The organism is Arenibaculum pallidiluteum, assembly GCF_017355985.1.
GTDB lineage: Bacteria > Pseudomonadota > Alphaproteobacteria > Azospirillales > Azospirillaceae > Arenibaculum > Arenibaculum pallidiluteum.
In genome coordinates this window covers 282,840-340,330 of sequence record NZ_JAFIQU010000002.1, presented here as the reverse complement: position 1 = coordinate 340,330, position 57,491 = coordinate 282,840, and the positions used below count along the sequence as shown (strand labels likewise).

General features: G+C 70.9%; 47 protein-coding genes (2 of these 47 cut by a window edge). 30 read left to right on the top strand and 17 right to left on the bottom strand.

Translation table 11 applies throughout. The features are described 5' to 3' along the window. The 3 genes in view from malQ to bfr are tightly spaced (at most 51 nt apart) and all read left to right on the top strand, a layout consistent with a single transcriptional unit that may run on beyond the window. On the top strand, positions 1-1,562 hold the 3' portion of the coding sequence (malQ, locus tag JUB13_RS05610; RefSeq protein ID WP_207477805.1) for a 4-alpha-glucanotransferase. The gene continues 586 nt to the left of window position 1, outside the view; only the last 1,562 of its 2,148 coding nucleotides appear in the window; its start codon lies beyond the left edge, outside the window; its stop codon occupies positions 1,560-1,562. A 6-nt stretch (positions 1,563-1,568) separates the two neighbouring features. Then, positions 1,569-4,505 (top strand): malto-oligosyltrehalose synthase, encoded by a 2,937-nt coding sequence (treY, locus tag JUB13_RS05605; RefSeq protein ID WP_207477804.1) that lies wholly within the window; start codon positions 1,569-1,571, stop codon positions 4,503-4,505. A 51-nt stretch (positions 4,506-4,556) separates the two neighbouring features. Next, entirely contained in the window at positions 4,557-5,039 is a 483-nt protein-coding gene (gene bfr, locus JUB13_RS05600) for a bacterioferritin (RefSeq protein WP_207477803.1), read from the top strand. 178 nt (positions 5,040-5,217) lie between these two features. Here bfr and JUB13_RS05595 read toward each other — a convergent pair whose 3' ends face one another. Then, positions 5,218-6,747, bottom strand: coding sequence for an ATP-binding response regulator (locus JUB13_RS05595; RefSeq protein WP_207477802.1), 1,530 nt, complete (start codon positions 6,745-6,747; stop codon positions 5,218-5,220). A gap of 830 nt (positions 6,748-7,577) precedes the next feature. After that, positions 7,578-8,201, bottom strand: coding sequence for a polyhydroxyalkanoate synthesis repressor PhaR (gene phaR / locus JUB13_RS05590; RefSeq protein ID WP_207477801.1), 624 nt, complete (start codon positions 8,199-8,201; stop codon positions 7,578-7,580). A gap of 376 nt (positions 8,202-8,577) precedes the next feature. On the opposite strand from phaR, the gene JUB13_RS05585 reads away from it, so the two are divergent. The 6 genes from JUB13_RS05585 to JUB13_RS05560 all read left to right on the top strand — a co-directional run bounded on the left by JUB13_RS05585 (position 8,578) and on the right by JUB13_RS05560 (position 15,985). Continuing rightward, positions 8,578-9,861 carry an alpha/beta fold hydrolase gene (locus JUB13_RS05585; protein ID WP_207477800.1) on the top strand — a complete coding sequence of 428 codons (1,284 nt, stop codon included), beginning with the start codon at positions 8,578-8,580 and terminating at the stop codon, positions 9,859-9,861. A gap of 267 nt (positions 9,862-10,128) precedes the next feature. After that, positions 10,129-11,304 (top strand): acetyl-CoA C-acetyltransferase, encoded by a 1,176-nt coding sequence (locus tag JUB13_RS05580; RefSeq protein WP_207477799.1) that lies wholly within the window; start codon positions 10,129-10,131, stop codon positions 11,302-11,304. Between the two features lie 77 nt (positions 11,305-11,381). Beyond that, entirely contained in the window at positions 11,382-12,107 is a 726-nt protein-coding gene (phbB, locus tag JUB13_RS05575) for an acetoacetyl-CoA reductase (RefSeq protein ID WP_207477798.1), read from the top strand. A 95-nt stretch (positions 12,108-12,202) separates the two neighbouring features. Next, positions 12,203-12,646, top strand: coding sequence for an NUDIX hydrolase (locus JUB13_RS05570; RefSeq protein WP_207477797.1), 444 nt, complete (start codon positions 12,203-12,205; stop codon positions 12,644-12,646). A gap of 8 nt (positions 12,647-12,654) precedes the next feature. Further along, entirely contained in the window at positions 12,655-14,541 is a 1,887-nt protein-coding gene (locus tag JUB13_RS05565) for an ATP-binding protein (protein WP_207477796.1), read from the top strand. 112 nt (positions 14,542-14,653) lie between these two features. Further along, on the top strand, positions 14,654-15,985 hold the full coding sequence (locus tag JUB13_RS05560; protein WP_207477795.1) for an erythromycin esterase family protein: 1,332 nt from the start codon (positions 14,654-14,656) through the stop codon (positions 15,983-15,985). Positions 15,986-16,004: 19 nt separating this feature from the next. Here the strand turns inward: JUB13_RS05560 and JUB13_RS05555 are convergent, their stop codons facing one another. After that, positions 16,005-16,712 carry a Crp/Fnr family transcriptional regulator gene (locus JUB13_RS05555; RefSeq protein ID WP_207477794.1) on the bottom strand — a complete coding sequence of 236 codons (708 nt, stop codon included), beginning with the start codon at positions 16,710-16,712 and terminating at the stop codon, positions 16,005-16,007. 184 nt (positions 16,713-16,896) lie between these two features. Next, positions 16,897-17,277, bottom strand: a complete 381-nt coding sequence (locus JUB13_RS05550; protein WP_207477793.1) for a response regulator — start codon at positions 17,275-17,277, stop codon at positions 16,897-16,899. A 308-nt stretch (positions 17,278-17,585) separates the two neighbouring features. On the opposite strand from JUB13_RS05550, the gene JUB13_RS05545 reads away from it, so the two are divergent. The 11 genes from JUB13_RS05545 to JUB13_RS05495 all read left to right on the top strand — a co-directional run bounded on the left by JUB13_RS05545 (position 17,586) and on the right by JUB13_RS05495 (position 29,659). Continuing rightward, a complete protein-coding gene (locus tag JUB13_RS05545; protein ID WP_207477792.1) occupies positions 17,586-17,996 on the top strand; it encodes a SufE family protein in 411 nt (136 codons plus the stop codon). 32 nt (positions 17,997-18,028) lie between these two features. Continuing rightward, positions 18,029-18,943, top strand: a complete 915-nt coding sequence (gene yddG / locus JUB13_RS05540) for an aromatic amino acid exporter YddG (protein ID WP_207477791.1) — start codon at positions 18,029-18,031, stop codon at positions 18,941-18,943. Between the two features lie 14 nt (positions 18,944-18,957). Continuing rightward, positions 18,958-19,617 (top strand): HAD family hydrolase, encoded by a 660-nt coding sequence (locus JUB13_RS05535; RefSeq protein ID WP_236024782.1) that lies wholly within the window; start codon positions 18,958-18,960, stop codon positions 19,615-19,617. A gap of 88 nt (positions 19,618-19,705) precedes the next feature. Then, positions 19,706-20,935: a tryptophan synthase subunit beta gene (gene trpB, locus JUB13_RS05530; protein ID WP_328702872.1), complete on the top strand. Its 1,230-nt coding sequence runs from the start codon at positions 19,706-19,708 to the stop codon at positions 20,933-20,935. Continuing rightward, on the top strand, positions 20,932-21,768 hold the full coding sequence (gene trpA, locus JUB13_RS05525) for a tryptophan synthase subunit alpha (RefSeq protein WP_207477788.1): 837 nt from the start codon (positions 20,932-20,934) through the stop codon (positions 21,766-21,768). Before trpB ends, trpA begins: the two co-directional genes overlap by 4 nt. Before the next feature lie 13 nt (positions 21,769-21,781). Further along, the gene (gene accD, locus JUB13_RS05520) at positions 21,782-22,756 is read left to right on the top strand and encodes an acetyl-CoA carboxylase, carboxyltransferase subunit beta (RefSeq protein ID WP_207477787.1); all 975 of its coding nucleotides are present in this window, start codon (positions 21,782-21,784) and stop codon (positions 22,754-22,756) included. Further along, on the top strand, positions 22,725-24,038 hold the full coding sequence (locus JUB13_RS05515) for a bifunctional folylpolyglutamate synthase/dihydrofolate synthase (protein WP_328702871.1): 1,314 nt from the start codon (positions 22,725-22,727) through the stop codon (positions 24,036-24,038). Before accD ends, JUB13_RS05515 begins: the two co-directional genes overlap by 32 nt. Beyond that, the gene (locus tag JUB13_RS05510) at positions 24,035-25,261 is read left to right on the top strand and encodes a folylpolyglutamate synthase/dihydrofolate synthase family protein (protein ID WP_207477786.1); all 1,227 of its coding nucleotides are present in this window, start codon (positions 24,035-24,037) and stop codon (positions 25,259-25,261) included. The genes JUB13_RS05515 and JUB13_RS05510 overlap by 4 nt, the downstream gene beginning before the upstream one ends. A gap of 81 nt (positions 25,262-25,342) precedes the next feature. Beyond that, positions 25,343-26,086 carry a hypothetical protein gene (locus tag JUB13_RS05505; RefSeq protein ID WP_207477785.1) on the top strand — a complete coding sequence of 248 codons (744 nt, stop codon included), beginning with the start codon at positions 25,343-25,345 and terminating at the stop codon, positions 26,084-26,086. Positions 26,087-26,294: 208 nt separating this feature from the next. Continuing rightward, complete coding sequence (locus JUB13_RS05500) at positions 26,295-28,679, top strand: glucose/quinate/shikimate family membrane-bound PQQ-dependent dehydrogenase (protein WP_207477784.1); 2,385 nt, start codon at positions 26,295-26,297, stop codon at positions 28,677-28,679. A 95-nt stretch (positions 28,680-28,774) separates the two neighbouring features. After that, the gene (locus JUB13_RS05495) at positions 28,775-29,659 is read left to right on the top strand and encodes a DMT family transporter (protein ID WP_207477783.1); all 885 of its coding nucleotides are present in this window, start codon (positions 28,775-28,777) and stop codon (positions 29,657-29,659) included. A 60-nt stretch (positions 29,660-29,719) separates the two neighbouring features. Here the strand turns inward: JUB13_RS05495 and trxA are convergent, their stop codons facing one another. Both trxA and JUB13_RS05485 read right to left on the bottom strand, forming a co-directional pair. Beyond that, a complete protein-coding gene (gene trxA / locus JUB13_RS05490; protein ID WP_207477782.1) occupies positions 29,720-30,043 on the bottom strand; it encodes a thioredoxin TrxA in 324 nt (107 codons plus the stop codon). A 127-nt stretch (positions 30,044-30,170) separates the two neighbouring features. After that, entirely contained in the window at positions 30,171-30,368 is a 198-nt protein-coding gene (locus tag JUB13_RS05485; protein WP_207477781.1) for a hypothetical protein, read from the bottom strand. A 140-nt stretch (positions 30,369-30,508) separates the two neighbouring features. On the opposite strand from JUB13_RS05485, the gene JUB13_RS05480 reads away from it, so the two are divergent. After that, entirely contained in the window at positions 30,509-31,207 is a 699-nt protein-coding gene (locus tag JUB13_RS05480; protein WP_207477780.1) for a DUF2076 domain-containing protein, read from the top strand. Positions 31,208-31,260: 53 nt separating this feature from the next. Here JUB13_RS05480 and JUB13_RS05475 read toward each other — a convergent pair whose 3' ends face one another. Both JUB13_RS05475 and JUB13_RS05470 read right to left on the bottom strand, forming a co-directional pair. After that, positions 31,261-31,719, bottom strand: coding sequence for a hypothetical protein (locus JUB13_RS05475; RefSeq protein ID WP_207477779.1), 459 nt, complete (start codon positions 31,717-31,719; stop codon positions 31,261-31,263). Positions 31,720-31,744: 25 nt separating this feature from the next. Next, positions 31,745-32,467 (bottom strand): endonuclease III domain-containing protein, encoded by a 723-nt coding sequence (locus JUB13_RS05470; RefSeq protein ID WP_207477778.1) that lies wholly within the window; start codon positions 32,465-32,467, stop codon positions 31,745-31,747. A 474-nt stretch (positions 32,468-32,941) separates the two neighbouring features. On the opposite strand from JUB13_RS05470, the gene JUB13_RS05465 reads away from it, so the two are divergent. Then, positions 32,942-35,992 (top strand): ATP-binding protein, encoded by a 3,051-nt coding sequence (locus JUB13_RS05465; protein ID WP_207477777.1) that lies wholly within the window; start codon positions 32,942-32,944, stop codon positions 35,990-35,992. A 194-nt stretch (positions 35,993-36,186) separates the two neighbouring features. Then, positions 36,187-37,404 carry a class II glutamine amidotransferase gene (locus JUB13_RS05460; protein WP_328702870.1) on the top strand — a complete coding sequence of 406 codons (1,218 nt, stop codon included), beginning with the start codon at positions 36,187-36,189 and terminating at the stop codon, positions 37,402-37,404. Here the strand turns inward: JUB13_RS05460 and addA are convergent. The 6 genes from addA to tsaE all read right to left on the bottom strand — a co-directional run bounded on the left by addA (position 37,308) and on the right by tsaE (position 48,047). Beyond that, entirely contained in the window at positions 37,308-40,796 is a 3,489-nt protein-coding gene (addA, locus tag JUB13_RS05455; RefSeq protein WP_207477775.1) for a double-strand break repair helicase AddA, read from the bottom strand. The two genes, JUB13_RS05460 and addA, sit on opposite strands and share 97 nt — an antisense overlap. Before the next feature lie 124 nt (positions 40,797-40,920). Then, positions 40,921-42,654 (bottom strand): sensor histidine kinase, encoded by a 1,734-nt coding sequence (locus JUB13_RS05450; protein ID WP_207477774.1) that lies wholly within the window; start codon positions 42,652-42,654, stop codon positions 40,921-40,923. Positions 42,655-42,812: 158 nt separating this feature from the next. After that, complete coding sequence (gene addB / locus JUB13_RS05445; RefSeq protein WP_207477773.1) at positions 42,813-45,851, bottom strand: double-strand break repair protein AddB; 3,039 nt, start codon at positions 45,849-45,851, stop codon at positions 42,813-42,815. After that, entirely contained in the window at positions 45,848-46,570 is a 723-nt protein-coding gene (locus JUB13_RS05440) for a nucleotidyltransferase family protein (RefSeq protein ID WP_207477772.1), read from the bottom strand. The genes addB and JUB13_RS05440 overlap by 4 nt, the downstream gene beginning before the upstream one ends. Beyond that, on the bottom strand, positions 46,567-47,574 hold the full coding sequence (locus JUB13_RS05435; protein WP_328702869.1) for an aminoglycoside phosphotransferase family protein: 1,008 nt from the start codon (positions 47,572-47,574) through the stop codon (positions 46,567-46,569). Before JUB13_RS05435 ends, JUB13_RS05440 begins: the two co-directional genes overlap by 4 nt. Next, the gene (gene tsaE / locus JUB13_RS05430; RefSeq protein WP_207477771.1) at positions 47,571-48,047 is read right to left on the bottom strand and encodes a tRNA (adenosine(37)-N6)-threonylcarbamoyltransferase complex ATPase subunit type 1 TsaE; all 477 of its coding nucleotides are present in this window, start codon (positions 48,045-48,047) and stop codon (positions 47,571-47,573) included. Before tsaE ends, JUB13_RS05435 begins: the two co-directional genes overlap by 4 nt. Before the next feature lie 159 nt (positions 48,048-48,206). Here tsaE and JUB13_RS05425 point away from each other — a divergent pair, with 159 nt between their 5' ends. The 3 genes from JUB13_RS05425 to JUB13_RS05415 all read left to right on the top strand — a co-directional run bounded on the left by JUB13_RS05425 (position 48,207) and on the right by JUB13_RS05415 (position 50,190). After that, complete coding sequence (locus JUB13_RS05425) at positions 48,207-49,226, top strand: NAD(P)/FAD-dependent oxidoreductase (protein WP_207477770.1); 1,020 nt, start codon at positions 48,207-48,209, stop codon at positions 49,224-49,226. 128 nt (positions 49,227-49,354) lie between these two features. Continuing rightward, a complete protein-coding gene (gene tatA / locus JUB13_RS05420) occupies positions 49,355-49,579 on the top strand; it encodes a twin-arginine translocase TatA/TatE family subunit (RefSeq protein WP_207477769.1) in 225 nt (74 codons plus the stop codon). Between the two features lie 59 nt (positions 49,580-49,638). Beyond that, positions 49,639-50,190: a YqaA family protein gene (locus tag JUB13_RS05415; protein ID WP_207478092.1), complete on the top strand. Its 552-nt coding sequence runs from the start codon at positions 49,639-49,641 to the stop codon at positions 50,188-50,190. Positions 50,191-50,235: 45 nt separating this feature from the next. Here JUB13_RS05415 and JUB13_RS05410 read toward each other — a convergent pair whose 3' ends face one another. Then, positions 50,236-50,778, bottom strand: a complete 543-nt coding sequence (locus JUB13_RS05410) for a Spy/CpxP family protein refolding chaperone (protein WP_207477768.1) — start codon at positions 50,776-50,778, stop codon at positions 50,236-50,238. 173 nt (positions 50,779-50,951) lie between these two features. Between JUB13_RS05410 and JUB13_RS05405 the strand changes: the two genes are divergently transcribed. The 4 genes from JUB13_RS05405 to JUB13_RS05390 all read left to right on the top strand — a co-directional run bounded on the left by JUB13_RS05405 (position 50,952) and on the right by JUB13_RS05390 (position 54,889). After that, positions 50,952-51,665 (top strand): response regulator, encoded by a 714-nt coding sequence (locus tag JUB13_RS05405; RefSeq protein ID WP_207477767.1) that lies wholly within the window; start codon positions 50,952-50,954, stop codon positions 51,663-51,665. After that, positions 51,662-53,035: an ATP-binding protein gene (locus JUB13_RS05400; RefSeq protein ID WP_207477766.1), complete on the top strand. Its 1,374-nt coding sequence runs from the start codon at positions 51,662-51,664 to the stop codon at positions 53,033-53,035. Before JUB13_RS05405 ends, JUB13_RS05400 begins: the two co-directional genes overlap by 4 nt. Before the next feature lie 114 nt (positions 53,036-53,149). After that, positions 53,150-53,743: a DedA family protein gene (locus JUB13_RS05395; protein WP_207477765.1), complete on the top strand. Its 594-nt coding sequence runs from the start codon at positions 53,150-53,152 to the stop codon at positions 53,741-53,743. Between the two features lie 162 nt (positions 53,744-53,905). Further along, entirely contained in the window at positions 53,906-54,889 is a 984-nt protein-coding gene (locus tag JUB13_RS05390; RefSeq protein ID WP_207477764.1) for a sensor histidine kinase, read from the top strand. 31 nt (positions 54,890-54,920) lie between these two features. On the opposite strand, the gene JUB13_RS05385 is transcribed toward JUB13_RS05390, so the two are convergent. Both JUB13_RS05385 and ychF read right to left on the bottom strand, forming a co-directional pair. Further along, entirely contained in the window at positions 54,921-56,966 is a 2,046-nt protein-coding gene (locus JUB13_RS05385; protein WP_207477763.1) for a putative bifunctional diguanylate cyclase/phosphodiesterase, read from the bottom strand. A 143-nt stretch (positions 56,967-57,109) separates the two neighbouring features. Continuing rightward, a protein-coding gene (ychF, locus tag JUB13_RS05380; RefSeq protein ID WP_207477762.1) for a redox-regulated ATPase YchF crosses the window boundary here: on the bottom strand, positions 57,110-57,491 show its 3' end. It continues 725 nt past the right edge of the window; 382 of the gene's 1,107 nt are visible here — the last part of the coding sequence; its start codon lies off the right edge, out of view — the gene reads right to left on this strand; its stop codon occupies positions 57,110-57,112.

Genomic DNA, 57,491 nt, shown 5'->3' with positions numbered 1-57,491 from the left:
GCGATCTCGCGGATCTCGGCCGCTTCGCCGAGATCGCCGCGGAGCTCGGCGCGGACGTGGTCGGGCTGAACCCCATGCACGCCATGTTCCCGGCCGATCCCAACAACTACGGCCCCTATTCGCCGTCGAACCGGACCTTCCTGAACGTCCTCTACATCGACATCGCCGGCCTTGCCCAGGAGCTCGGCCAGCAGCTTCCCGGGGATGCGGAGACGCAGGGCCGGATCGCAGCCCTGCGCGGGGCCGAGCTGATCGACTACCCCGCCGTATCGGCCTTGAAGATGCCCGCGCTGGAGCGGCTGTTCGAAGCGTTCCAGGCGCGCGGCGGCGACCGCGCCTTCGACGCCTGGCGGGCCGAGCGCGGCGTGGCGCTCGAGCGGCAGGCGCTGTTCGACGCGCTGCACGAGCGGTTCTATGGCGGCGAGGAGCTGTGGGACTGGCGCCGCTGGCCCGAGGGGTTCCGGCGGCCCGACGGCGAGGGGGCAGTGGCCTTCGCGCGCGACAGGGCCGACCGCGTGACCTTCTTCGCCTGGCTGCAGTGGGTCTCCGACCGCCAGTTCGAGGCCGCGGCCGAGCGCGGACGGCGGGCAGGGCTCGGGATCGGCTTCTATCGGGACCTCGCGATCGCCAGCAACCCTGGCGGCGCCGCGTCCTGGTCCGACCCAGACGTCGTGCTCGCGGACGCCTCGGTCGGCGCGCCGCCGGACATCTTCAACCCCAAGGGCCAGAACTGGGGCCTGGCGCCGCTCTCGCCCGTGGGGTTGCTCGAGCATGCCTACCTGCCGTTCATCGAGGCGGTGCGGGCGACCATGCGCCATGCGGGCGCCATCCGGATCGACCACGCCATGGGCCTGCGGCAGCTCTACTGGATCCCCGCGCGCGAGAACCACGAAGGCGGCGCCTATGTGCGCTATCCGCAGCGCGACCTGCTGCGGCTCGTCGCGCTGGAGAGCCACCGCGAGCGCTGCGCCGTGATCGGGGAGGCGCTGGGGACCGTCCCCGAGGGCTTCCTGGACGAGCTGGCGGAGGCCGGGATCCAGGCCTACTCGCTGCTCTACTTCGAGCGCGAGAAGGACGATTCCTTTAGGCCGCGCGAGGCCTATCCCCGGGATGCGCTGGTCTCGGTGACGACCCACGACCTCGCGACGCTCAAGGGCTGGTGGGTCAGGCGGGACCAGGAATGGCGCCGCGAGCTCCATCTCTTCAAGGACGAGGACGCCTACCGCAAGGAGAAGTCCGATCGCGAGCAGGATCGCGGACGCCTGGTCAAGGCGCTGGTCGAGGCGGACGCGTGGCCGTCCGACGCGCCGCCACCGGACGAGGTCGGGCCGGAACTCGCGGCGGCGGTGCACCGTTTCCTCGCCGAGACACCCGGAAGCATCATGCTGATCCAGATCGAGGACGCCCTCGGCGAGGAGGAGCAGCCGAACCTGCCGGGCACGACGACCGAACACCCGAACTGGCGCCGCCGCCTGCCGCTCGACCTCGAGGACCTCGCGGGAAACCCCTTCCTGAAGGCCGTGGTCGAGGCCACGCGCGCCGGCCGCCGAACAAGAGGCTGAGCCGCCATGTCCGAGCAGACTTCCAACCCGTCCTCCGAGCAGCGCACGGCCCCCCCGGCGGTGCCGCTCGCGACGGTCCGCTTCCAGTTCACCAAGGACTTCCGCTTCGAGCACGCGGCGGCGCTGGTGCCCTATCTGGCCTCACTGGGGATCAGCCATATCTACGCCTCGCCCTTTTTGAAGGCGCGCAGCGGTTCGACCCATGGCTACGACATCATCGGCCATGCCGAGTTCAACCCGGAGATCGGCTCGCACGAGGACTTCGAGCGCATGGTCGTGGCGCTGCACGCCCATGGCATGGGGCTGATCCTCGATTTCGTGCCGAACCACATGGGTGTCGGCGGGCACGACAACGCCTGGTGGCTCGACGTGCTGGAATGGGGGCGCACCTCGCCCTTCGCGTCGTTCTTCGACATCGAATGGGACCCGGTGGAAAGCGCGCTGTCCGGCAAGGTCCTGCTGCCGGTGCTGGGCGATCATTACGGGCTCGTGCTGGAACGCGGAGAGCTGGAGCTGCGGCTCGACGAGCAGCGTGGCACGCTCAGCGTCTGGTACTACGACCACCGCTTCCCGGTCGCGCCCGCGTGCTATCCCGGCGTCTTCGCACGTGCCCGCGAGGCGCTGGGCGAGTCCGGCAAGGCGCTCGACCCGCTGATCGAGGGCTTCGAGCGGATCGGTCATGCCGGGCCGAGCGTGCAGGAGCAGGCACTGGCCCGGCGCGAGGCCGACGAGCTGCGCCGCCAGCTCGCGGCGCTGCTGGTGTCGGATCCCGCCGCGGCCGAGGCGGTGCGGAGCGCCGTCGCCGCCTACAAGGGCAGCCCCGAGGATCCCGGGAGCTGGGTGCCCCTGCACGAGCTGATCGAGGCGCAGGCCTACCGCCTTGCCTTCTGGCGCGTCGCCTCGGACGAGATCAACTACCGCCGCTTCTTCGACGTGAACGACCTGGCGGGACTGCGGATCATCGAGAACGACCAGCTCTTCGAGCTCGCCCACCAGCTCGTCTTCCGCCTGATCGGGGACGGCAAGCTGCAGGGCCTGCGGCTCGACCATATCGACGGGCTCTACGATCCCGTCGCCTATTGCCGCAAGCTGCAGGACCGGGCGGGCTACCTGCTGATCCAGGCCCATGCCTCGGGGCGCGGCATGGCGCCGCCGCAGCACCCCACGCTCGCCCTGCGCGAGCCGCTCTACCTGTTGGTCGAGAAGATCCTGGCCCATGACGAGAAGCTGCGGCCGGACTGGCCGGTCTCGGGGACCACGGGCTACGAGTTCATGAACCTCGTGCATGGGCTCTTCGTGGACCCTGCCGGCGAGCAGCCGCTGACCGAGGCCTACGAGCGCTTCATCCGGCGCGAGGCCGATTACGGCGAGGTCGCGGCGGAGGCCAAGCGCCTGATCATCACCAGCAATCTCGCCAGCGAGCTGAAGGTGCTGAGCAGCATGCTCTACCGGCTGGCGCGCCAGAACTGGTCCACGCGCGACTTCACGCTGACCGGGCTGCGGGGGGCCCTGGTCGACGTCGCGACCTACTTCCCGGTCTACCGCACCTACGTGACAGGAGAGCACATCGACGAGACCGACCGCATGTACATCGACCGGGCGGTGGAAGCCGCGAAGCTGAACACGCGGGCCCCGGATCTCAGCATCTACGACTTCCTGCGCAGCGTGCTGACCACCGACCTCGCGCGCGATCCCGGCAAGGGCTACGTGGCCGAGGACGTGATCCGCTTTGCGATGAAGTTCCAGCAGTTCACCGGGCCGGTCACCGCGAAGGCGGTCGAGGACACGACCTTCTACCGCTTCTTCCGGCTGGTTTCGCTGAACGAGGTCGGCGGCGAACCGGCCGTCTGGGGGACCCGGCCCGAGACGTTCCACAAGGCCAATGACGAGCGGCTGCGGGCCCTGCCTTTCTCCATGCTGGCGACGGCGACCCACGACCACAAGCGCGGCGAGGATACCCGCGTCAGGATCGACGTGATCAGCGAGATCGCGGCGGACTGGGCGGCACGTGTGGAGCGCTGGGCCGGCATGAACCGGGCGCGGGTCGCTCGGATCGACGGCCGGCCGGCTCCGGGCTTGAACGACCAGTATCTGTTCTACCAGACAGTCGTCGGCGCCTGGCCACTGGAACTGCGCGCGCCCGATTCAGACGGCCTCGGCGACTTCGCCGAGCGGATCCTGGCCTACATGCTGAAGGCCACGCGCGAGAGCAAGCACCGCACGAGCTGGACGGCGCCGGACCAGCGCTACGAGAAGGCGCTGGAGAGCTTCGTGCGCACCGTCCTCGATCCCGCCCAGTCCGGCGAATTCCTGCGTGATCTCGTAGCTTTCCAGAAACGCATCGCGGTCGCGGGCGCGGTGAACGGGCTGGCGCAGACCCTGCTGCGGCTGACCGTGCCCGGAGTGCCCGATCTCTACCAGGGCACGGAGTTCTGGGACCAGTCGCTGGTGGACCCCGACAACCGCCGCCCGCCCGACTGGGAGGCGCGGCGGCAGGCGCTGGAGGCCGGCGGCGACGCGGCGGATGCCTCGGCGTTGTTGGAGAGCTGGCGCGATGGCCGGATCAAGCAGCACGTGATCGCCTCGACCCTGAGATGGCGCCAGCGCTGCCCCGCGCTGTTCGCGTTGGGCGAGTACGTGCCGGTCGCAGCCGAAGGCGAGCACGCCGAGCGCGTGCTGGCGTTCCTGCGCCGGCACGAGGGCTGCACCATGCTGGTGGTCGTTCCGCGCCTGGCAGCCGGCCTCATCGGAGAGGCGCGCACGCCGCTCGTGCCTGCCGAGGCCTGGGGCAACACGAGGCTGCGGCTGGGCGGGCAGGGCGGAGGATCCGCCTTGACCGACAGGTTGTTCGGACTGAAACTCTCCCCCGGAGAGGATGGCGCCATCGCCGTGGGCGATCTGCTGCGATCCTTCCCGGTCGGTCTCTTCGAGGCCGAGGGCTGATCCGCTCGGGCCGTCCGGGGTCCCCCGAATAAGAAGACGAGGCATTAGGACATGAAGGGCGATCCCAAGGTCATCCGCCACCTCAACACGATCCTGACCAACGAGCTGACTGCCATCAATCAGTACTTCCTGCATGCGCGCATGCTGAAGAACTGGGGCATCGAACGCTTGGCCAAGAAGGTGTACGAGGAATCGATCGGCGAGATGAAGCACGCCGATTACCTGATCGAGCGCATCCTGTTCCTCGACGGGCTGCCGAATCTTCAGGACCTCCTGAAGCTCCGCATCGGCGAGGACGTGCCGGAGATGTTCACCTCGGACCTTGGCATCGAGACGCACAACCGGAACTGCCTGATCGAGGCGATGGCGTATTGCGAGGAAGTCCGCGACTACGCCAGCAAGGACGTCCTGCTGACGATCCTCAATGACACCGAGGAGCATATCGACTGGCTCGAGACCCAGCTGGGCCTCATCGACAAGGTCGGACTCCAGAATTACCTGCAGCAGCAGATGGGCGAGGGCGAGCCGGAGTGAGCGGCGGAGCGGCGGGCCGCATCGGCCCGCCGCCTGACCGCAACGGCAGGGCTGTCGCGGCCGTGTGTGGCCGTCCGAGAGCGGATCGCGATCCCGTATGGCCGTCAGGTCGCGTGAGTCCGCTCCAGTTTGCATGAAACGGACGCGGTTTGAGGTTCGAGGCGAGCCTCGAATCGCCCTACGAGGCGAGCGCGGAACGCCGGCGCTTGTTCATGCCGCGCTTGCCGGGAAGGGCGGGGCCGCCGGCCAGGACCTGCTCGATGGCGGCGCCCAGGTCGCGTGGGCCGGCCGGCATGCGCAGCACGACCACCGCCTCGGGCCTCTCCCGAGGGGAAGGCACGCTGTCCTGTCCCGTCATCAGCACGGCGGGGATCACCGAACCATGGTAGCGCCGGAGCACCCGAATCGCCTCGATCCCGTCCTCGCCGAGGGCGAGCTGCCGATCGCAGACGATCAGCTGTGGCGGTGCGGGGCGTGTCGACACCGTCACCATCAGGGATCCGATGTCGCGGGCTTCTAGCGGTCTCGCGCCCCAGGATCTCAGACTGGAGGTTACGGCCGAGCGGGCTTCGTCGTCGGCCATGGCGACGCAGACCTCGACCCCGGGAAAGGCGAATTCGTGCCCGCCCGCGCCCGGGACCGCGGCGAGGGACGCGGGCGGCGGCTGGATCTCCACCAGCAGCGAGAAGGTCGAGCCGCGTCCGGGGCGGCTGCTGACCCGGATCCGCGTTCCCATCAGCGCTGCCGCCTTGCGGACGATCGCAAGTCCGAGCCCGACTCCGGGCACCGAATCCGTCAGGGGACCGTCGAGGCGCTGGAACTCCTCGAAGATCACGTCGAGCTTGTCCGCCGGAATTCCGGCACCGGTGTCGCTGACCAGGATCTCGGCATAGCGGCCACGGCGTCGCGCGCCGACCAGGATGCCGCCGCGGTCCGTGTACTTCACAGCATTGGCAAGCAGGTTCCGGACGATCTGCTGCAGCAGCCCGCTGTCGGCCAGCACGGTCATCTCCGGGGCGCGATAGCGGAGCCGCAGGTTCTTCGTCTCGGCCACCGGGCGCGAGGATGCCACGATCCCCTCGAGCAGCGGCGCCAGGGGCACAGGCTCCAGCACGGCCTGGACGGCACCCGCCTGATGGCGGGTGATGTCGAGCAGGGAGGTCAGCATGCCGCTGAGATCCGCCGTGACCTTGCGAAGCATGTCGACGACCGGCGACAGCTCGCTCCCGCTCACCCGGCGCTGAAGGACGGCCGTCAGAAGCTCGATGGACTGGACGGGCTGGCGGAGATCGTGGCTCGCGGCGGCAAGGAAGCGGACCTTGTCCGCCGATCCCTCCTGCGCGAGGCTGCGCGCCAGTTCCAGGTCATGCTCGACGCGCTTGAAGGCCGTGACGTCCTGGAACGTGCCGAGGGCACGCCGGAGATCGCCGTCGTCCTGCCGTTCGGTCGTCCAGGTGACCTTCAGCCAGCGAACCTCGCCCTGGGGCGTCGTGATCCTGTAGACGGCATCCCCCTTCGCGACGCCACACTCGATACGGTCCACGAGATCGCGGAAGGCGGAACGATCCTCGGCCGGTATGAAGATCCCGTAGCCGCCGATGCTCGGCCGGTAGCTCAATGGCGTCACGCCGTGGAGGCGGTAGGCGCCGGCGGACCAGATGACGGAGTTGTGCGCGTAGTCGACCTCCCAGCAGCCCAGTCCGGCCATCGTCTCGATGGCGGAAACTTCGCCATCAGACCGGAATAGGGTCCCCACCGGAGGTATTCCCCGCACGCTCAACTCTCCTCGATGTCGAGATTTTCTGCATTATATGGAAATCCGAGAGGGTGGGCAACTAAGGTTTCGCAACTTTCTGAGTTACCACCATCAATAGTTACCGTGCGCAAAGTATGCTGAATTTTACGCATGCTGGAGCTGTGCTGTCTTCTGCTGCGCTGCGCAAAATAAAATATGGGAAAATCGAATAATTTTAGAAATATGCCACTTGCCCGGTGTCAGGGCATCTGTGCGGCTGCCCGCTCATAGGCGGCGAGACCATCCTTCCATAGCTCGATATGGAGTCCTGCCCCGATCCGTTCCTGCGCGATGACCTGAGCCATCAGCGGAGCCATGAACTGGCCGGCCCGGCTGGATTCGGGTTTCGGCGTGGCCGCGGGTGAGGGCTGTCCGCCGGGCGGCGGCGATGGGGTATGGCCGTCCTCATCCCTGCCTCCGCGCCGAGGCTGTGCCAGGACCGGGGCCGCCGGACGGGCATGCCCCCGGAATGCCTCCGGCACCGGCGCCGCAACGCTCCGGACGAGCGCGCGGCTCCGGGCTGCGTCGGGCGGGGGGAGCAGGAGTTGAGGGCCAATCAAAGCCGTATGGTCTCCGGTTCGGAAGGGACCACCAGTCTAGGCTGACGGCCGCCCATCGGCCCGGAGGCAAAAAGCGAGCGCCGCCGGCCCCGCTGGGTAGATCCCTTGCAGGAGCGGCGGCGCGTTCATGAACCCGGATACAAGGAGCCTGCCCCTTTCCATGGGGTTAGGCTGCGGCGCGCGCTACTCGCCGGACTTGCGGCTGCCGAGGCTCGCGAGCTGGCGCTGCATCTCGGCCAGCCGCTGCTGCATCTCTTCCAGCGCCTTCTCGCTGTCGGGTTTGCCGCGCCCGGCCTCGCCCTCCTCACCCTTGCCGGCTTCGCCCGGCCCGAAGGGCGAAAACATGCGCATCGCGCGCTCGAACATGGCGAGGTTCTGCTTCCCCATTTCCTCGAAGGTGCCGAACGGGAACATGCCGCCAAGCGTATTCTGGAAATAGTCGCGCATCTGCTCCTGGTTACGGGCCAGTGCCTGCATGCTGTACTCGAGGTAGCGCGGAACCACCCATTGCATGTTGTCGCCGTAGAACCCGATGAGCTGGCGCAGGAAGCTGATGGGCAAGAGGTTCTGCCCTTTGCTTTCCTCTTCTACGATGATCTGGGTCAGAACCGAGCGGGTGATATCCTCCCCGGTCTTGGCGTCATAGACGACGAAGTCCTTCCCGTCCTTCACCATCTGGCAAAGATGGTCCAGCGTCACGTAGCTGCTCGTCGCCGTGTTGTAGAGGCGCCGATTCGCGTACTTCTTGATCGTGATCGGGGCGGTCCTCGGATCTTCTTTTTCCGCGGTGGGGGCGGCTTTGGTCATGGCGATCCGCACATCTTTTTTTGGGCAAACAAACAATTACGCGACATCGCAGGTCGCGCGCAAGCGTCATGCTGCTTTGCATCAGGTTGACGGGATCAACCGGCAGGTGCGCCACTGGCAGCCCCGCCGGCCGCGCTCTATAGTGCCGCCATGGCCGACGATGCCGATACCGATCCGCCGTCCCTGGAGGCGCTGGCGCGCCGCTACCTGGACCTCTGGCAGGAGCAGTGGGCCGCCATGGCCGCGGACCCCGAGCTCACGGACGGCCTTGCGCGCCTGATGCGCTCTCAGGTCGCGGCCTTCTCCGCGGCAGCGAGCGGCACGGCCGCGTTCGCCGGCCCGGGCGGTGCGAGCCTGCAACCTGGAGGTGGCGCCCATGACCCCGCCCGATCCGGCACCGCGGTTGGGACCGCGGCCGCTGAGCCTTCATCTGGCAGCGGCCCTGGCAGTCTGGCCGGGATCGAAGCCCGCCTTGGCGCTGTCGAGGAGCGGCTCGCTGCCCTGGAGGCCCGAGCTCGCGGAGCGGGCCGAGCAGCTGCGGCCTCTGCTGGCGACCGCCGACCCGGCGGGGCTGGCAAGCGCGGTGGACCGTGAGGCCCGTCGCCGCCTCGATCGCTTCCTGACGGGCGTCGCCCGCTACCGGGGCCACGTTTACAGGCGGGCGATGCCGCCCGTGCCCGCCATCTGGGCCGAGGGCGACGCACGCCTTCTCGATTTCGGATCCCTGGGGGCGGGAGGCGATGGCGGCCTGCCGCTGCTGCTGGTTCCGTCGCTGATCAATCGCGGCTACATCCTGGACCTCGCGCCCGGGCGCAGCTTCGCCCGGTGGCTTGCCGCGCGCGGCGTCCGGCCGCTGCTTCTGGACTGGGGCCGGCCCGGCCCCCGGGAGCGGCGGTTCACGCTGGACGATTACGTGTCGGGATGCCTCGCCCGTGCGCTTCAGGCCGCGGTGGCGGCGGCGGGCGGGCCGGTCGTCGTGGCCGGGTACTGCATGGGCGGCCTTCTCGCCACGGCGCTGGCCGGCCTGCATCCCGAACAGATCGCGGGGCTGCTCCTGATGGCGACGCCATGGGACTTCCATGCGGAGGATGCGGGCGCCGCGCGCCGCGCTGCGGCGGCGCTGCCGCTCGCCGAACCGCTGCTGGCGGCGCTGGACGAGATGCCGACCGATGTCCTGCAGACCCTGTTCGCCATGCTCGACCCAGCGCTCGCGCTCCGCAAGTTCGTGCGCTTCGCGGCGCTCGATCCCGACGGGGACGAAGCGCACGCCTTCGTGGCCCTCGAGGACTGGCTGAACGACGGCGTGCCGCTGGCGGCTCCGGTCGCGCGGGAGTGCCTAGGCGGCTGGTACGGCCGGAACGAGCCGGCGCGCGGCGAATGGCGCGTTGGCGGCCGCCCGGTGCGGCCCGAGGCGCTGCGCCTGCCCGTGCTCGCGCTGGTGCCGGCGCGTGACCGGATCGTCCCGCCGGCATCAGCCCGCGCTCTGGCCGAGGCGATCCCCGGAGCCGAGCTGCTGGCGCCGCCGCTGGGTCACATCGGGATGATGGCCAGCGCCTCGGCAGGGACGCTGGCCTGGGAGCCGATCCTGGCCTGGCTCGGCGGAATCGGTGCGTCGCGGCAGACCGCATTGCGCGGAACGGGAAAGGGCATCCCCGGTTGAGGGGCAGAAGGGGCGCTGATCCCGCGCGGGATCCGGATGTTGCCGACAGCGCGGACCAGGGGACACGACCCATCAGGACAGGTCGCGGGAGCATTTGATTTCCGTCAATGAAGGACGGCGCGGCGAATGTCTTGTGGGGGCGAATGCCTGGAGCAAGCTCCGCGTCGCCTGGGTTGCCCGGCCGTTGCGGCGCAACAGGGTGAGGGCTAGGCTGCCTTCGGAAAACAGGCGCGATCGGAATGATCGGCCGCACAGAGGAGTGAAGCCATGACCGACGTCGTCATCGCAAGCGCCGCCCGCACCCCCATCGGTTCGTTCAACGGTGCGCTCAGCAGCGTTTCCGCCCATTACCTTGGCGAGGTCGCGATCCGCGAGGCGCTGAAGCGCGCCGGCGTCGATCCGGGCGAAGTCGACGAGGTCGTGCTCGGCCAGGTCCTGATGGCCGGGCAGGGGCAGAACCCGGCGCGCCAGGCGGCTGTGAACGCGGGGATCCCGGTCGAGAAGACCGCCTACGGAATCAACCAGCTCTGCGGCTCTGGCCTGCGGACGGTTGCCCTGGGCTTCCAGGCGATCCGTAACGGCGATGCGGACATCGTGATCGCCGGCGGCCAGGAGAGCATGAGCCAGGCGCCCCATGCGGTCTATCTCCGCGGCGGCGTGAAGATGGGCCCGGCCGAGATGCTGGACACCATGCTCAAGGACGGGCTCTGGGATGCCTTCCAGGGCTATCACATGGGCCAGACGGCCGAGAACGTCGCGCAGAAATGGCAGATCACCCGCGAGGACCAGGACAAGTTCGCCCTGGCCTCGCAGATGAAGGCCAGCGAGGCCGTGCGATCCGGCCGCTTCAAGGACGAGATCGCGCCGGTCACCGTGAAGACCCGCAAGGGCGAGGTGACGGTCTCCGACGACGAGTATCCGAAGCCCGACACGACGCTGGAGACCCTGGGCAAGCTGCGGCCCGCCTTCAACAAGGAGGGGACGGTAACCGCGGGGAACGCCTCCGGCATCAACGACGGGGCAGCCGCCCTCGTGCTCATGTCGGCCGAGACCGCGCAGCGGCGCGGCGCCCAGCCCCTGGCCCGCATCGTCTCCTGGGCCACGGCCGGCGTCGATCCGGCGATCATGGGCTCGGGTCCGATCCCGGCATCGCGCATGGCCCTGAAGAAGGCCGGCTGGACCATCGACGACCTGGACCTGATCGAGGCCAACGAAGCCTTCGCCGCCCAGGCCTGCGCGGTGAACAAAGATCTCGGCTGGGACACCGGCAAGGTGAACGTGAACGGCGGGGCGATCGCGCTCGGACATCCGATCGGCGCCTCGGGCGCCCGGGTTCTGACGACGCTCCTTTACGAGATGCAGAAGCGCGACGCCCGCAAGGGCCTGGCGACGCTCTGCATCGGCGGCGGCATGGGCATCGCCATGTGCGTCGAGCGCGCCTGATCCCGGTCACCGGGGCGGCGATGCCGCCCCGGTGACCTTCGCGGTCTCTACCAAACCAAAGAAGGGGAGGAAGCACCATGGCACGTGTCGCAGTCGTCACTGGCGGAACGCGCGGGATCGGAGAGGCGATCTGCCTCGGGTTGAAGAACGCCGGCTACAAGGTCGCCGCCAATTACGGCGGCAACGACGAGGCCGCGCGAGCCTTCACCGAGCGCACCGGCATCGCCGCCTTCAAGTTCGACGTGGCGGACTTCGAGGCCTGCAGGAAGGGGGTGGCCGAGATCGAGCAGGCCCTCGGCGGCCCGGTCGAGGTGCTGGTCAACAATGCCGGCATCACGCGCGACGGCGTGATGCACCGCATGACCTTCGAGCAGTGGAACGCCGTGATCCAGACGAATCTCGGCTCCTGCTTCAACATGTGCCGCGTGGTGATCGACGGCATGCGCGAGCGCGGCTTCGGCCGGATCGTCAACATCGGCTCGATCAACGGGCAGGCCGGCCAGTACGGGCAGGTGAACTACGCGGCGGCCAAGTCCGGCATCCACGGCTTCACCAAGGCCCTCGCCCAGGAAGGCGCCGGAAAAGGCATCACCGTGAACGCGATCGCACCGGGCTACATCGACACCGACATGGTCCGCGCCGTGCCCGCCCAGGTCCTGGAGAAGATCGTGGCGCGGATCCCGGTCGGCCGTCTCGGCAAGGCCGAGGAGATCGCCCGCGGCGTGCTGTTCCTGGTCGGGGACGATGCCGGCTTCATCACGGGATCGACCCTGTCGATCAACGGCGGCCAGCATATGTACTGACCGACACATGTATTGATGTGCTGACCGCCGCAGAAGCGGTCTATGCTCGGGGCGCCTTCCAGCGGAAGGCGCCCTTCGCATGTCCGGAGCCCCGCTTGACCGCATCAGCCGAGCCGCGCCGCATCTATCCCGACCGGCCCTGGGTGGGCGTGGGCGTCTGCGTGCGCCGGGGCGGCCGCGTGCTGCTGGTGCGCCGCGGACGGCCGCCGCGTATGGGGGAATGGGGCATCCCCGGCGGGGCGCAGCGCCTGGGCGAGACCCTGGCCGAGGCCGCGGCGCGCGAGGTGCTCGAGGAGACCGGGCTGAGGATCGAGAACCCGCGCATCCTGACGGCGGTGGACGCGATCACGCGCGATACGTCCCTGCGCGTCGAGTATCACTACACGCTGGTCGAGATCGTGGCGGAAAGCCCCGAAGGCGAGGCGCGGGCGGGCGACGACGCCTTGGAGGTGTGCTGGGCCGCTCCCGACGAGATCGACGCGCTGGTGGCATGGGACGAGACCCGGCGCATCATCCGCCTGGCGCTTGCGGTGGACTGAAGGGAGCCATGGACTACGGGATCCTGGTCGAGGCCCTGCGGCTGGTCCTGCTGGTCGCGCTGCTGGCCTGGTTGGTGTCCAGGATCCGCAGCCGCGCGGCGTTCGTGCGTCCGGGCTGGGGCCTGATCATGACGGGCGCCGTGCTCGTCGTCCTGTCGGCAGGCTTCGACCTCGCGGGCGAGGTCCTGCGGGTGGGCGCACGGCCCGACGAATTGCTGCAGTTCCTGAACACGGCCCTGAACACGCTGGGCTGCGCCCTTGTCTGCGTGGGCATCGTGCAGTGGATCCCCACCATCGAGCGGATGCATCGCGATGGCGACGAGCGGTGCCGTGCGCTCGATGCGCTGGGCCAGAAGCTCGCTGCCCTGGACGCCGCTCCCGACGGCATCGGCCTGCTGGACGAGCAGGGGCGGTTCACCTATGCGAACCCGGCCGTGGCGGCCCTCTATGGTGCCCCGAGCCCGGCGGCTCTGGCGGGGCGGGCCTGGACTGAACCCTTCGCCGCCGTGCCGCGCTCGGAGATCGACGGCGCGCTGTCGCGTACGGGCCTCTGGACCGGGGCGCTGCCGGGGTGCCGCCCCGACGGGGCAGGGTTCCTGGCCGAGGCCCGGATCCGGCGGCTCGCCGACGGCGGGCATGTCTGCGTGTTGCTGGACATCACCGCGCAGGCGCGGCTGCGCGAGCAGATGCTGCAGGCGCAGAAGCTGGAGGCGATCGGGCGCGTGGCCGGCGGCTTCGCCCACGACTTCAACAACATCCTCGCAGCCATGATGGGCTACGCCACCTTCCTGGCGGAGGATCTGCCCGGCGGCACCGATCAGAACCGCTTCTCCCGCCAGATCCTCGCGAGCGGCGAGAAGGCCCGCGACCTCGTCGAGCAGATCCTGGTCTTCAGCGCCCGGCACGAGACCGGGCGGCGAAGCGTCGATCTGGGCGCGCTGCTTGCCCGGGCCGAGCCCCTGCTCCGCGCGACGCTCCACAAGAGCATCGTGCTGGAGCTGCGGGTCGGTGCGGACGACGCGACCGTTGCCGCGAATTCCAGCCAGGTCAACCAGATCCTGGTGAACCTTTGCCTCAACGCCGCCGACGTGCTGGGCCAGCAGGGCGGGCGCGTCACGGTGATGCTGGAGCGGCTGGACGATGCCGATCCGAGGCTCGTCCGCCTGCGCGCCATGCCGCATCCGGCCGCCCGGCGGCTGATCGAGGAGGGCGCCGACGGGATGCTGCGGCTCTGGTCGGGCCGCCTGTCCGCCGAGGGGCCCCATCTGCTGCTCTCCGTGGCCGATGACGGCCCGGGCATGGAGCGTGCCGTGCTCGACCGCCTGTTCGAGCCCTTCTTCACGACCAGGCGCGCCGGCGAGGGGACGGGCCTCGGCCTCGCGGCGGTTCACGGCATCGTCGCCTCGCTGGGCGGCGCGATCCTCGTCGAGACGGCGCCCGGGCGGGGTGCCCGCTTCGACCTGGTCCTGCCCGCGGGGGACGAGCCGGTCTCGGCCGCGGCCTCCGCAGCCGCGCCCGGCGCGCGCGGACGCGAGAGCGTGCTGGTGGTCGACGACGAGGAAAGGGTCGGCGCCATGCTGTCGCTTGCCCTGGAGCGCCTTGGCTACGAGGTTGCGAGCTGCGTGGACGCCGACGAGGCGCTCGATGCGGTTGCGGAGGATCCCTCGGCCTTCGATCTGGTGCTGACCGACCAGCGCATGCCCGGGCTGACGGGGGTGGAACTCGCAGCCCGCCTGGCCGCGCTGCGTCCCGAGATGCCGGTTGTGATCTGTACGGGCTTCTCCCCGCCGCAGGGCGATCTGCCGAGCAACATCCGGGCCATTGTCGCCAAGCCGGTGGACTTCGACGATCTCGCCCGCCGGATGCGCGCGGCCCTCGACGCGGCGCGCGCCTGACGGCGTTCGCGCGCGGCGGCCGGTCCGTTTCCGAACACGCCTGCCGAACCGTCCGCGCGGCTGTTGTTCAGTCGGGCCCCAGCGCCACGGCGTCGCGGAGGAGGAAGCGGTCATGACCGGCACGGAAGCGGACGCCGAACGCCTTTCACGGAGGATCGCGCGCGCAGCCCGTCCCTTGGCGGAGCTCGACGATCCGGAATTCGCTGCGCCTTCCGACGTGCTGGGCTCTGCGCGCGTCGTGCTGCTGGGCGAAGCCTCGCACGGCACGTCCGAATTCTACAGGGCGCGCGCCGCGATCACCCGGCGGCTGGTCGAGCGGCACGGCTTCACCATCGTGGCGGTCGAGGCGGACTGGCCCGACGCCGCGCAGATCGACGCCTTCGTCCGCGGAGGCGAGCGACCCTCCCAGGCCGATGGACCGCCATTCCGCCGCTTTCCGACCTGGATGTGGCGCAACCGCGAGATGGCCGGGCTGCTCGGCTGGCTGCGCGCGCACAACGCAGCGCTCGATGATCCCGCACGCTGCGCCGGGTTCTTCGGTCTAGACCTCTACAGTCTCGATGCCTCCATCGAGGCGGTCCTGGCCTATCTCGACGGGGTCGATCCCGAAACCGCCAGGGAGGCGCGGCGGCGCTACGCCTGCCTGGAACCCTGGCAGCGCCATCCCGAGGTGTATGGGCGCGTGTCCATGACGGAGGGTTTCGGGCGCTGCGAGGCCGGCGTCCTGAAGGTGCTGACCGAACTCCTGGAGCGTCGGCTCGCCTATGGCGCCTCCGGCAGGACGGCCTTCTTCGACGCGGCCCGCAATGCCCGGGTGGTCGCGGCGGCCGAGCGATACTACCGGGCGATGTTCCATGGAGACGACGAGAGCTGGAACCTTCGCGACAGCCACATGGCCGAAACGCTCGGGGCGCTGCTCGACTGGCATGCCGGGGCGAAGGCGGTGGTCTGGGCCCACAACTCGCATATCGGCGATGCCCGGGCGACAGGCATGACCGAGCGCGGCGAGCTGAACCTTGGACAGCTCTGCCGCGAGCGGTACGGGCAGGATGCTGTGCTGGTGGGCTTCGGTACCCATACTGGAACCGTTGCGGCCGCGGACGACTGGGACGAGCCCATGGAGGTAATGCGGGTGCTGCCGTCGCGCCCGGACAGCATCGAGCGGCCGTTCCACGACGCGGGCATCCCGCGCCTCTGGCTCGACCTGCGGCCCGGCGCCCCGGAGCAGGATCCCGGACTGATCGAGGCCCTGGCCAAGCCGCGGATCGAGCGCTTCATCGGCGTCGTCTACCGGCCCGGCACCGAGCGCTGGAGCCATTACGTGGAGGCGCGGCTGTCCCGCCAGTTCGATCATTACGTGTTCTTCGACGAGACCTCGGCCGTCACGCCGCTGCCGGGCCCCGAGGAGCCCGGCGCGGAGGAGACCTTCCCCTTCGGCCTCTGATGCCGTTTCGGGCGTGGTTTCAGGCCTGCAGGTGGCGAAACTGGTCCTTGACCGCGGCGTAGCATTCGCAGGCCGCGGCTTCGAGCCCCGGGCGGTCCAGGATCGTGATGAAACCCTTGCCGTATGTGATCAGCCCGGCCTTCTGCAGGTCGCCGGCGGCCACCGTGACGCCGGCGCGGCGCACGCCGAGCATGGTCGAGATCGTCTCCTGCGTCAGCGGGATCCTGTCGCCGTCGCCGCGGTCGTGGGTCATCAGCAGCCAGCGGACGAGGCGTTGCCGGACGGCATGCACGCCGTTGCACGCCGCGGTCTGGGACACCTGGCTGAGGAATGCCATGGCGTATCGGAGAAGCCTTGCCCGCAATGGCGGGCTGCGCGTGATGGCGGCACGCAGGGCGGTGGCCTCCATGCGCCAGCCGCGGCCTGGGACCTGCACCATGCATTCCGTGTTCGTCGTGTCGGAGCCGAGGAGGTGCGGCACTCCGACCATGCCTTCGCGGCCGACCACGGCGCATTCGATGGTCTGCCCGTCGCCGAAGCGCGTGACCACGGAGGCGAGCCCGGCCTCGACGAAATGGACGGTCCGGATCGGCTCGTTCGCGAAGTAGAGAGGCTTCCTGAGTGGCAGGTCCACCGGCTCCAGATGAGGCTCGATCAGGGCGATGTCATCGGGGTCGAGGGTCGCCAGAAGGGTGTTTCGGTATTCCGTGCGCGCCGTCATGCGCATCAAGTTCGTTCCGGGATTGGATCGTTCCAGTCTCTGCGAAACACGCGAGGAGGCGGCCGGTTCGAAACCGTGGGACCGGCGGGCTGCCGGCCTGCAGTCCGCACCTCCTGCTGGAGCACGTCGGATGCTCCGGCGTCTGTCCGCTTCCGTACGGCGCGCCGGGATGACCGGCACGGGTATCGGATCAGCCGTTTGGGACGGGCTGCGGCTGGATTTCAAGCGCCTGGTCGAGGGCGCGGCGCAGGCTTCGCTCCGAATAGGGCTTCGCCACGAAACCGGCCGGGCAGAAGGGGATGGCGGCCGTCGCCAGCGCCGCGACATTGGCGGTCACCAGCACGATGGGGATCGCCAGTTCGGCCGTGATGGCCGCCGCGGCATCCAACCCGGAGCTGCCGTCGGCAAGGGTCACGTCGATCAGCGCGAGGTCCGGACTGGTCTCGCGCGCGAGCAGGACGGCCTCGGCGCCCCGCGCGGCGACGCCGCAGACCTGATACCCCATCGCGGTGACCATGGCCTCGATGTCCAGGGCGATCAGCGCCTCGTCCTCGGCGATCAGGATCCGCATGGGGCTCGTGCGCTGTTGGCGGTATCGGTCGTCGCGGGCGCGCCTGGTCCGGGGAGTCGGCAGGCGGGCTGGCTTGGCACCGCGAGCGGGAAGCCGGCTGCAGCAGCGATGATGCCGGCCGGAACCGGATCGCGCACCCGCCCGCTCCGTTCGGGATATGTACGGTTCCGTACATACCATCGCGACCGCCGTGGGGGCCACCTCGCAGGCGGCCTAGTCCTTTTGGCGGGCGTCTGCGAACGGCGCCGGTGCGCCTTGGGTTGCCAGCGGCGCCCTGGGCGCTATAACCACGCGGGCGGAGGCTGTGAATGACCGAGGACGAGCTGATCGAGAACTTCTCCCTCTTCGACGACTGGGAGGAGCGCTACAAGTACCTGATCGACCTTGGCCGCCGGCTTCCCGATCTCCCTGCAGAGCTCCGGTCCGACGCCTACAAGGTCGAGGGATGCATGAGCCAGGTCTGGCTCGTCCCCGGCGCCGAGGACGGGCGGTTGCACTTCCGCGCCGACAGCGACAGCGCGATCGTGAAGGGCCTGATCGCCGTGCTGATGGTCCTCTACGACGGCAAGACCGCGCGCGAGATCCTGGACACAGACGCCGGCGCAGTGCTCGATCGCATGGACCTCGGCAGCCATATCAGCCCGAACCGCCGCAACGGCTTCTACGCGATGGTCGAGACCATCCGGAAGACGGCAGCCGCCGCCGCCGGAAACACCTGACCCCCGAAAGGCCCGATCAGGACGCGATCACCATGACAGCGAGCCTCGCCACGACCGCGGCCCCCCAGCGGCACGTCCGCCGCGCGACCCTGGTGGGATCCTCCGCCATCCTGATGTGGTCCACGCTGGCGGCGCTGACCGCGCTCACCGGCACCATGCCGCCCTTCCAGATGGTGGCGGTCGCCTTCGGGATCGCCTTCCTGGTGGGCATCGCCGGCTCGCTGCTGCGCGGAGGCAGCCCGCTGGGCCACCTGCGCCAGCGGCCGGTGGTCTGGCTGATCGGGATCGGGGGCCTCTTCGGCTACCACTTCTTCTACTTCCTCGCGGTGAAATCGGCCCCGGCGGTCGAGGCGAACCTGCTGAACTACCTGTGGCCGCTGCTGATCGTGCTGTTCTCGGCGCTGCTGCCGGGCGAGCGGCTGCGCTGGTGGCACGCCGCAGGTGCGCTGCTGGGCCTCGCCGGGACGGTGCTGCTGGTGACGCGCGGCGGTGGCTTCGCGGTCGAGGTCGCCTACATTCCGGGCTATCTCGCGGCGCTGGCCTGCGCCGTCACCTGGGCCGCCTATTCCGTGCTGAGCCGGCGCTTCGGCGATGTTCCGACGGATGCCGTCGGCGGCTTCTGCCTGGCGACCGCGGTCCTGGCGCTGCTCTGCCACCTCGTCTTCGAGACGACCGCCTGGCCGCAGGAGGGCGTCGGCTGGATCGCGCTGCTGGCCCTCGGGATCGGGCCGGTCGGGGCCGCCTTCTTCGTCTGGGACCATGGGGTCAAGCACGGCGACATCCGGGCGCTGGGCGCGCTGTCCTATGCGACGCCCCTCCTTTCGACCCTCCTGCTGATCCTGCTGGGCCTCGCGCAGGGGCACTGGACCGTCTGGGCGGCCTGCGGGCTGATCGTCGGCGGCGCGTTGCTCGCCAGCCACGACATGCTCCTGAAGAAGTCCGGCTGAGCGCCGTGCGGCAGATGGGCGTCGGGCCGCTGCGGGCGGTGATCTTCGATTGCGATGGAACGCTGGTGGACAGCGAGAGCCTGGCCAATGCTGTGCTGGCCGAGCGCCTCGCGGGATTCGGCCTGGCGCTGACCGCCGAGGAGGCGGTGGCGGCCTTCCGCGGGCGCCGCATGGCCGAATGCATCGCCGAAATCGAGGTGCGGCTCGGAACGCAGCTGCCGGAGAGCTTCATGCCCGATTTCCGAGCAGCCACGGCCGAGGCGTTCCGCGGAAGGCTCAGGGCGATGGAGGGCGCCTCGGACCTCGTCGCGGGTCTGCGGATGCCGATGGCGATCGCCTCCAACGGCCCCCGGGACAAGATCGAGCTCTGCCTCGCGCTCACGGGGCTTCTGCCCTATTTCGAGGGGCGGATCTTCAGTGCCTACGAGCTCGACGCCTGGAAGCCGGATCCGCGCCTCTTTCTCCATGCGGCGCGCAGCCTCGGCGTCGATCCCTCGGCCTGTCTGGTCGTGGAGGACAGCCTTCCCGGAATCGCCGGCGCGCTCGCGGCCGGGATGCGCGTTCTTGCCTACCGGGCGGAAGGGGCGTCGCTGGTCCCGCCTGACGGGGTGCCCGTGATCGGGCATCTGCGCGAGGTCGCGGCGTTCGTCGCGGCAGCACGCGCGGATGCGTGACCCGGGCTTGGAAAAGCCCGGGGCGGCCGCTATGGTGGCGCCTCCGACGGGGGAGGGGCGCCTCCCCCCAGCGATCGGGTCTTGCCTCGTGACGAACATCCCCCAGCAACCGCTGAACACCTATCGGTCCGGGCCCGACGAGCACGGGCATTTCGGCATCTACGGCGGCCGCTTCGTGGCCGAGACGCTGATGCCGCTGATCCTGGATCTTGAGAAGGCCTACGGCGAGGCCCGGCGCGATCCCGCCTTTGCCGACGAGCTGCGATATTACCTGACGCATTACGTCGGCCGGCCGAATCCGCTCTACTTCGCGGAGCGGCTGACCGCCCGCCTCGGCGGCGCCAAGATCTACATGAAGCGCGACGAGCTGAACCACACCGGCGCGCACAAGATCAACAACTGCATCGGCCAGATCCTGCTGGCCCGGCGCATGGGAAAGCGGCGGATCATCGCCGAGACCGGCGCGGGGCAGCACGGCGTCGCCACGGCGACGGTGGCGGCCCTCTTCGGTCTGCCCTGCACGGTCTACATGGGTGCCGTGGACGTCGAGCGGCAAAAGCCCAACGTCTTCCGCATGAAGCTGCTGGGAGCCGAGGTGGTGCCGGTGGAATCCGGCGCGCGCACCCTGAAGGACGCCATGAACGAGGCGCTCCGCGACTGGGTAACGAATGTCGAGGACACCTTCTACATCATCGGCACGGTGGCGGGTCCGCATCCCTATCCCGCCATGGTCCGTGACTTCCAGTCGGTGATCGGCAACGAGGTGCGTGAGCAGATGATGGCGGCCGAGGGCCGGCTGCCCGACACGCTGGTGGCCGCGATCGGCGGCGGCTCCAATGCCATGGGGCTGTTCCACCCGTTCCTGGACGATCCCGGCGTGCAGATGATCGGTGTCGAGGCCGGCGGCTACGGCCTCCATGACATCCATTCCCACGCGGCCTCCCTGACGGGCGGGCGGCCGGGCGTCCTGCACGGCAACCGCACCTACCTGCTCCAGGACGAGGACGGGCAGATCATCGAGGGCCATTCGATCTCGGCGGGGCTGGACTATCCCGGGGTCGGTCCCGAGCATGCCTGGCTGCGCGACGTCGGCCGGGTACGCTACGAGGCCGTTACCGACAAGGAGGCGCTGGACGCCTTCCAGCTCCTGGCCAGGACCGAGGGCATCCTGCCGGCGCTGGAGCCCTCCCACGCGCTGGCCCAGGTGGTGAAGGAGGCGCCGAAGCTGCCGGCCGACCATCTGATCGTGATGAATCTCTGCGGGCGCGGGGACAAGGACATATTCGCCGTCGCCGAGAAGCTCGGGGTGGCGCTGTGAGCGCCCCGTCGCGTATTGCGGCGCGTTTCGCCGCGCTCCGCGCCGAGGGACGGGCCGGCCTCGTCACCTTCGTCACGGCTGGCGACCCCGATGCCGCAACCAGTCTCGCGATCCTGCGCGGGCTGCCGGCCGCCGGCGCCGACGTGATCGAGCTCGGCATGCCCTTCACCGACCCAATGGCGGACGGTCCGGCCATCCAGGCGGCCGGCCTGCGGGCGCTGAAGGCGGGGGCGACGCTGCGCCGGACGCTGGATCTGGTCACGGCCTTCCGGCAGGAGGACCAGTCGACTCCGATCATCCTGATGGGATACTACAACCCCATCTACAGCTTCGGGGTCGACCGCTTCCTGACGGCGGCGCTGGAGGCCGGGGTCGACGGGCTGATCGTCGTCGACCTGCCGCCCGAGGAGGACGCGGAGCTGTGCCTGCCGGCGCTCGCCAAAGGCGTCAGCTTCATCCGCCTGGCGACGCCCACGACCGACGATCGCCGCCTGCCGGCGGTGCTCGCGAATACCTCGGGCTTCGTCTACTACGTCTCGATCACCGGGATCACCGGAGCGGGGTCCGCCGAGGCCGGGGACATCGCGGCCGCCGTCGCGCGGCTGCGCCGCCATACCGACCTGCCCGTCGCCGTGGGCTTCGGCATCAACAGCCCCGAGCGCGCAGCAGCCGTGGCCCGCGTCGCCGACGCCGCGGTCGTCGGCTCCGCGATCGTCTCGCGCATCGCGGCCGGGCTGGACGGGGCCGGAATGCCGGGCCCCGGGCTTGTCGAGGATGTGCTCGGCTTCGTACGCAGGCTCGCCGATGGCGTCCGGGAGGCCCGCCGTGTCTGAAGGAAGTTCCGCCATGAACTGGCTCACCAATTTCGTCCGACCCAAGATCCGCGCGCTCTACGCGAAGAAGGACGTACCGGACAATCTCTGGCTCAAGTGCCCGAACTGCGAGGCGATGCTGTTCCACCGCGACCTCGAGGAGAATCTCAGGGTCTGCCAGCATTGCGGCTTCCACATGCGCATCGACCCGGTGCGCCGGATGCAGATGCTGTTCGACGGCGGCGAGTATCAGACCATCGAGCTGCCGAAGGCGCCGCCGGATCCGCTGCGCTTCCGCGACCAGAAGCGCTATGCGGACCGCCTGAAGGAGGCGCAGTCCAAGACCGGGCGCCCGGACGCGATCCTGGTCGCGCATGGCCGGATGGACGGAATGCCCGTCGTGGTCGCCGCCTTCGACTTCGGGTTCATGGGCGGCTCGATGGGCATCGCGGTGGGCGAGGGGCTCGTCGCGGCGGCGCGGCTCGCCGTGCTGCAGGACGCGCCGCTGGTGGTCGTCCCGGCCTCGGGCGGGGCGCGCATGCAGGAAGGCATCCTGTCGCTGATGCAGATGCCGCGCACCGTGATCGCGGTCGAGATGGTCAAGGAGGCGGGGCTGCCCTACGTGGTCGTCCTGACCGATCCCACCACCGGGGGCGTCACCGCCAGCTTCGCCATGCTGGGCGACGTGCACATTGCCGAGCGGGGCGCCCAGATCGGCTTCGCCGGCGCCCGCGTGATCGAGGACACGATCCGCGAGACCCTGCCCGAGGGCTTCCAGCGCGCGGAATACCTGATGGAGCATGGCATGGTGGACATGGTCGTCCACCGCAAGGACCTGCGCCGCACGCTTTCCAAGCTCCTGGACCTGCTGCGCCGGCCGGCGCCCGTCGCGGAAGTCGTCGCGATGCCGATCGCCGTGGCCGAGGTCGAGGCGGAAGCGGTTCCGCCGCCCGCCGCCGCGGCTTCCAAGGACGGCCGTGAGCCCGCCGGCGAACCCGCCGAGCGCTGAGCGCGCGGGGCCCGTCCTCGAGCGCCTGAAGCGCCTCCACCCCCGGGTGATCGACCTTTCCCTGGGACGGGTCGAGCGGCTCATGGCGCGCCTGGGCGATCCGCAGCGCCGGCTGCCGCCCGTCGTTCACGTGGCGGGCACCAACGGCAAGGGCTCCACCATCGCGTTCCTGCGCGCGATGCTGGAGGCGGCCGGGCGGCGCGTGCACGTCTACACCTCTCCCCATCTCGTCCGATTTCACGAGCGCATCCGGCTGGCCGGCCGTCCCATCGAGGACGACCACCTGGCCGATCTCCTTGAGGAGGTCGAGCGCACCAACGCGGGCGATCCCGTCACCTTCTTCGAATCCACCACCGCCGCGGCCCTCCTGGCCTTCGCGCGCGAGCCCGCGGACGCGCTCCTGCTGGAGGTCGGGCTCGGCGGCCGGCTGGACGCGACGAACCTGGTTGCCCGGCCGGCGGTCACCGTGATCACGCCGGTCTCCATGGACCACATGGACTATCTCGGCGACACGCTCGCCGCCATCGCGGGCGAGAAGGCAGGGATCCTGAAGACCGGCGTGCCCGCCGTGATCGGACCGCAGGAGGCTGCCGCGGAAGCCGTAATCCGCGCCCGGGCCGAGGCCCTGTCTACGCCGCTCGACCTCCATGGCCGCGACTGGCACGTCGCGCCCGAGGCAGCGGGCTTCACCCTCCAGGCGGGCGGGACGGCCGCATGGTATCCCTCGCCGGTGCTGCCGGGACCGCACCAGGCCGTCAATGCGGCGACCGCAATTCGCTGCCTCGCGGCGGCTTCCGGGCTCGCCGTCCCTCCCAAGGCCATCGAGGAGGGCCTGCGGCAGGCGGTCTGGCCGGGACGGCTGCAGCGGCTTTCCGAAGGGCGCCTCGCCGAGGCCGCGGCGGGCCAGGATCTCTGGCTCGACGCCGCCCACAATCCCGGTGGCGCGCGGGCGCTCGCAGCCGTGCTCGCGGGCTGGGGCGACCGGCCGCTCCATCTCGTCTTCGGAATGCTGTCCGACCGCGACCCGGCCGAGTTCCTGCGTCTTCTGGAGTCGCGGTTCTCCTCGGCGACCGCGGTCCCGATCCCCGGCGAGCCGCGCGCCTTGCCACCGGAGGCCTGCGCCGCGGCCGCGGCGACGGTGGGGATCGCCATGGACACGGCCGCGGACCTGTCCGCCGCCCTGGAGGGTGCCGCGGGGCGCGAGCGCGGCCGGGTTCTCGTCACCGGATCCCTGGCGCTGGTCGCCGAGGCGCTGCGGGTGAACGGCCTGGCCGTGCCGTGAGTGTCTCTGCCGCCTATCAGGGCGCGCTGGACGCGATCTTCGCGGGCTATCTGCGCGAGAAGGACCGCATCGCCGGGCGTCCCGACCGCGAGGTGAGGACGCCTGAGGCGCTGGTGGCGCTGGCGGAGCGGCTGGCTCTGGTTCCCGACCCGGCCCGGCTGGTGCGGGTCAGCGGCAGCAAGGGCAAGGGCTCGGTGACGCGCCTAGTCGCCGCCATGCTGGCGCAGGCACGCCCCGGCGAGCCTGTGGGCCGCATCACCTCGCCCGAGGAGATCGAGCACACGGATCGGATCCAGGTGGACGGAAGGCCGATCACCGAGGCCGAGTTCGCGCGGATCTGGGCTGCGCTGGCACCCGAGGTGGAGACGGCGGCGCGGGCGCTGCCTCCGGGGCGCTACCTGTCGCCTTCGGGCTTGTTCCTGCTGGTCGGGCTCGCCTGGTTCCGCGAGCGCGGCGTCGCCCATGTCGTGCTGGAAGGCGGGCGCGGCGTGCGCTGGGACGAGGTCGGCCGGTTGCGTTCGCGCGTTGGGGTCGTCACCAGCATCTTCCTGGAGCATCCGGAATATCTCGGCCCGACGCTGTCGGAGATCGCCGCCGACAAGCTCGCGATGCTCGACGGGTCGGAGATCGCCGTGCTGGGGCCGCTGGCCCGGCCCTTCGCGGCGCCGGGTGGAGCGTTCATCGGCGTGGAGCCGCCGACGCTGCCGCTTGCCGAGGCGCCCTCCTGGCTGGCGGAGGACGCCGCGATCGCGGCGGCAGCCGCCGGGGCCTATCTCGGCCGCGCCTGCGCGCCGCCGGACCCGCTACCCTCGCTACCGTCCTTCGGGCGTGCCTGGACGGGAGGCGTGCCGGTCACCTATGAGGGCCTGATCGCGGCGGACTCCTTCGATGCGGCGTTCTGGCGGCGCGAGCTCGGCCGCGGCCGTCGGCCGCTGGCTTTGCTGTCGCTGCCGGACGACAAGGACGTGTCCGGGGTCGCCGCCGCCTTCGCCGGGCTCGGCATTCCTGTGCAGCATCTGGTGCTCGAGGGCGAGCGCGGCCGCCTCTCCCACGCACTGGCCGAGGCATCGGGCGCCATCGCGGGGCGCCTGCGCTACGACGATGCCGAAGCCTGTACGGCAGCCCTGCGCAGCACCCTGGCGCACACCGGGGCCGACAGACTGGCGCTCGCCGGCACGCAGACTTTCCTGAGGCTCGTAAGGCGCGCCTTGGGAAAATCCTGAGGCGCACGGGGCGCCGATGCCGTCGACCGCGCGACCGAGCTCTGATACGGTGCTGCCGAAACACGCAAAGCGGGATCGCCGATGCTGGTCGATAAACTGCAGGGTGCGGCGCTGCCGGTCGCCGGAGCGGCGGGGCGCCCCGCGGACGGCAGGGCTGCCCCGGCACCTGTCGGCGCAGCCCTGCCGCCGGGCGTCGCCATCGACGCTCCCGCCCTGCAGAGCGTCGACAAGGAGTACGAGCAGAAGCTGGCCGCGAAGGTGAGGGACGTGCTCGGCATCGGCGGCATCGAGGGGGTGACGCTGAACCGTGCGGCGCGGCGGCTGTTCCAGCGCCTTCTCGCTCTCGAAGGCGTGCCGCCGCCCAAGGGCAGCAGGATCGAGAAGCCCACGGGGCGGCCGGATGACGAGGTCGCGGTGATCACCGCACAGATGGATGCCCGCAGTGGCGGCGGCACCCTGACGGTGGCCATGGACGCGCGCGGCCGCGAGAGGGACCGCGGGACACCTGCCGCGACGGGCCGCGACGCGGTGCTGGCGCAGCATCTCGCCGAGCAGCAGCGGAAGTTCCGCGAGGCCGTGGAAGGCTCCATCGGCCGGCGCCTCGCAGGACAGATCCGCCAAGCCGTGGGCGCGAACGAGACCAGCCGGTCCGGGGCCATCGGCCTTCTCGGTGTCGACCGCGACGGCAGGGCGGATTTCCGCATCATGATCGGCACGGATTCTCGGCGCGACGTCCTGGACCGCGACGGCTCGGGAATGCTGGAGCGCCTCAGCGGCGCGCAGCTGCTGGCGGTCGACAGCTGGGTCGACGGCACCCTCGCCTGAGCGCGGCGCTGCCGCCCTGTCCGAAGGGTGCCTGCCGGAAGTGCGTTGATCCCGCGAACCGCCCGGAAATGGCGAAAAATCAAGCCTCGCCGGCGATTTCTCATCCTCTGGCTGCAAGGTCCGGCACCGGCGCCGTGGCCTTCCCCGGAACGCCTGCTCCTCTGCCTGCGTTCGCCCATGCAGCAGGGGAGCAGGGGGGCTCGGGCCGATGATCGTCACTTTCCTTCTACTTCTCGCCGTCGCGCTTTATCTCGTGATCGGCGGGGCATGGCTGGCCGTGCTCGGCGGGAGCTGGTTCTATCTGCTGGCCGGGCTCGCCTTCGCAGCGACAGCCGTGCTGGTCCTGCGGCGCAATCCCGCGGCCCGCGCGGTCTATGCCGGGATCATCCTGGTGACGCTGGCCTGGGCCCTGTGGGAGGTCGGGCTCGACTGGTGGCAGCTCGGCACGCGCGGAGGCCTGGTAGTCCTGCTCGGCCTCTGGCTGCTGACGCCCTGGTCGCTCGGCAGCCGCCCAGCGGCCTCCGTCGCCTCCGCCCAAGCGCCGGCCACCGGCGGAGCGCAGGCCGATGGCCGGCGCCCCGAAGGGGTCCGGCGCTGGCATCCGGGCCGGATCGCGCTCGCGGCATCCGTCCTCCTCACGCTGGTGGTCGCGGGCCTGTCCATGCTCCGCGATCCCCATGACGTCGCGGGCCGCCTGAACCTCGAGCCGGTTGCCGGGGCCGCCCCTTCGGGCGCGGTCCCACCCGGCGAATGGCACCATTACGGGCGCACGCTCGACGGCCAGCGCTACTCGCCGCTCGCGGAGATCACGCCCGAGAATATCGGCCGCCTGGAGGTCGCCTGGACGTACCGGACGGGCGATCTCATCCGCCCCGACGATGTGCTGGAGACGACGTATCAGGTCACGCCGCTGAAGGCCGGGGACCTGCTCTACGTCTGCACGCCGCATGACATCGCGATCGCACTGGACGCCGCCACCGGGCAGGAGCGCTGGCGTTTCGACGCAGCGACCCCCCAGGATCCCAACCGCCAGCACCAGACCTGTCGGGGCGTCTCCTACCACGCCGATCCGGCCCGCGCCGGGCAGCCCTGCGCGGCGCGCGTCTTCCTGCCGACGGCGGACGCCCGGCTGATCGCGCTCGACGCGCTGAGCGGCGCCGTATGCGAGGGCTTCGGCCGGAACGGCGCGGTGGACCTCTGGGCCAACATGCCGAACAGGCAGAGCGGCTTCTACTATTCGACGTCGCCCCCGGTGGTGGCGCGGGGCCTCGTCATCGTGGGCGGGGCCGTCAACGACAACTACGCGGTCCAGGCGCCGTCGGGGGTGATCCGCGCCTACGACGTCAACACGGGCGCGCTCGTCTGGAACTGGGACTCCGGCAATCCCGACCGCACCGAGCCGCTGGGAGCGGAGGAGACCTACACGCCGAACTCGCCGAACAGCTGGTCGGTCTCCAGCGCCGACGAGGAGCTGGGCCTGCTCTATGTCCCGCTCGGCAACCGCACTCCCGACCAGCTTGGCATGGGCCGCAGCGAGGCGGTCGAGCGCTTCTCCTCCTCGATCGTGGCGCTCGACCTCGGCACCGGCGAGGTCCGCTGGGTGCGCCAGACGGTGCATCACGATCTCTGGGACATGGACGTCCCGGCCCAGCCGGTGCTGATCGACATCGCGACGGTCAACGGGCCCGTGCCGGCGCTGATCGCGCCCACCAAACAGGGCGACATCTACGTGCTCGACCGGCGCTCGGGCGAACCCATCGTTCCGATCCGCGAGGTGCCGGCGCCGTCGGGGACGATCCCCGAGGACTTCTCCGCGCCCACGCAGCCGGTTTCGGGCCTCACCTTCATGCCGCCCCCCATGCGCGAGGCCGACATGTGGGGCGTCAGCCTGTTCGACCAGCTCGCCTGCCGCATCCGCTTCCGCTCGCTTCGCTACGCGGGGCGCTACACGCCGCCCTCGACCGAGGGGACGCTGGTCTATCCCGGCAATTTCGGCGTCTTCAACTGGGGCTCGGTGGCGGTGGATCCCGTGCGCCAGGTGATGTTCGGCATGCCGACCTATCTCGCCTTCACCTCTCGGCTGATCCCGAGCGACGAGGTCGGCCCCGGGCAGCCTGTCAATGCCGGCGAGGCAGGGCTGAACCTAAACACCGGCGGTCCCTATGCGGTGATCATGCAGCCCTTCATGTCGCCGATCATGCTGCCGTGCCAGACACCGCCCTGGGGCTACGTCGCGGGCGTGGACCTGCGCACGGGCCGGACGGCGTGGATGCACAGGAACGGGACGATCCAGGATGCGGGGCCCGTGCCGCTGCCGCCCATCAGGCTCGGCGTGCCCGGCCTCGGCGGGCCCATGATCACGGCCGGGGGCGTGGTCTTCCTGGCAGCCAGCATCGACAACTATCTGCGTGCCTACGACCTCGCCACGGGACGGCAGCTCTGGCAGCACAGGCTGCCGGCGGGCGGGCAGGCGACCCCGATGACCTATGCCGTCGGCGACCGCCAGTTCGTCGTCCAGGTCGCGGGGGGGCACGGGTCCATCGGCACGAAGCCCGGCGACTACGTCATCGCCTATGCGCTGCCGAGGTCCTGAGCCGCCGCGGGCGGCCCTGCGCATTCAGCGCATGCGGGGCTGAGCGCCCGAATTTGCACGCCCTGAGCCTCCGGGGTTCTGCCATGGTCGCGGCCATGACGATCACGCTTCCGGCCGAGCGCGCGGCCCATCCCGGCCGCGGCATCATGTTGATGCTCCTGGCCGTGCTCGGATGGGTCGCCATGGACACCATCGGCAAGACCCTGGTGGGATGGGGAATTCCGGTCTGGCAGGTCACCTGGGCCCGCTACGCCTTCCACCTGGCGGCCATGCTCCCCTTCGTTCTTGCTGGCCGCGTCAACGTGCGGACGACCCGGCCGGGGCTGCAGGTCACGCGCTCGCTGCTGCTGCTGGTGGTCACCTTCCTGGTCTACACGGCCCTGCGCTTCCTGCCGCTCGCGACGGTGAACGCGATCGGCTTCCTGACGCCGCTGCTGATCACGGCGCTGTCGGTTCCGCTGCTGCGCGAGAGGGTGGGGATCCGCCGCTGGCTTGCCGTGGCGGCCGGCTTCGCGGGCGTGCTGATCCTGATCCGGCCGAGCCCGGCGATGCATCCGGCGATGCTGCTGCCCATCGCGGCGGCCTTGATGAACGCCTTCTACCAGATCGCGACGCGGCTGCTCTCGCACACCGAGCCGGCAACCACGACCCTGTTCTGGACCTCGCTGGTCGGCTTCACCGTCGCGAGCGCCGCTGTGCCCTTCGCGTGGTCGAGTCCGGATGCGTGGGGCTGGACGCTGATGGTGGCGCTGGGCGTGCTCGGCTGCGTCTCGCACTACCTGATGATCGTCGCCTACACGGCCTCGCCGGCGGTGGTCGTCGCGCCCTTCACCTATACGCAGCTGATCTGGGTGGTGCCCGTCGGGTGGTTCGCCTTCGGCGACCTGCCGGACCTGTGGAACGCCGTGGGCGCCGCGATCATCGTCGCGAGCGGCCTCTACACCTTCTACCGGGAGGTCCGCCGCGGGCGGGTCGCCTGAGCCCGATCGGGGGCACGGGACCGGTCCGGGGCGGGGCCCCGGACCGGATGCTGTCGAGCGTCAGATGACGGATTCGACCCAGGTGTAGAGCTGGCCCTTCGCCATGGCGCCGATCCGCGTGGCGGCGACCTTGCCGTCCTTGAACAGCATCAGGGTCGGGATGCCGCGGACGCCGTACTGGCCGGGAGTCTTGGGGTTCTCGTCGATGTTGATCTTGGCGACGGTGAGGGCGCCGGCCTTGTCCTTGGCGAGCTCCTCGAGCGCGGGCGCGATCATCTTGCAGGGGCCGCACCACTCCGCCCAGAAGTCCACCAGGACCGGTCCCGACGCCTTCAGCACGTCGGAATCGAAGCTTGAATCGGTGACCGCGGTCGTGCTGCTCATGGGATTCCTGCGTCTTTCTTTCGCCCGGCGGCATGCCGGAAGAGTTCCCATCGAATGTAGGCATTGGGTCGCCGGGCGGTCAAGGCGACCCCCTGCGCAGGTCCGCCCTGCACGCCGGGCGCGGCGCTCAGAGGTCCGAGTAGCGCTCGGCCTGCCGGCGGTCCTCCTCGATCTCGTCCGACACCTCGGCGACCGCCGCCGGATCGATCTTGCGCGCCTCCTCGAGCAGCTTCTCGCTCTGCCGCTCGTCGCCCTCGGCCGCCTTGTCGAGCGCCTTCTCCGCCAGCTCCCGTGCCTTGGCCTTGCTGGTCCTGTCCTCGGTCATGCCGATCTCCTTCGCGTCATGGCCTTCCGAGCGGACAACCCTCTGGCCCGCCGGCTGTTCCAAGAGCATCGCCCTCTTGATCCGAAGGATGGCGGCGCCACCTCTCCGGGCGAAGTGGCTGGGCCGCAGCGAGGAAGCTCATGGACCGCAACGAACGCGAGATCATCGACGGGCTTTTCGGCAAGCTGCGCGAGGCGCAGGACCGCACGGGCCCCCGCGATGCCGAGGCCGAGCGCCTGATCGCCGATCACCTGGCCCGGCAGCCGGCCGCTCCCTACTACATGGCCCAGGCGATCCTCGTGCAGGAGCAGGCCCTGAACGCGGCCCAGGCGCGGATCCAGGAGTTCGAGCGCGAGGTGCAGTCCCGCCCGGCGGGCGGCGGCGGCTTCCTGGCAGGTATCTTCGGCGGCCAGCAGCCGCGTCCAGCCGAGCGCGCCCGCGGGACCGCCGGGGTGGCCTCGCCTGCCTCGGGGCCCGCCTACGGAGCCCCCAGCCCCTGGGGCCCGGCCCCGGGTGCCGGCGGCCCGTGGGCCAATGCCTCCGCCGGCTATGGCCGCCCGGGCGGTGGCTTCATGGGTGGCGCGCTGCAGACGGCGGTCGCCGTGGCGGGCGGCATCGTCGCGGGGAACCTGATCATGGACATGCTGACGCCGGACGCCGGGCATGCGGAGGCCGCCGATGCCGGGGGGCTCGGCCACGAGGCCGCGGCCGACCAGGGCTACGAGCCCGAACCCGACCAGCAAGCGCCGGGCTACGAGCAGGCCTCCTACGACGATTCTGGATACGGTGGCGCGGATGACGGGGGCGGCTTCGACGACGGCGGAAGCGAGGACATCTGACCCGCGGGTGCAGAGCCCCGGGCGTGTCGGCCCTGGGCCCGTACGTGGCGGGCTCAGCGGCCAGGCGGGGCGCAGTTGCCGACGATCTGGTGGCAGAGGCTGAGGTCGCGGTCCTGGTTGTAGCTGAGCTGCCGCACGATGCCGTCGCGCAGGGTGAAGGTCGCCCGGCAGCTATAGGGGAAGCGCGTCTCGGTCACCGTGCTCTCGTAGAAGGGGATCCCCACGCCGCCACGGCGCGATCGCAGGATCCGCGACGCCGGGCTCTCGTCGATATCCACGTTGCGGTTCACGTTCACGACGTTCCGCTCGTACTCCAGCACCTCGCCGTCCCCGGTGCGCGCGCTGCGGAGCGGCACGCCCGCGCAGGCCAGCAGCGCCTCCTTGCTTAGACCCACCAGCGCCTGCGGGGCGACGGCGGCGCGCTCGGCCTCCGGGCTTGCGCAGCCCGCCAGCGCGATCAGGACGGCGGCGGCGGCCGCCCGGCCGGCGATCTCGATACGACTGCACGCCATGGGCTCGCTCCTTGCAAGTGCACCTTCACCGGTGCTCCGTCACGCCGACCTGGCGGCACATCGAGAGCATCGGGCAGGTCGAGCAGCGCGGCCGGATGCCCGTGCACACGGCCTTGCCAAAGGGGACGAGGCGCTCGTTGATCTCCACCCAGTACCTCTGCGGCAGCGTCCGCCGCAATGCCTCCATGGTGCGTTCGGGAGAACGGGTCGCGACCAGCCCCCAGCGGTTGGTGATTCGATGGACATGGATGTCCACCGAGACCGCAGGCTTGCCGAAGCCCACGCCGAGGGTCAGCGCCGCGATCTTCGGCCCGACGCCGTGAAACGCGGTCAGCCCCTCCTCGGTATCGGGGACCCGGCCACCATGGCGCTCGACGATCTCGCGCGAGAGCGCCCGCAGCGCACGCGCCTTGGGCTCTGGAAAGGTGGCGCCGTGCAGGAGCCGGATCAGTTCCGCCTCGTCCAGCGCAGCCATGGCCTCGGGCGTGCGCGCCGCCGCGAAGAGGCGAAGACACACCGCGATGGTGGTCTCGTCGAGCGTTCGCGCCGAGACCAGGGCGCCGACGAGTTGCTCGAAGGGCGTGGAGAAGCCGCGGTCGCGTAGCTCGAACATCGCCGCCTTGGGGAGCCCGGCCACGGCGAGGCGGAGGCGCCGGAACGCCTCGTCGACGTCGAAGGGCTCCTTCTCGGCGGGCCCGCGCAGGCGGGAGTGAAGGGGGCGGGTGGCGGCAGATTCGGGCAAGGGCATCGCGGATCGCTCCTCCTCCATGTCAACAGTCGGGACGGTCGGGACTCACGCGGACGCGATGCAGCCGGGCGCCCCGATGCTGCGCGGGTGCTTCGCCTTGCCGCATGCACCGTTCCGGCGACGAGAATGCCAAGGGCCGGCGACCGGGCCGATGCTGTGGAGGAACAGCCAGTGGTCATATGGATTGATCCGTTGCGATCCAGGATAGCGCGTGGCGCTGCACAGTTTTTGCGCGCGTAGAGAAGAGATTTTTAGGCAGTCAGTAATGCCGGTGTCCTGATGATCACCTGTTGATGTCTTTAATGGTATCGCCATGGCATCCTCGTGAACCGATGTTGGGCTTGCCGGACGCCGAACAATCTTGATTGAATCAATATTTATGTAGTTTAAGAAAATTAGATTCTCACTTTAAACGTCTCGTTGCGAATGCGGCCATGTGGTATTCAGTCAGGGTTGCCGTTGCCGAGGTTCAGCATGGGCGGCTTGATGCGGTCGATCAGCCTGAAATGGCGCATCCTCGTCCTCATCGTGCTGTTGCTGTTGCCCGCGGCGATGCTGATCGTGGCCCTGGCGGGACGATTGCTGGACTCGCGGCTCAACGAGGCGCGAACGGCGACGCTGCTGCTCGCCAGTCACGGCGCGGCCGCCCATGAGCGGGTGATCCAGGAGGCGCGGGGCCTCGTCGAGCTGGCTGCCCGCATGCCGGAGGTCATGGCCTTCGAGGGGCCCGCGTGCTCGCGGCTTCTCCGCGAGCACGCCCCCCGCTACGCATGGCTCACACTGCTGTTGGTCACCCGCGCCGACGGCGTGCCTGTCTGCAGTTCCGCCGAGGAGGCGCCGGTCGCCATCGACGGACGGGACTACTTCACGCGAACGCTGCGGACCGGACGCTTCGTCCTCAGCGACTATGTCGTCGGACGCACCACCGGGATGCCGGCGATCGTCGCGAGCGCGCCGGTGACGGACGGTGCCGGCACGGTCTCCGGCGTCGTCTCGGCAGGGATCGACCTGCGGTGGTTCGACGAGCTTTCTGCGCGCACCCGGGCCATGACCGGGGGCTCGGCGGTTCTCGTCGACGGCACGGGCAGAGTCCTGGCCTGGCACCCAGCCAGCGACGCGCCTGGGGGAGCGGATTTTCCCGGAACGGAGTTCCACTCGCCCGTCCCGTCCGACAGGCAGGTGGCGGACGGGCAGACCGTGGTTGAGGGCAAGGGCGCCGACGGCGTCTGGCGGATCGGGGTCCTCACGACGCTCGAGGGGACAGGGGCGCGGCTGTTCGTCGACTACGCCAGGGATGAGATCTTCGGCCCGGACGAGCGCAGCATCCTCGGGGTCGGCGTGGTCGCGATCGCCATCCTGACACTGTCCGGATATGGCGCATGGCATGCCGCCGAGCGCCAGGTCGTCGCCCCTGCGCGGCGCCTTGTCTGCGCCATCCGCGACCTGTCACGGGGCATTCCCGCGCCCGCCCAGGCCCTGCCCCGGTGCGCCGCGCCGGAGCTCCGCGAGGCGCTGACCCTCTTCGCCTCCATGGCGGAGGAGCTGCGCTCGCGCGGAGAGGACCTCCGCGCGAGCGAGGAGCGGCTGCGCCTCGCGTTGCTGGGCTCGCGCGAGGAGCTCTGGGACTGGGACCTGCGGACCGGTCGATTCCTCTTCTCCGGGGACGGCAAGGCGCTTCTCGGCTCCGACGAGGCCGAGCCCGGCGACCGGGAGGCTGGATGGGGCGCGCGCATCCATCCCGACGATGTGGACGGGGCCTTGGCGGGCATCATCGACCATCTCCAGGACCGGACGGACTTCTACCAGCACACCCACAGGATCCGGCGCCAGAATGGGGAGTGGCGCTGGGTCCTTGACCGCGGACGGCTGATCCGCGACGAGGCCGGGGCGCCGGTCCGCATGCTTGGAACCCATGCCGACGTCACCGATCTGGTCGAGGCGCGGCTGGAGGTCGAGCGGCAGGCCGAGGTGCTGCGCTCGCTGGCGGATGAGATGCGCTCGCTGGCGGAGGAGCGCGATCACGCACGTAGGGCCGCGGAGGCGGCGAGCGTGGCCAAGTCCCGGTTCCTTGCCATGATCAGCCACGAGCTGCGGACGCCGCTCCACGGGATCATGGGTTATTCGGAGCTGCTCGACGACGACGCGATCGGCGAGCAGCGCCGGGGCTACGTGTCGCTCCAGCGCTCTGCGGCCCGCTGCCTTCTGGCGCTCGTGAACGACATCCTGGACTTCTCGCGCATCGAGGAAGGCCGCATTGAGCTCGAGCAGGTGCCCTTCGACCTGCTGGCGCTCATGGAGGAATGCCGGGCCATGATCCTGCCCATGGCCGCGCAAAAGGACCTGCAGACGACCATCGCGGTGGATCCGGTAACGCCTCGGCGCGTGCTCGGGGACCCGATGCGGCTGCGCCAGATCCTGATGAACCTGCTCGGCAACGCCGTGAAGTTCACCGGCACCGGAAAAGTCGCCATCGGCCTGTCGGTGCTCGAGCGCTCGGACGACCGGGTCCTCCTGCGCCTGGAGGTCGCCGACACCGGCATCGGCATTCCCGAGGACCGGCTGGGGGCGATCTTCGAACGCTTCGGCCAAGCCGAGCCCGGGACCCAGAGGCGCTTCGGCGGAACGGGGCTCGGTCTCGCCATCGCGCGGGGGCTCGCCCGGATGATGGGGGGCGACATCGACGTCCGGAGCGAGCCCGGCGTCGGCAGCACCTTCGGCCTGGTGGTGCCGTTCGGGATCGCGGCGGATCAGCCCGCCTCTCGCGAGGGCGCCGCGCCCTCGCTGCCGCCCGCTGCCGAGGGGCTGCGCATCCTGGTGGCCGAGGACCTGCAGATCAACCGCATGCTTCTGCGGGAGGTGCTCGAGCGGGCGGGGCACACCGTGGTGGAGGCCGCGAACGGCGCCGAGGTCCTGTCGATCGCGGCCGGCGGGGCCTTCGACGTGGTCGTGATGGATCTCTGGATGCCGGTGATGGACGGCATCGAGGCCGTCCGCCTGCTCCGCCGCACGGAGGGCGATGCGGCGGGCGTCCCCGTCATCGGCCTGACCGCCGACGGCGAGGGCGTCGCGGACTGCCTTGCCGCCGGCATGGATGCGGTCCTGCGCAAGCCTGCCGCCGCCGCGGACATCCTCGACGCCGTGATGCGCCACCGGCGGGCACGCAGGACGCCGCGCGCCGTCGAGGAGCCCGCCAGGAATCTCGCGGAGCTCCGGGCCACCCTGGGTGCGGAGAATCTGGGCGTGCTGCTTGCCGCCTTCGTGGAGCAGGCGGCGGTGGTGACGCGGGAGCTGTCCGAGGCTGGCGACGATGTCCGACAGCTCGGAGAACTCGGCCAGACCCTTCGCGGCAGCGCGGGGATACTCGGCTTCTCGGCGCTGGTCTCCGCCTGCGCGTCTCTGATCGTCGCCTGCAGGGCGGACCATCCGTTGGCGGTCAGGGTTGCGGTCGAGCACGTGCTGGCCGAGCTGGAGAAGGCCGCCGACGTGGCACGTGCCTTCTCGGGCGAGGATCCGCCGGCGGCTTGACTCCAGAGACTGATCTCCGGGGGGGGGATCTCCGGGGCCAACCCCACGCCGCCAACCCCACGCCGCCAACCCCACGCCGCCAACCCCACGCGGCCAACCCCACGCGGCCACCCCATCGGGCGGGCGCAGCCGGGCGATGCCGACCCTAGGTGTCGGTCCTCATCCGGATCTGGGCAAGCGGGGTCTCGTGAGGGATGTCGTCGACGCCGCACGGCCTCATGCTGCCCTCGGTCGCCGGAGCACCGCACTGGCACTTGTCCGGAACCTCGTCCTTGGCCGCGGTCGCGACGATATGGAACCGTCCGCATCGTTCGCATCGCACTGGCTCGCCGGCCCTCATGGGCACCTCTCTTCCGTTCTACATCCGGGTCAGGAAACAGGCACGGGGCCCATTCATCGCTGCCGGCGCGCAGCGGCCAGGCGCGGCCATCCCGTCTCGCAGCTTGAAATATGCGGCGATCCGAGGCTCGATGGAGGCCCTCCCGCTGACCGGCGCTTGTCCTGCCATGTGCGAACTCCTCGGCATGTCCGCCAACACGCCCACCGACATCTGCTTCAGCTTCGCTGGCCTGATGCGCCGGGGCGGGCAGACCGGCCCGCACGGCGACGGCTGGGGCATCGCCTTCTACGACGGCAAGGGCTGCCGCATGTTCCATGATCCCGCGCCCAGCGCGGAATCCGAGATCGCGCGCTTCATCCGCGGCTATTCCATCAAGAGCCGGACCGTCATCAGCCACATCCGGCGTGCCAACCGCGGGCGTGTCGCGCTCGAGAACACCCATCCCTTCACGCGCGAGCTCTGGGGCCGCATCTGGGCCTTCGCCCACAATGGCCAGCTCAGGGGCGTCAAGGCGCGGCCGCTGGACTTCTACCGCCCCGTCGGGACGACGGACAGCGAGCATGCCTTCTGCTGGATCCTCGATCGGCTGCGCGCGAAATGGGACAAGGCGCCGCCGGTGCGCACCCTCGCGGCCGAGATCGGCCGTCTTGCACGCGACTTGAACCGGCTGGGAGTCTTCAACCTGCTGCTGTCCGACGGGCGTGCGCTCTTCTGCTTCTGCAGCACCAAGCTGGCCTGGATCACCCGCCGCGCTCCGTTCGGCGCGGCGACCCTGCTGGACGAGGACCTGACGGTCGACTTCGCCCGCGAGACCACGCCTCACGACGTCGTGACGGTGGTGGCGACGCGCCCGCTCACCCGGGACGAGACCTGGCAGGTCCTTGATCCCGGCTGCTTCGTGGTCTTCCAGGACGGCGAGGTCGTGTCATCCCGGCCGGCGGGGCGGCCGTCGCGGCCGCAGCGCGGCCCTCAGTCTCAGGGTGCCCAGCGGTCGAGCAGCGCCGAGGAGAGCGGCATGGGCCTCGGCCCATCGGTCCAGATCAGGGCGCAGCGTACGTCGCGGCCGGGATAGATCCGCCGCAGCGCCGCGCGGTATGCCGCCATCTGTTGGAGATAGGCTGGCGAGACATCCTCCTCGGCCATGGGGGCGGGCCTGTTGGTCTTGTAGTCGAGGATCCAGACCTCGTCCTCCGTGACCAAGAGCCTGTCGACCTGACCCGCGATCACCCGGTCCTGGCCGACGACCCCGACCACCGGTACCTCGGCCCGGGAACCCGGACCGAAATAGGGTGCGAAACGCGGGTCCGCGAGCACCGCCAGCGTCTCCAGCGCGATCTCGTCCTGCTGCTCGGCGGCGAGCCTGTGTGCGGGCCGCGACAGGTAGCGCCGCGCGGCCTGCTCGCGCGCGGGCGCCTCCAGCTCGGGTAGGGTCTGGAGCAGGCGATGGACAAGCGTGCCGCGCAGGAAGCGCGCACCGTCGTCGGCGCCGAGCGGGGAGCGCAGCGCGGGCTCCGGCGTGTCCGGGCGCGAGGGCGTCAGCGGGCGGGCAGGGCTCGGCTCCTCCGGCGCGGCGGCGGCGGCCCAGCCCGGCAGCGGCGCGGCGGCAGCCGCCTCGACGAGGCCGAGCCCGTCCGGCCTCGCCGGCACCGTCTGCGGGCCGCGCAGGCGCCAGCCCGGTCCCGCCCAGCCCTCGGGGCACAGCTCCGAGAAGTCGAAGGCGCAGGGCTCGCCATGCTCCTGCATGGCGGCCTCGGTCAGCCGGTACCAACAGTCCGGCCCGGGCGGCCTGCGGCCCTGCCAGCCGCAGACATAGAGCCTGTCCTCCGCCCTCGTCAGTGCGACGTAGAGAAGCCGGCGGTACTCCTGGTCGCGCCGCAGGTCGGCGCGGGCCCGGGCCCCCGCGCTGGTCCTGTCCTCCTGCGCGCGCCGGGCCGAGAAGAGCGGCACGGGCAGCGCCCCGTCCGGCCAGAGGATCCGCGGGCCCTGGATCGGCACGCCCATGGTGTCGGGGAGGAACACGATCGGCGCCTGAAGCCCCTTGGAGCCGTGGACCGTCATGATGCGCAGCTTGCCGCCGTCCTCGCCCCGGTCGGCGTCGAGCTCGCGCTTGATCTCCGCCTCGCTGGCCTCGAGCCAATGCAGGAAGCCCTGCAGCGACGGCGCATGGCTGCGCTCGAAGGCGAGGCAGGCGGACAGGAACTCGTCCACGGGGTCCTGCGCCTCTGGGCCGAGCCGGGCCAGCAGCGCGCGGCGTCCGGTCCCGCCCGGCCCTGGATCGGCCGGGCAGGGCTGGGACAGGACGCGCGCGAAGAACTCGAAGGGCGGGGCGAAGTCCGTGCGGTCCAGCAGGGCTCGCAGCCACGCGAATGCGGGGCCCAGGAAGAGGGGGTCGGAATCGGCCTTGGCCGCCAGCGCCGAGAACAGCGTTCCGCGCCGGTTCCAGGCGAGTTCGAAGAGCTGCTCCTCCGAGAGGCCCAGGAACGGTCCCTTCAGCACGGTCGCCAGCGTCAGGTCGTCCTCGGGCAGCAGCAGGAACCGGCCGAGCGCCATCAGGTCCATGACGCTGAGCTGCTCGGTCAGGACCATCCGGTCGACGCCCGCGACCGGCACGCCCCGTTCCTTGCAGGCGCGCACGAGCTCCTCGACGAAGCGCGAGCGCCGGCGTACCAGCACCATCACGTCCCCCGCGAGGATCGGGCGGCCGCGCGCCTCCAGCCTTTCCCCGCTGTCGAGCCAGCGGCGCACCGTCGAGGCGATCACCGCGGCCAGCCGGGCCGATGGGGCATCGGCCCGGCGGCGCTCGACCGGGGGTTCCCACGGGGCGGGTTCGGGCGGCTCCTCGGGGGCGACGGGGGGCCACAGCTCCACCAGTCCGGCATGGCCCCGGCGGAACGGGATGTGGCGGATCACCGTCCCGGTCTCGAAGGCGACGCCGTCGCGCGCGGTCTGCAGCGTGAAGACGGCGTCGACCGCTTCCAGCACCGCTCCTGTGGATCGGAACGAGATCTCCAGGTCGACCTTGGCCCAGCGGGCCTCGGCCGCCTCGACCCGGGCCTGGAAGTGGCCGCGCATGCGCGCGAATTCGGCGGGATCGGCCCGCTGGAAGCTGAAGATCGACTGCTTCTCGTCACCGACCGCGAACAGGGTGCGCACGCCGTCCCGGGAGCCCAGGCCGGCAAAGAACTCCTCGGCCAGGGCGGCGACCACCTGCCACTGCTCGGGGTTGGTGTCCTGGGCCTCGTCGATCAGCAGGTGGTCGAGCCCGCCGTCGAGCTTGAACAGCACCCACGGAGCCCCGGGGTCGCGCAGCAGCGCCAGCGCGTTCAGGATCAGGTCGTCGTAGTCCAGCCGGGCGCGACCGCGCTTCGCCTCCTCATAGGCGTCCAGGAGCGCCTCGGCGAGGCGCATCAGGGCCGCCGTCGACCCGGCGACGCCCGCAGCCTTCACCCGCTCCATGGCCAGCAGCAGACGCGCCGCCTCGGCCTCCAGCGCCTCGCGGGCGCCGCCGAAGGCGTCGGCGGCCTTGCGGGTGATCAGCGTCTTGCGGACCTGCCCCTCGGTGGTCAGGAACGCCCGTGCGAAGTCCAGGAAACCTTCCGCCCTGTCGCCCGCCTGGGCCAGCCAGCCGCGGATCACACGGCCGCGCTCTCTGTCCGTGTCGCTGCCGCCATCCAGCGCCTGGCAGGCGCGGTCCAGTCCGTCGCGGTCGAAGGCGCCGTCGCGGCAGATCTCCTCCAGCACGGCACTGTCGTCCGATCCCGGCGCCACGCCGAGATGGGCGTAGACCGCGGCGATCGCGCCCTCGACCCCGCCCATGGCCTCCAGGATCCGGCGCAGGCGGCCGCGCTCCGCCGTCAGGTCGCGCAGCAGCGTCGCGAAATCCTCTTGGGACACGTCCCGGGTCAGGCGCGCCAGGGATTGTCCGAGCAGCGTCTCGGGCTCGGCCCGGGCACGGCGCAGCACGGCGTCCTTGGCGCCCGCCAGCAGCTCCTCGGCCGTGCGGTCGTCCATCACCTCAAAATGCGGTGGAAGGCGCGCCTCCAGCGGAAAGCGGCGCAGAAGCGACTGGCAGAAGGCATGGATCGTCTGGATCTTCATGCCGCCGGGGCAGTCCACGACCTGGGCGAAGAGCCGGCGCGCTGCCGTCCGGGCCGCCGAGGACGGCCGCTCGCCGCACAGCGCCGCCAGCGCGTCCTCCAGCTCGGCGTCGCTCACGGTGGCCCAGCGGGCCAGCGTCCCGTTGATGCGGTTGGCCATCTCGGCCGCCGCCGCCTTGGTGAAGGTCAGGCACAGGATCCGGTGGGGCGGCGTGCCGGCCAGCATCAGCCGTAGCACCCGGTCCGTCAGCACCTTGGTCTTGCCGGTGCCGGCCGAGGCGCCGACCCAGACGGAGCATTCGGGATCCGACGCCGCGCGCTGCTTGACGTTGGGATCAATGGGGAGGGTTCGGTCGGCGACGGTCATCGAGGCCCGGGGCTGCGTCACCCGTCTTTTAGGCGAGAAGCGCCGCCGAGGGAAGGAACCCGCCTCGCGCCTGCGCCCCGTCACAGCTTTCCGTCACAGCTTTCGGGCGACGGCTCCGGCCGGCTCAGATTCCCTCGCCGGCCTCAATATGCGGCAGGCCTGGCAGGGCCGGCGGAGGTCCGTTCAGGGGCAGCGTGAACCAGACGGTCGTTCCCCTGCCAAGCTCGCTCTCGATCTGCAGCCGCCCGCCGTGCAGTTCCACCAGCCTGCGGCTCAGCGCGAGGCCCAGCCCCGTCCCGGAGGCCTTGTCCCGGGGCTGGTTGCCGGCCTGCTCGAAGGGGCGGCCGAGCTTCGGGATGTCCTCGGCCCTGATGCCGACGCCGGTGTCGGTGACCGAGATCCGCATCCGGTCGTCCTCGACCTCTGCGCCCAGGGTGACCCTCCCGCCCGGTCCCGTGAACTTGATCGCGTTGGCCAGCAGGTTGATCAGCACCTGCCGGATCGCGCGCTCGTCCGCCACGAGCGGGTCGAGTGGCGGCAGCGTGCTGGTCACCTCGATCCCGGCATCGCGGGCACGTCCCCGGACGATCCGGACGCAGGCGTCCACAACGGCATGCAGCGAGATCGTCTCCGGGTTCAGGACGTACTTGTTGGCCTCGATCTTCGAGATGTCCAGGATGTCGTTGATCATGTCCAGCAGGTGCCGCCCCGCCGTCTGGATGTCCGCGGCGAAGGAGACGTACTCGAGATGGCCGAGGGGGCCGAGCTCCTGGCGCGCAATGATCTCTCCGAAGCCGATGATCGCATTCAGCGGCGTGCGCAGCTCGTGGGACATGTTGGCGAGGAAGACCGACTTCGCCATGTTGGCCGCTTCCGCGCGCGAGCGCGCCAAGGCGTTCTGCCCGGCCAGGGCCTGCATCATGGTCGCCTGCTCCTCCAGGCGGGCGCGGGTCGCCTGGAGCTCGGCCACATGCCTTTCCAGCGCCTGGCGGCTGGCATCCAGCGCGCGCTGGTTCCGCCGGATCAGGGCGAGCGCGGCCAGTCCGGCGACCGAGGGCAGGACCATGACGAGGCCGAAATAGGGCAGCTTGTCGTGCCAGGGCCGCAGGGCGTCCGCAGCCTCCATGGAGACGATGACCGTCAGCGGGAACTCCGGCACCGCGAAGGCCGCGCGCAGCCGCCCCGGCGCGGGGCTCAGCTCCGGGTCGCGGCCGGCCGGCCGGCCGATCCGGTCCTCCAGTCCTCCGGTGCGCGCCAGGACGAGGCCGCGGTCGTCCACCACGGCGCCGACCGCGTCGTCTGGGATCGCCTCGGCCAGCACCCGGGCCATGCGGACAGGGTCGACGATCGCCGCCAGCACGCCGGCGAAGCGGTTCTCGGGATCCGAGCGGGGCGTGCTGACGCCGATGAACCACTGGCCCGAGGTGCGTCCGAGGACCGGCTCGCCGATATAGAGCCGCTTTCCGGGCGACTGCAGATGGGCCCGGAAGTAGTCGCGGTCCGACAGGTCCAGCGCCTGGGCCGGCGGGCCGAGCTCGTCGACCAGCAGCCGCCCGTCGGGCCTCGTCGCAAGGAACCCGCGTGCGAGGCCGAGCCGGTGCGCCTTCGCTTCCATCACCGCCCGCACGGTCTCGATCCCGGTCCCGCCATCCCGAGAGGCCTCCGGCAGCCGCCCCAGCAGCAGGTCCAGCGTCTCGAGCGATGCCGAAATGAAGGCCAGGGCCGAGGCGAACTGCTCGCCCAGCAGGTGCGTCGCGCGGTCGGCCTCCAGTGCGGCGGCGCGGAGCAGGGCCTCGCGGTCCCGCCAGACCTGAAACGCGATCAGCCCGTTGTAAAATGCGAGCCCGAGCGCCGCCATGGCCCAGAACCGCACTGGACGGCGGCTTGCGGGGGGCGTCCGGCGGCTGGGACTCGGGGACGTGGGATTCGGCATGGCTCTATGCCGAGAATTCTACCTGAATTTCCATGGAAATTCGCCTAATTGTTTAGTCACCCCGCGACTTTGCCACGATGGCGCTATTCGCCTCCGTCGCCGCCGGCGGTGGACCATTCCTGGACCCGGGCCAGATGGGCATAGTCGCTGTAGCGCGGGGCGCGTTCGGGCCGGGGCAGGGCGCGGTACGGCGTGCGGGGATCGTCAAAGGCGTGGATCAGGGCGAGCAGGCCTGCACGCGCCTCGGCGACGAGCCGCGGCAGCGCATCGGGCGGCAGTGCCTTCTCCTCACCCGGGGGATCTCCGCCCGAGAGCCTCCAGAAGGCCAGGGACGAGACTTGCCTTGCCTCGATCGGCTCGAAGCCGCCGGCCTCGGCGATCGCCGCCTCCAGCGGAAGCTGCGGGGCGAAGCCGAGCTCGACCTCGCGCGTGCTCGGCGGCGCGCCCGTCTTGTAGTCCAGGATCGCCAGCGATCCATCGGGCATGAGGTCGATCCTGTCCGCCTTTGCGACGAGGGTGAAGGGGCCGGCCGGCCCCGCCAGCTCCATGCGTCCCGATGCCTCGGTCAGCAAGGGGCGGGTCGTCTCGCGCCGGGCCTGCTCCTGGGCGACGAACCAGCGTGCGACCCGCTCGAAGCGAGGCCACCAGAATGCCCAGACGTCGGGCTGGGCGAGATGGTCGCCGAAGGCCTGCTCGCCGAGCGCGAGCAGGCGGCGCACCGCGTCCGGTGGAAGCGCGCCAGGATGCTCGCGCACGAAGGCGTCCAGGGCCAGGTGGATGAACTGGCCGCGCTCCGCCGCGCCCGGATCGGCGGCGATCGGGTCCAGCGCCGACAGGCCCAGCACGTGCCGCGCGTACACGGCATAGGGATCGCGCATCCAGGTCTCGACCTGGGTCACCGAGAGCCTGCGCGGCCGCGCCGCGACCGGCGGGCGCGGTTCGGGCGGCCCGACCGGGCGCACCCTTGCGGGACGGTCGAGCTCCGCCGCCCAGTACAGCCAGGTCTCGGCGCCTGTCCCGATGATCCCGCCGAGGCCGAGTCCGTCCAGCACGGCGTCCAGGCGCAGCAGCCAGCGCGACGGGACCGTCGGGGTGCCGTCGACGCGCTCGGCCCGCGTCAGCACCACCCGTGGGGCGCAGGCCAGCATGGCGAAGTCGTGGGCCGCGAGCCCCAGCCGGAACTCGGGCGAGGCCAGGCCCAGCGCCTTGCGCATGGGGCGCGACAGCCAGGGATCCGCCGCGGGCTCGGGCGGCCAGGTGCCCTCGTTCAGGCCGCCCAGCACGATCACGTCCGCCTGCTGCAGCCGCGCCTCCAGCAGGCCCAGGATGCTGAGGCGCGGGTGCCGGCCATAGCGCGGGCGCACCGGCGCCGCGGCGGCGAGCAGCGCCTCGAACAGGGCGGGATAGTCGGTCCCGGCCACGTCGCCGAAATCGCCCGCGGCGCGTAGCAGGTCGTTCAGGAAGCCGGCGGCCGCCTCGCCGTCCTCGTGGCGCCAGAGCCGCTGTGGCCCGATCTCGTGGTCGGTGGCGGCCAGCGCCTCGGCCAGCTCGCCATGAAGCTTCAGCCAGGTCGCCAGGGGCCGTGGCGCGCCGTCGGCCAGCGCCGCGCGCCAGGGCTCGGTCAGCGACTCCAGCCCTTCCACCCAGCCCAGCAGCTCCCGTCGCGCGTCCCGGCGCGCGAAGCGCCGGTCCTCGGCCGCCTCCAGCGCTGCGCGCAGCCCGGCGAAACCGGCGCCCGGCCGCGGGCCGCGCAGTACCGCCCGTTCCAGTGCCCGGGCGCGGGAGCGGAAGGCCGCGGGATCGCGCCCACCGGCCGCCAGCGGGTGCTTGAGCAGCGTCAGCAGGGCCACGGGCTCGGCATTCCTCAGCGCGCAGTCCGAGACCAGGCGCAGGAACGTGCCGACGGCGGTGTCGCTCAGGGGGCGCCCGCCGGAATCGTCGACCGCGATGCCCCAGCGCTCCAGCGCCATCGCCACCCGGCGGGCGAGGGCCCGATCCGGGGTCACCAGTGCCGCCGTGCGCTCCGGCGTCTCCAGCGCTTGGCGCATCAGCAGCGCGATGGATGCCGCCTCCTCCTGGGGCGTCGGGCAGTCGATCCGCCACAGCCCGTCCAGATCCCCCTCGGAGAAGCCCGAGAGCTCGCGCCAGGCCTCGGTGGTGGCGGCGGGGCGCAGCGCCTCGCCGAGCAGGCGCGGGCGGGCGGGGGGCGTCGCCGGGATGCCGGGGCAGGGCCAGGGGCGCACCTCGGCGCGTCCGACGCCCAGGGCGTCCATCATGCGGGAGAGGCCGAACTGGGGATGGGCGTCGTCCAGCGCCGACCAGGCGCCGTCGTCCAGGCCCAGGTCCAGCCCCGGCAGCACCACGGCGCCCTGCGGCAGGCGGGCGACGACGGCCAGCAGCTCGGCCGTTCCGCGGCTCGATCCCGGATCCGCGACGGCGATCACGGGCTCCGTCGGCGGCCGGGCGCGCCACAGCTCGGCCTGGCGGCGCATCAGGAGGTTGTGCCGGGCGCTTGCATCGATAGCGCCTTCCTCGGCCTCAATGGCGGGCCAGTGCTCGCCGATGATCTTCAGGAAGTCGAGCGTGATCTGCCAGTGCAGGGCATGGTCGTCGGGCACCAGGCCCGCGAGGCGGTCCAGGCCGATGCCCTCGGCCAGCATCTGGTCGCGCAGCCGCGCAAGCTCGGCCGCGAGCCGTGCCGCCTGGGCTGGGGTCGGCGTCAGGCCGGTCCCCTGGACCAGCTTGGTCAGCAGGAGCTGCCGGCGGAGCGGCGTGAAGGCCGGCGGCAGATCCAGGTCGCCGCCGCCGGGTAGGGCGGTGGACATCAGATCCAGCTCGTCGGCGTCGAGCTGGCCGAGCGGCGCGAGGCGCGGCAGCAGCAGCGGCTCGCCGCCGGACAGCCGCAGGAACGCCTCGCGCAGGGCGCGGCAGGCGCGGCGGGTCGGCATCAGGACGATGCAGCCCGAGAGCGCCAGCGGATCCCTTCCGACATGGTCCAGGATGCCCGCGGCCAGGGCGTCGGCGAAGGGCCGGCCCGGATCGACGGCGTAGACGCGGGCCGTTCCGTCGGAGGACGTGCCGCCGGGGAACGTGCCGTCGCGGGGATCCGGCGCGCCGGTCATGCGGGCGGCTTGTAATCCATGACCCGCTCGACCTCCGCGATCGCATCGGGCGTCCCGACATGGAACCACAGCCCGTCGTGCCGGATGCCGAACAGGCGTCCGCGCTCCTGGGCCCGGTCGAAAAGCAGGTTGTTCGAGAAGGCGCCCGCCGGCACGTCGGCGTAGGCCGCGGGGGCGGCGATCATCACGCCGCTGAAGACGAAGGGTGCGACGCGGCCAGGCGCGCGCCGAGTCAGGCGGCCGACCTGGTCCATGGTGTAGTCGCCGGGCCCGTCATAGCCGTAGGAGGCGACCGTGGGCACGAGAAGCAGCAGGGTGTCCATGGCCTCGGGATCGAAGGCCCGGACCATGCGCTCCACCGCCGGCCGGGGGCCGTCGAACCAGAGATTGTCGGCATTGGCGACCAGGAAGGGCCCGCCGCCGAGCTTTGGCAGGGCGCGCGCGACGCCACCGCCGGTTTCCAGGAGCTCGGGCTCCGGCGAGAGGTCGATCCGCGGCGTCGTGCGGCCGGCGAGATGCGAGGCGATCATTTCGCCCATGTAATGGGTGTTCACGACCGCGTTCCCGATGCCGGCCTCCTGGATCCGGTCCAGGGCATGGTCGAGCAGCGTGCGGCCGCAGACCTCGATCAGCGGCTTCGGGCGTTCCAGCGTCAGCGGGCGCATGCGCGTGCCCAGGCCTGCGGCCAGCACCATGGCGTGGGTCAGGGAGATCATCATTCCGACTTCGATACGAACAGGGGGGCGCGGGTCTCGGGCGGCAGGGTGGCATCGAACCAGGCGCGCACGGGCGCCAGCTCGGCCCGGGCCAGCTGGCCCTCCAGCAGCCGCCAGACCCGGGGCATGTGCTGAAGGTATCCCGCCCGCCCGTCCCGGAGCCAGAGCCGCGCGAAGACCGCGAGGATCCGGGTGTGCCGGACCGCCCCCATCACGCCGTAGGATCCCAGGAACCGGCCCCGGTCGAGCCCGGGAAACGCCGCGAGGTAATGATCGATCTCGGCCTGCCGGACGGCGTCGGGCACATCCCGGCGCGCATCCTCGAGGATCGAGACGAGGTCGTAGGAGACCGGGCCGAGCCCCGCCTGCTGGAAGTCCAGGATGCCGCAGGCCGCGGCGCCCTGCCGCCCTTCGAGCCGCATCAGGTTGTCGACGTGCCAGTCCCGGTGCAGGAGCGACGAGGGCACGGCCTCGCAGGCGGGCCTGACCACGCGGCGCCACGCGGCCTCGAGCGCACTCCGCTCCGCGCCTGTGGGCTCGCGGCCCAGCGCGTGGGGCAGGTACGTCTCGGCGAAGAGCATGACCTGCCCCACGAACAGGTCGGCGTCGTAGCGCGGCAGGTCCTCCGCCGCGGCGGGATCGAAGAACCGGTGGAGGCGGACCAACGCGTCGGTCGCCAGGCGGTACAGCGCGGCAGGATCCTCGCCCGCCTCCATCAGCCTGGTGAAGGTCGAATCGCCGAAATCCTCGAGCAGCAGGAGGCCCTGGCCGGGGTCGGCCGCCAGCACGGCGGGGACCGATAGGCCGATCTCGCGCAGGATCGCGGCGACCTTCAGGAACGGGACCACGTCGTTCGCGGGATCGGGGGAATCCATCAGGATCGCCGTGCCGCCGGGGCGCGCCAGCCTTTCGTAGCGCCGGGCCGAGGCGTCGCCGGCGAGCGGCCGGCGCCTGGCGCCGGCCCAGCCGGCGAGGTCGAGGAAGGCGGTGATGCGGTCGGCGCTCACGATCTGCCCTCCAGCCCTGCCAGACGCCCGGCCCAGGATGGGCCGCCCGCCAGGACGGCCCTGCGCGAGCCGGGCCCGGTCACGGCCAGCTCAAGCTCCAGCCGGTCGGGCGGCAGCATACGGCCCAGGCGCTCGGGCCATTCGACCAGGGCGATGCCGCCCGCGGCCTCGTCCCAGCCGAGCTCGAGCACCTCCTCCGGCCCGGCAAGGCGATAGAGGTCGAAATGCCATATCGTCCCCGACGGCGCGTCGTAGGTCTGGACCAGGGTGAAGGTCGGGCTCGGCACTTCCTCCTCCGGGTCGGTCAGGGCCCGGATGAGAGCGCGGGCGAAGGCTGTCTTCCCCGCGCCGAGATCGCCGCGCAGCGCCACCAGGTCACCCTGGCGCAGGCGCGGGGCCAGGCGCGTCGCGAGGGCGCGGGTCGCGTCCTCGTCAGGCAGGTCGATGGGTGGCGTCGATGCGGCGGTCGGCATGGCGGCGCAGTGTGGTGCGCCGGCGGGGCCGCTTCAAGGGCCAAGACCGGGACACACGGGCTCATGCGAATGGCGCGGCCGCGCGTCCTCGCTTCGGGGGTTGATGTCCGCCCGCAAACCGGGGAAAACACGCTCCGCCCCCAGCGCCGGAGACCCGCCATGTCCAGCACCGTCCACAGCACCGACGTCGCCATCATCGGCGCGGGGCCGGTCGGCCTCTTCGCGATCTTCGAATGCGGCATGCTGCGCATGCGCTGCCATGTGGTGGACAGCCTCGACATGGTGGGCGGGCAGTGCACGGCGCTCTATCCCGAGAAGCCGATCTACGACATCCCCGCCCATCCCGCGATCGATGCGGGCGACCTGATCGCAAGGCTGGAGGAGCAGGCGGCACCCTTCGAGCCCGTCTACCATCTCGGCCAGCGCGTCGAGAGGCTGTCGCCGCTGGACGGCGGCCGCTGGCGGCTGGAGACCTCGGCCGGGACCGTGATCGAAGCGCGGGCCGTGGTGATCGCGGCGGGAGTCGGCGCCTTCGGCCCGAACCGCCCGCCCCTGGACGGGATCGAGGCCTACGAGGGCAGGTCCGTCCATTATCTCGTGAAGCGCCGCCAGGACTTCGCCGGCAAGCGCGTCGTGATCGCCGGCGGCGGCGACAGCGCCGTCGACTGGGCCATCTCGCTCTCCGAAGTGGCATCCCGGGTGATGGTCGTGCACCGGCGGCCGAAGTTCCGCGCGGCGCCGGAGAGCACGGCCCGCCTGGACCAGCTCGCACGGGACGGAAGGATCGAGCTGGTGGTGCCCTACCAGCTCGCCGGGCTGGAGGGGGCGGACGGGCAGATCACCGGCGTGCGGGTCGAGACCCTGGAAGGGGAGACCCGGCTGCTGGAGGCCGACGCCCTGCTGCCCTTCTTCGGCCTCGCCATGAACCTGGGCCCGATCGCCGAATGGGGGCTGAACCTCGAGCGCAACCACATCACGGTCGAGCACGGCACGGCGGCGACCAGCGCGCCCGGGATCTTCGCCATCGGCGACATCGCGACATATCCGACCAAGCTGAAGCTGATCCTCACGGGCTTCGCCGAAGCGGCCCACGCGGCCCATGCGATCTTCCCGCTGGTCCATCCCGGCGAGGTCCTGCATTTCGAATACTCCACCAGCAAGGGCGTGCCCGCCGCCTGAGGTCGATGCTCCGTCGGGCGTGGCCTTCTTTGACGCTTGCGCCCGGCGGGCATCTGTGGAGCATGTCGCCTGACGCGCGGCCGACCGGCCGCGCCATGCCTTTGCGCCGTCGGGGACGGAATTGAGAGATGAGCCTCGGAGTAACTGAAATCCTGGTCATCCTGCTGATCGTCCTGATCATCTTCGGAGCCGGCAAGCTGCCGTCCGTGATGGGCGACCTCGGCAAGGGGATCCGCAGCTTCAAGTCCGGGCTGAAGGACGAGCCGGCGGAGGCGCCGCTCCAGGTCTCGGCGCATGAGGGCGAGCAGGCAGCGCCTGGCGCCTCCGTGCGCTCGCCGGAGGTGCGTTCGTGAGCGTGGAGGCCGCGGCCGAGCGCCGCCCCTCGGCGCTGGAGCGCCTCTACCGCTGGACCATGGCCAAGGCCGGCAGCCGTTCCGGCCCCGCATGGCTGGGCGCCGTCTCCTTCGCCGAGAGCTCCTTCTTCCCGATCCCGCCCGACATCATGCTGATCCCCATGGTGCTGGCGCGGCGCGAGCAGTGGTGGCGGCTTGCGGCCTGGTGCACCTTGACCTCGGTCCTGGGCGGCCTCGCGGGATACGCGATCGGCCTCTTCCTGTTCGAGGCCATCGGCGAGCATATCGTCGCCTTCTATCACCTGGACGCCAAGTTCGCGGAGTTCAGGGAACTCTTCCAGAACTACGGGGGCGAGATCCTGCTGATCAAGGGGATGACGCCGATCCCTTACAAGCTGCTGACGATCACCGCCGGCGTGGCGCGCCTGGACCTCTGGGTCTTCATCGCGGCCTCGGTGGTCTCGCGCTCCATGCGCTTCTTTCTGGTGGCGGCGCTGCTCTACAAGTTCGGTCCGCCGATCCAGACCTTCGTCGAGAAGCGCCTGACCCTGGTCACGACGGCGGCCGTCGTGCTGGTCATCCTCGGCTTCGCCGCCGTGAAGCTGTTCTGATCTCCGAAGAGTTGCGGGCGGAGCCGAAGCTCCGCCCGCCGACGGTCAGCCGCGCTGGTGTTCGCCCGGCTCGCTGGGGGCATGGCCGCCGGGTCCGAAACCGCCGTGTCCATGACCGCGTCCGCGCCAGCCGCCGCGGGACATCAGCTGGTCGGCGGTCTGGCGCTGCTCCGGCGTGAGCTGTGCGTAGAGCGTCTCGACCGCCGGACGCAGCGTCTTCATCTGCTGCAGCGTGGCCTCGTGGAAACGTTCCATGCGCGCCATGCGCTCGGGCAGGGTGCGGGGTGGCTGGGCCGCGGCCAGCTCGCTGCATGCCTGCGCGACGGGAGCGCCGCTGGCTTCCGCCGCCTGCCTGAAGGTGTCCCAGGCGCCACGCTGGCTCTCGGTGATGTTCAGGCGCTTCTCGGCATAGGCCAGCATGCCGGCGGTGCGGGCCTCGCGGTTCTCGCACATGCGGGCGGCGCCGAACATGGGGCCGCCGGGACCGCGGCCCGGGCCGCCGGGCCCGCCGCTCTGCGCCATCAGCGGGGCGGACACCGTCAGCGCGCCGAGCACGACCGCGGCACCGATCAGGGATTTCGTCTTCATCTCCGTCCTCCGAGGCGGATGGTTTCGATGGGCCCACTCTCGCCGCGACCTGTAACCCCTTCATGTCGCTCCGGGGCCGATTTTGTAACCGTCGGTAACGTCCCCGGAGACGGTTACCGACGGTTACAATTTTCCGCTTTCCCGCGCACGCGCGCCGACCGATGGTGCGCTTCATGGACCGCCAGCCGCACCTGCTCGTTGTCGACGACGACCGGGAGATCCGGGACCTCGTCGCCCGGTTCCTGGACAAGCATGGTTATCGCGTCACCCCCGCCCGGGACGGCGCCGAGATGTTCCGCGTGCTGCAGGATTCCCGGATCGACCTGATCGTCCTGGACCTGATGATGCCGGGCGAGGACGGGCTGAGCCTGACCCGCCGCCTGCGTGCGACGAGCCGCATCCCGATCGTGATGCTGACCGCCGTGGGCGAGGAGACGGATCGCATCGTGGGGCTGGAGATGGGGGCCGACGACTACCTGCCGAAGCCCTTCAACCCGCGCGAGCTGCTGGCCCGCATCAAGGCCGTGCTGCGGCGGTCCGGCGAGGCCGAGGAGCCCGGCGCCACCGGCCGCGTGCTGGCCTTCGAGGGCTGGGAGCTCGACCTGGCCCGGCGCGAGCTGCGCGACCCTGCGGGCGCCCTCGTGCAGCTCAGCGCCGGCGAGTTCGACCTGTTGACGGCCTTCGCCGAGCATCCGCGCCGCGTGCTCTCGCGCGACCAGCTCCTGGACCTCGCCCGCGGGCGGGCCGCGGCCCCCTTCGACCGCAGCGTCGACGTGCAGGTGGGCCGGCTGCGCCGCAAGATCGAGCCGGATCCCAAGGAGCCGACCCTGATCAAGACCGTGCGCGGCGGCGGCTATCTCTTCACCCCCTCGGTGGCGCCGCGATGATCCGCCTCTGGCCGCGCGAGCCGCTGGGCATCGCATCCCGCATCGCGCTGACAGTGGTGGTGGCGCTGCTGCTGGCCCAGGCTGTCAGCGCCCTGGTCTACGTGACGGACCGCGGCGAGGGCGGCCCGCCCCCGCATGGGCCCGGCGTCCTCTCGCGGCGGGTCGCCGCCATCGTCCGGCTGGTCGAGACGACGCCGCCCTCCGAGCGCGGGCGCGTCGTCGAGGCGGTCGATGCGCCCGGGCTTTCGGTCTCGTGGTCCGAGCGCCCGCCGCGCGGGCTGGATGCCGGCCCAGGCTTTCCCGGCGACTTCGTGCGCGGCCGCATCCGCCGGGCGCTCGGCGACGGCGACCGCCCGGTCCTGGTGGGCTTCGAGCGCTCGATCCTGCTGCCGCCGGGTCCGCTGTCCGCGGGCTCGCCGCGCGAGCCCGCGGGAACGCTGCACCTGGCCGTGGCCCTGAACGACGGGAGCTGGGTCGGGTTCACGGCCGATCCCGAGCGGGACGGCCCGTTCCGCCTGATCCGGTTCGCGCTCTGGATGGGGCTGGTGGCGCTGGTGATCGTGGGCCTGTCGTGGTGGGCGGCGCGGCGCGTGACCGCCCCCGTCGCCGCCTTCGCCCGGGCGGCCGAGCGGCTCGGCGTCGATGGCGAGGCCCCGCTGCTGCCGGAGACCGGCCCGCGCGAGCTGCGCATCGCGACGCGTGCCTTCAACCGCATGCAGGAGCGCCTGCGCCGCTTCGTCGAGGATCGCACCCAGATGCTGGCCGCGATCAGCCACGATCTGCGCACGCCGCTGACGCGCATGCGGCTGCGGGCGGAGTTCGTGGACGATCCCGAGCAGCAGCGCCGGATGCTCGAGGATCTCGACCAGATGGAGGCGATGATCGCCTCCACCCTGGCCTTCGCCCGGGACGACGCGCGCAAGGAGCAGCGCGCGCTGCTCGATGTCGGCGCGATGCTGGCGACGCTCGCGGACGATCTCGCCGATGCTGGCCTGCAGGTTGTCTACGAGGGGCCGAACCACCGCACGCTGGCCTGCCGTCCCGTGGCGCTGCGCCGCGCCGTATCGAACCTCGTGGACAACGCGCTGAAATACGGCGGCACCGCGCGCATCCATCTCGACGAGCAGCCCGGGCAGGTGGCGGTCGTGGTCGAGGATTCCGGCCCCGGCATTCCCGAGGCCGAGCTCGAGAAGGTCTTCCAGCCCTTCTACCGGATCGAGCGCTCGCGCTCGCGCGACACCGGCGGAACGGGGCTCGGGCTCTCGGTCGCCCGCACGGTCGCGCGCGCCCATGGCGGCGACGTGATCCTGGAGAACCGGCCCGAGGGCGGGCTGCGTGCGCGGCTGCTGCTGCCGGATACCATCGAGTAGCACGCGTCGCCGGCGCCTCGCCCGGCAGGGGTGGCCGGGCGGTTATCCGTTATTCCCGCGGATGAAACGGCTGCGCGGCCGTTCTCAGCATGGTGCGGCCGGAGGGGGATCGGCGTGTTCGAGTGGATCGTCGGGGTGGTCGAGCGGACGGGCTATGTGGGGGTGGCGGTCCTCATGTTCCTGGAGAACGTCTTTCCGCCCATTCCGTCCGAGCTGATCATGCCGCTTGCGGGTTTCGCCTCGGCCAAGGGCGACCTGCAGCTCTCGCTGGTGGTGCTCTCGGGCACGGCTGGCGCCGTCGCGGGGGCCGTGTTCTGGTATTTCGTCGGGCTCTGGTTCGGCACCGAGCGGCTGAAGCGCTGGGCCGACCGCCACGGGCGCTGGATCACCCTGCATCCCGAGGAGATCGACAAGGCCACCCGGTGGTTCCAGGGTCATGCGGGACGCACCGTGCTGGCGGGGCGGCTGGTTCCCGCCGTACGTACGCTGATCTCGGTGCCGGCCGGGGTCTCCGGCATGTCGATCGGCAGGTTCATGGTCTATTCGTCCCTGGGCACGGCCCTATGGTCGACGCTGCTCGCCTGCGCCGGCTACCTGCTGGAAGACCAGTATTCACGGGTCGCGGGGTATGTAGACCCCGTCTCGAAATTCATCCTGATCGCGCTGGTCGCCTTCTATCTCTACCGCGTCGTGACCTTCCGACGCTGATGCCGGCGGCCGTGACCGCGCGGCCGCGACGATGTCCGTAGGCCAACGCGCCTGGACGTCGCATATCCGCCATGCCATCCATGTCCCGACGCTCACTCGTTACGGGTGCCGGACGTGCATGATCGCGGCCGGGCTGCAGCGGGACCGAGGGGAGTGGGTTCGATGTCCAGGACGAAGTCTGGCGGTGACGACCAGTTCCGCTTGCTGGCCGACGACGCGCCCGTGATGATCTGGCGCGCCGATACGACGAAAGCCTGCGACTTCTTCAACAAGCCCTGGCTCGATTTCACCGGTCGGACCATGGAGCAGGAGCTCGGGTTCGGCTGGGCCGAGAGAGTCCATCCGGACGACCATGATCGCTGCATCGCGATCTACACCAGCGCCTTCGATGCGCGCGAGCCCTTCACCATGCCGTACCGGCTGCGCCGGCACGACGGCGAGTACCGTTGGCTCCTGGACAACGGGCGGCCTTTCCTCGGGGACGACGGGGCTTTCGCGGGCTATTTCGGGTCCTGCATCGACATTACCGACATGAAGCAGGCCGTGGAGGACAAGGAGGTGCTCCTGCGGGAGGTCCACCACAGGGTCCGGAACAACATGCAGCTTATTCTCAGCCTGCTGGAGCTGCAGGCCACGGGTGCGGGCACCGAGGCCAGGGCCAAGCTCATCGAGACGGCAGGCCGGGTGCGCTCCATCGCGCTGACGCAGGAGCGCCTGCACGAGGGCGGCAATTTTGCGAATATCGACCTCGGCGACTACCTGCGCTCGCTGGCCCGCCCTGCCGGTATCCTGCAGGAGCGCAAGGACATCGCCGTGACAGTCGAGGCCGGGGACATCAGCCTCCCGCTGGACCGGACGGTGCCGTTGGGCCTGATCGTGAACGAGCTTCTGACCAACGCCGTCCGCCATGCCTTCCCCGGCGGGCGGACCGGAACCGTGCGGATAGAGGCGCTGGGCGGGGTGGACGGAACGGTCGTCGTCACCGTGACCGATGACGGCATCGGCCTGCCGCCGGATTCCTTTCCCGACCGGCCGCGGACGCTGGGATTCAGGCTCGTGCGGCGGCTGTGCGGCCAGGCCGCCGCAAGGATCGAGACCGAGACCGGCGGCGGGACGCGCCACCGCATCGTGCTGCCTCCGGTCTGACGGCCTGGGACGCGGCTGCGGCCGCCGGCCCTCAGCCCGTCGGGCCGTGCAGCATGGCGGCCACTTCTGCCGCCGGCAGCGGCTTCGCGATCAGGTAGCCCTGAACCTGGTCGCAGCGGTAGGCCCGCAGGAAGGTCAGCTCCTCGGGAGTCTCGACGCCCTCGGCGACCACGCGCATCCCCAGGGCATGGGCCATGTTGATCGTCGCCTGCACGATGACCGCGGAATCGGGGTCCTCGGTCATGCCGTGCACGAAGCTCCGGTCGATCTTCAGCGCTTCGATGGGAAAGCGCTTCAGGTAGCTCAGCGACGAATAGCCGGTCCCGAAATCGTCCAGCAAGAGCCGAACGCCGGCCTCGTGGAGCTGGGCCAGCGCCTCCCGATCGCCTCCGGAGCTCCCGAAAAGGGCCGTCTCGGTCAGCTCGATCTTCAGGTGCTCGGGCGCGACGCCATAGCGCGCCAGCGCATCGAGCGCCTTTTGGCAGAGCAGCGGGTCGGCGAGCTGCCGGCCCGACAGATTGACCGAGACCGGCACCAGGGGCAGGCCGGCCGTGCGCCACGCGGCGATCTGCCGGCAGGCCTCGCCGAGGACCCATTCTCCCAGCGGCAGGATCAGCCCGCTCTCCTCGGCCACGGGTATGAATTCTGAGGGCGGCACCGGGCTGCCGGTGTCGGCGTCCCGCCAGCGCACCAGCGCCTCGAAGCCCGTGACGGCAAGGCCCGTCGTCTCGGCCTGGGGCTGGTAGTGCAGCTCCAGATCGCCGCGCTCGATGGCGCGGCGCAGCTTGCCCTCCAGCGTCATGCGGGCCAGCGCCGCGCCGGCCATCCTCGGCTCGTAGAGCGCCCAGCGTCGCGTCGGACGTCCACGCGCGCGCTCCAGCGCGGCGCCGGCGGTCCGGATCAGCCCGGCCGCGTCGGCGGCGTCGCGGGGGTGCAGGCCGGCGCCCAGCGTCGGCGTCAGGACCAGGCCGCCGCCCTCGGCGGAGAGCGGCCGCGCGAAGGCTTCCGCAAGGCGGCTCAGCGCGGCCTCGGCAGCCTCGGGCGTGTCCGCATCGGGCAGCACGGCGCCGAAAACGCCGTCGCCCAGCTGGCCAAGCACCGCGCGGGGGCCTGCATGCTGGCGGATCCGGTCGACGACGCTGAGCGCCAACCGCTCCGCCTCCGTCGGCTCCAGCGCCAGCAACAGGGCGGGGAGGCGCTCAAATCCGATGGCGACAAGGGATGCCGGCCGGCCGTCGGCGCGGGCCAGCGCGTCGGCCACGCGGCGCAGAAAGAGCGGCCGGCCTGGAAGGCCCGTGACCGGGTCGTAGCGCGCGGCGCGGCGTGCCTCGGCTTCGGCCCGGCGCGAGTCGGTCAGGTCCTCCAGGGTGAGCACCAGGGCCGGGGCGCGGCTGCCTTCGGCCGGCGATCCCGGCACCGTCCAGGCGGAAAGGCGTGCCCGAACGACCCGGCCGCTGCCGGCGCCGGGACGCAGGCGGACCTCGCCGCGCCAGGTCCGCGTTTGGCCCGAGAGGATGTCGTCCAGCGCGGCCTCCACGCCGCTGCGCTCCTCGATCTGAAGCACGTCGAGAAGCCGGCGGCCCGCGGTGTCGGTTTCGGAAGCTCCCAACCACGTCCAGAGGGCCGGGTTGGCCTGGAGCAGGCGGCCATCGGCCCCGCCGATCGCGATGCCGAATGGCGCACCCGCGAAAAGGGCCTGCAGGGCGGCATCGTCGGGCGGCGCGGCGGCCTCGGACGCGGTCTCGTCCTGCCCGGTGACCACGACCAGGCGCCGCCCGTCCGGCTCCGGTGGGAGCGGCTCGCAGCGCAGTACGCCGGGGCCCATGGGCAGGAGGGCCGCTGCCTCGATACCTGCCGCGAGCAGTTCCGCGAGCGGTCGGGCTGCCGGCACCTGGCCGGCCAGCTCGCCGAGCCGCCGGCCGACCACTGTGGAGGGGACGAGGCCCAGCAGGGCCGCGAAGCTCTCGTTGGCTGTCAGGACAAGGAAGGTCGCGCTGGGGCCGCACTCGATAACGGCCACAGGCTGTGTGGCGGCATCGTCGAGGCTGGCGCCCCGCCTCTCCGGATTCCTGACCATCGGCCGTCCGAACGTCCCCGCGCGGTATCACTGGCCGCGGATGCGGCCGAGGGCGAGGATGGCACGCTCAACAGGCAGCGGCCCGTGAGATCCCGGTGATTTTTCCTTTATTGGGGGATTGCCCCGGCTGTGGGTTCCCGGACTCAGACGTTGAAGCGGAAATGGAAGATGTCGCCGTCCTGGACGAGGTATTCCTTGCCTTCCTGCCGCATTTTTCCGGCCTCCTTGGCGCCCTGCTCGCCGCCCAGCGCCACGAAGTCGTCATAGGCGATCGTCTCGGCCCGGATGAAGCCGCGCTCGAAGTCCGTGTGGATCACGCCGGCAGCCTCTGGCGCCTTCGCGCCGCGCCGGACGGTCCAGGCGCGCGCCTCCTTGGGGCCGACCGTGAAGAAGGTGATGAGATCGAGCAGCTTGTAGCCCGCTCGGATCACCTTGTTGAGCCCGGGCTCCTCGAGGCCGAGGGTCTCCAGGAACTCCTGCTTCTCGGCGGGATCGGCGAGCTGCGCCACCTCGGCCTCGATGGCG

Coding starts and splice junctions, on each gene's coding strand:
- JUB13_RS05390 (WP_207477764.1), top strand. CDS start 53,906: ATGTCCAGGACGAAGTCTGGCGGTGACGACCAGTTCCGCTTGCTGGCC.
- JUB13_RS05475 (WP_207477779.1), bottom strand. CDS start 31,719: ATGGCGTGCAGTCGTATCGAGATCGCCGGCCGGGCGGCCGCCGCCGCC.
- bfr (WP_207477803.1), top strand. CDS start 4,557: ATGAAGGGCGATCCCAAGGTCATCCGCCACCTCAACACGATCCTGACC.
- JUB13_RS05545 (WP_207477792.1), top strand. CDS start 17,586: ATGACCGAGGACGAGCTGATCGAGAACTTCTCCCTCTTCGACGACTGG.
- JUB13_RS05425 (WP_207477770.1), top strand. CDS start 48,207: ATGTCCAGCACCGTCCACAGCACCGACGTCGCCATCATCGGCGCGGGG.
- JUB13_RS05580 (WP_207477799.1), top strand. CDS start 10,129: ATGACCGACGTCGTCATCGCAAGCGCCGCCCGCACCCCCATCGGTTCG.
- JUB13_RS05405 (WP_207477767.1), top strand. CDS start 50,952: ATGGACCGCCAGCCGCACCTGCTCGTTGTCGACGACGACCGGGAGATC.
- JUB13_RS05450 (WP_207477774.1), bottom strand. CDS start 42,654: ATGGCGGCGCTCGGGCTCGCATTTTACAACGGGCTGATCGCGTTTCAG.
- JUB13_RS05410 (WP_207477768.1), bottom strand. CDS start 50,778: ATGAAGACGAAATCCCTGATCGGTGCCGCGGTCGTGCTCGGCGCGCTG.
- JUB13_RS05585 (WP_207477800.1), top strand. CDS start 8,578: ATGACCCCGCCCGATCCGGCACCGCGGTTGGGACCGCGGCCGCTGAGC.
- phaR (WP_207477801.1), bottom strand. CDS start 8,201: ATGACCAAAGCCGCCCCCACCGCGGAAAAAGAAGATCCGAGGACCGCC.
- JUB13_RS05470 (WP_207477778.1), bottom strand. CDS start 32,467: ATGCCCTTGCCCGAATCTGCCGCCACCCGCCCCCTTCACTCCCGCCTG.
- JUB13_RS05440 (WP_207477772.1), bottom strand. CDS start 46,570: ATGATGATCTCCCTGACCCACGCCATGGTGCTGGCCGCAGGCCTGGGC.
- tsaE (WP_207477771.1), bottom strand. CDS start 48,047: ATGCCGACCGCCGCATCGACGCCACCCATCGACCTGCCTGACGAGGAC.
- JUB13_RS05385 (WP_207477763.1), bottom strand. CDS start 56,966: ATGGTCAGGAATCCGGAGAGGCGGGGCGCCAGCCTCGACGATGCCGCC.
- addB (WP_207477773.1), bottom strand. CDS start 45,851: ATGACCGGCGCGCCGGATCCCCGCGACGGCACGTTCCCCGGCGGCACG.
- JUB13_RS05485 (WP_207477781.1), bottom strand. CDS start 30,368: ATGACCGAGGACAGGACCAGCAAGGCCAAGGCACGGGAGCTGGCGGAG.
- JUB13_RS05505 (WP_207477785.1), top strand. CDS start 25,343: ATGCTGGTCGATAAACTGCAGGGTGCGGCGCTGCCGGTCGCCGGAGCG.
- addA (WP_207477775.1), bottom strand. CDS start 40,796: ATGACCGTCGCCGACCGAACCCTCCCCATTGATCCCAACGTCAAGCAG.
- JUB13_RS05565 (WP_207477796.1), top strand. CDS start 12,655: ATGGACTACGGGATCCTGGTCGAGGCCCTGCGGCTGGTCCTGCTGGTC.
- tatA (WP_207477769.1), top strand. CDS start 49,355: ATGAGCCTCGGAGTAACTGAAATCCTGGTCATCCTGCTGATCGTCCTG.
- JUB13_RS05560 (WP_207477795.1), top strand. CDS start 14,654: ATGACCGGCACGGAAGCGGACGCCGAACGCCTTTCACGGAGGATCGCG.
- JUB13_RS05400 (WP_207477766.1), top strand. CDS start 51,662: ATGATCCGCCTCTGGCCGCGCGAGCCGCTGGGCATCGCATCCCGCATC.
- yddG (WP_207477791.1), top strand. CDS start 18,029: ATGACAGCGAGCCTCGCCACGACCGCGGCCCCCCAGCGGCACGTCCGC.
- JUB13_RS05550 (WP_207477793.1), bottom strand. CDS start 17,277: ATGCGGATCCTGATCGCCGAGGACGAGGCGCTGATCGCCCTGGACATC.
- JUB13_RS05415 (WP_207478092.1), top strand. CDS start 49,639: ATGGCCAAGGCCGGCAGCCGTTCCGGCCCCGCATGGCTGGGCGCCGTC.
- trxA (WP_207477782.1), bottom strand. CDS start 30,043: ATGAGCAGCACGACCGCGGTCACCGATTCAAGCTTCGATTCCGACGTG.
- JUB13_RS05465 (WP_207477777.1), top strand. CDS start 32,942: ATGGGCGGCTTGATGCGGTCGATCAGCCTGAAATGGCGCATCCTCGTC.
- accD (WP_207477787.1), top strand. CDS start 21,782: ATGAACTGGCTCACCAATTTCGTCCGACCCAAGATCCGCGCGCTCTAC.
- JUB13_RS05460 (WP_328702870.1), top strand. CDS start 36,187: ATGTCGTCGACGCCGCACGGCCTCATGCTGCCCTCGGTCGCCGGAGCA.
- JUB13_RS05595 (WP_207477802.1), bottom strand. CDS start 6,747: ATGGCCGGACTGGGCTGCTGGGAGGTCGACTACGCGCACAACTCCGTC.
- JUB13_RS05495 (WP_207477783.1), top strand. CDS start 28,775: ATGACGATCACGCTTCCGGCCGAGCGCGCGGCCCATCCCGGCCGCGGC.
- treY (WP_207477804.1), top strand. CDS start 1,569: ATGTCCGAGCAGACTTCCAACCCGTCCTCCGAGCAGCGCACGGCCCCC.
- JUB13_RS05535 (WP_236024782.1), top strand. CDS start 18,958: ATGGGCGTCGGGCCGCTGCGGGCGGTGATCTTCGATTGCGATGGAACG.
- JUB13_RS05480 (WP_207477780.1), top strand. CDS start 30,509: ATGGACCGCAACGAACGCGAGATCATCGACGGGCTTTTCGGCAAGCTG.
- JUB13_RS05555 (WP_207477794.1), bottom strand. CDS start 16,712: ATGCGCATGACGGCGCGCACGGAATACCGAAACACCCTTCTGGCGACC.
- JUB13_RS05500 (WP_207477784.1), top strand. CDS start 26,295: ATGATCGTCACTTTCCTTCTACTTCTCGCCGTCGCGCTTTATCTCGTG.
- phbB (WP_207477798.1), top strand. CDS start 11,382: ATGGCACGTGTCGCAGTCGTCACTGGCGGAACGCGCGGGATCGGAGAG.